Source organism: Bradyrhizobium sp. HKCCYLS20291 (assembly GCF_051167715.1).
In the GTDB taxonomy this organism is placed as follows: Bacteria; Pseudomonadota; Alphaproteobacteria; order Rhizobiales; family Xanthobacteraceae; genus Bradyrhizobium.
On record NZ_JBNPTO010000022.1, the window covers coordinates 1 to 55,664 of the forward strand.

The 55,664-nt window shown below is 65.7% G+C and carries 53 protein-coding genes (1 of these 53 running past the window's edge); 34 read left to right on the top strand and 19 right to left on the bottom strand.

All coding sequences use genetic code 11. The features are described 5' to 3' along the window. Positions 1 to 231: 231 nt before the first annotated feature. Positions 232 to 900 (bottom strand): GntR family transcriptional regulator, encoded by a 669-nt coding sequence (locus ACQR07_RS32695; RefSeq protein ID WP_434906174.1) that lies wholly within the window; start codon positions 898 to 900, stop codon positions 232 to 234. A gap of 136 nt (positions 901 to 1,036) precedes the next feature. Between ACQR07_RS32695 and tcuA the strand changes: the two genes are divergently transcribed. The 10 genes from tcuA (at position 1,037) to aat (ending at position 11,069) form a co-directional block, all read left to right on the top strand. Then, positions 1,037 to 2,452, top strand: coding sequence for an FAD-dependent tricarballylate dehydrogenase TcuA (tcuA, locus tag ACQR07_RS32700; protein ID WP_434906175.1), 1,416 nt, complete (start codon positions 1,037 to 1,039; stop codon positions 2,450 to 2,452). Further along, complete coding sequence (gene tcuB / locus ACQR07_RS32705; protein ID WP_434906176.1) at positions 2,439 to 3,542, top strand: tricarballylate utilization 4Fe-4S protein TcuB; 1,104 nt, start codon at positions 2,439 to 2,441, stop codon at positions 3,540 to 3,542. Before tcuA ends, tcuB begins: the two co-directional genes overlap by 14 nt. Positions 3,543 to 3,714: 172 nt before the next feature. Further along, the gene (locus ACQR07_RS32710; RefSeq protein ID WP_434906177.1) at positions 3,715 to 4,467 is read left to right on the top strand and encodes a DUF1236 domain-containing protein; all 753 of its coding nucleotides are present in this window, start codon (positions 3,715 to 3,717) and stop codon (positions 4,465 to 4,467) included. Between the two features lie 246 nt (positions 4,468 to 4,713). After that, positions 4,714 to 5,205, top strand: coding sequence for a type II 3-dehydroquinate dehydratase (locus ACQR07_RS32715; protein WP_434906178.1), 492 nt, complete (start codon positions 4,714 to 4,716; stop codon positions 5,203 to 5,205). Positions 5,206 to 5,248: 43 nt separating this feature from the next. Then, entirely contained in the window at positions 5,249 to 5,734 is a 486-nt protein-coding gene (gene accB, locus ACQR07_RS32720) for an acetyl-CoA carboxylase biotin carboxyl carrier protein (protein WP_434906179.1), read from the top strand. Positions 5,735 to 5,817: 83 nt separating this feature from the next. Next, positions 5,818 to 7,167, top strand: a complete 1,350-nt coding sequence (gene accC, locus ACQR07_RS32725) for an acetyl-CoA carboxylase biotin carboxylase subunit (RefSeq protein WP_434870685.1) — start codon at positions 5,818 to 5,820, stop codon at positions 7,165 to 7,167. A 115-nt stretch (positions 7,168 to 7,282) separates the two neighbouring features. Beyond that, positions 7,283 to 8,803, top strand: coding sequence for a sensor histidine kinase (locus tag ACQR07_RS32730; protein ID WP_434906180.1), 1,521 nt, complete (start codon positions 7,283 to 7,285; stop codon positions 8,801 to 8,803). Then, complete coding sequence (locus ACQR07_RS32735; RefSeq protein WP_434906181.1) at positions 8,800 to 9,237, top strand: response regulator; 438 nt, start codon at positions 8,800 to 8,802, stop codon at positions 9,235 to 9,237. Before ACQR07_RS32730 ends, ACQR07_RS32735 begins: the two co-directional genes overlap by 4 nt. Then, positions 9,234 to 10,322, top strand: a complete 1,089-nt coding sequence (locus tag ACQR07_RS32740; RefSeq protein ID WP_434906182.1) for a sensor histidine kinase — start codon at positions 9,234 to 9,236, stop codon at positions 10,320 to 10,322. Before ACQR07_RS32735 ends, ACQR07_RS32740 begins: the two co-directional genes overlap by 4 nt. 66 nt (positions 10,323 to 10,388) lie before the next feature. Continuing rightward, a complete protein-coding gene (gene aat / locus ACQR07_RS32745) occupies positions 10,389 to 11,069 on the top strand; it encodes a leucyl/phenylalanyl-tRNA--protein transferase (protein WP_434906183.1) in 681 nt (226 codons plus the stop codon). A 7-nt stretch (positions 11,070 to 11,076) separates the two neighbouring features. Here the strand turns inward: aat and ACQR07_RS32750 are convergent, their stop codons facing one another. Then, entirely contained in the window at positions 11,077 to 12,045 is a 969-nt protein-coding gene (locus ACQR07_RS32750) for a DUF2155 domain-containing protein (protein WP_434906184.1), read from the bottom strand. Between the two features lie 246 nt (positions 12,046 to 12,291). Between ACQR07_RS32750 and ACQR07_RS32755 the strand changes: the two genes are divergently transcribed. The 7 genes from ACQR07_RS32755 (at position 12,292) to ACQR07_RS32785 (ending at position 18,806) form a co-directional block, all read left to right on the top strand. Continuing rightward, positions 12,292 to 13,065, top strand: coding sequence for an SDR family NAD(P)-dependent oxidoreductase (locus ACQR07_RS32755; RefSeq protein ID WP_434906185.1), 774 nt, complete (start codon positions 12,292 to 12,294; stop codon positions 13,063 to 13,065). 43 nt (positions 13,066 to 13,108) lie between these two features. Beyond that, complete coding sequence (locus tag ACQR07_RS32760; protein WP_434906186.1) at positions 13,109 to 14,056, top strand: alpha/beta hydrolase; 948 nt, start codon at positions 13,109 to 13,111, stop codon at positions 14,054 to 14,056. Between the two features lie 51 nt (positions 14,057 to 14,107). Then, positions 14,108 to 14,395, top strand: a complete 288-nt coding sequence (locus ACQR07_RS32765) for a hypothetical protein (RefSeq protein ID WP_434906187.1) — start codon at positions 14,108 to 14,110, stop codon at positions 14,393 to 14,395. Positions 14,396 to 14,557: 162 nt separating this feature from the next. Further along, complete coding sequence (locus ACQR07_RS32770) at positions 14,558 to 15,724, top strand: amino acid aminotransferase (RefSeq protein ID WP_434906188.1); 1,167 nt, start codon at positions 14,558 to 14,560, stop codon at positions 15,722 to 15,724. Between the two features lie 34 nt (positions 15,725 to 15,758). Continuing rightward, positions 15,759 to 16,364: a YitT family protein gene (locus ACQR07_RS32775; protein WP_434906279.1), complete on the top strand. Its 606-nt coding sequence runs from the start codon at positions 15,759 to 15,761 to the stop codon at positions 16,362 to 16,364. Between the two features lie 245 nt (positions 16,365 to 16,609). Next, positions 16,610 to 17,674 carry a ketopantoate reductase family protein gene (locus ACQR07_RS32780; protein ID WP_434906189.1) on the top strand — a complete coding sequence of 355 codons (1,065 nt, stop codon included), beginning with the start codon at positions 16,610 to 16,612 and terminating at the stop codon, positions 17,672 to 17,674. 118 nt (positions 17,675 to 17,792) lie between these two features. Next, complete coding sequence (locus ACQR07_RS32785) at positions 17,793 to 18,806, top strand: Na+-dependent transporter (RefSeq protein WP_434906190.1); 1,014 nt, start codon at positions 17,793 to 17,795, stop codon at positions 18,804 to 18,806. Positions 18,807 to 18,829: 23 nt separating this feature from the next. Here ACQR07_RS32785 and ACQR07_RS32790 read toward each other — a convergent pair whose 3' ends face one another. From ACQR07_RS32790 to ACQR07_RS32815, 6 genes are all read right to left on the bottom strand, one after another. Further along, positions 18,830 to 20,080, bottom strand: a complete 1,251-nt coding sequence (locus ACQR07_RS32790; protein WP_434906191.1) for an NAD(P)/FAD-dependent oxidoreductase — start codon at positions 20,078 to 20,080, stop codon at positions 18,830 to 18,832. 15 nt (positions 20,081 to 20,095) lie between these two features. Further along, positions 20,096 to 20,854, bottom strand: a complete 759-nt coding sequence (locus ACQR07_RS32795; RefSeq protein ID WP_434906192.1) for an SDR family NAD(P)-dependent oxidoreductase — start codon at positions 20,852 to 20,854, stop codon at positions 20,096 to 20,098. 156 nt (positions 20,855 to 21,010) lie between these two features. Continuing rightward, positions 21,011 to 21,289, bottom strand: a complete 279-nt coding sequence (locus tag ACQR07_RS32800; protein ID WP_434906193.1) for a hypothetical protein — start codon at positions 21,287 to 21,289, stop codon at positions 21,011 to 21,013. An 81-nt stretch (positions 21,290 to 21,370) separates the two neighbouring features. After that, positions 21,371 to 22,879: a peptide ligase PGM1-related protein gene (locus ACQR07_RS32805; protein WP_434906194.1), complete on the bottom strand. Its 1,509-nt coding sequence runs from the start codon at positions 22,877 to 22,879 to the stop codon at positions 21,371 to 21,373. Positions 22,880 to 22,901: 22 nt separating this feature from the next. After that, positions 22,902 to 23,975, bottom strand: a complete 1,074-nt coding sequence (locus tag ACQR07_RS32810) for a M14 family metallopeptidase (RefSeq protein ID WP_434906195.1) — start codon at positions 23,973 to 23,975, stop codon at positions 22,902 to 22,904. Between the two features lie 89 nt (positions 23,976 to 24,064). Further along, positions 24,065 to 25,009 (bottom strand): GlxA family transcriptional regulator, encoded by a 945-nt coding sequence (locus ACQR07_RS32815; protein WP_434906196.1) that lies wholly within the window; start codon positions 25,007 to 25,009, stop codon positions 24,065 to 24,067. Positions 25,010 to 25,114: 105 nt separating this feature from the next. Between ACQR07_RS32815 and ACQR07_RS32820 the strand changes: the two genes are divergently transcribed. Then, positions 25,115 to 25,813, top strand: a complete 699-nt coding sequence (locus ACQR07_RS32820) for a DJ-1/PfpI family protein (protein WP_434906197.1) — start codon at positions 25,115 to 25,117, stop codon at positions 25,811 to 25,813. An 89-nt stretch (positions 25,814 to 25,902) separates the two neighbouring features. Here ACQR07_RS32820 and ACQR07_RS32825 read toward each other — a convergent pair whose 3' ends face one another. Then, a complete protein-coding gene (locus tag ACQR07_RS32825; RefSeq protein WP_434906198.1) occupies positions 25,903 to 26,313 on the bottom strand; it encodes an NADH:ubiquinone oxidoreductase subunit NDUFA12 in 411 nt (136 codons plus the stop codon). Positions 26,314 to 26,492: 179 nt separating this feature from the next. Here ACQR07_RS32825 and ACQR07_RS32830 point away from each other — a divergent pair, with 179 nt between their 5' ends. Then, a complete protein-coding gene (locus ACQR07_RS32830) occupies positions 26,493 to 27,164 on the top strand; it encodes a BA14K family protein (RefSeq protein WP_434906199.1) in 672 nt (223 codons plus the stop codon). Between the two features lie 138 nt (positions 27,165 to 27,302). Here the strand turns inward: ACQR07_RS32830 and ACQR07_RS32835 are convergent, their stop codons facing one another. After that, positions 27,303 to 27,632, bottom strand: coding sequence for a hypothetical protein (locus tag ACQR07_RS32835; protein ID WP_434906200.1), 330 nt, complete (start codon positions 27,630 to 27,632; stop codon positions 27,303 to 27,305). Here ACQR07_RS32835 and ACQR07_RS32840 point away from each other — a divergent pair. Together ACQR07_RS32840 and ACQR07_RS32845 are read left to right on the top strand one after the other, a co-directional pair. Further along, positions 27,621 to 29,918 (top strand): CHASE3 domain-containing protein, encoded by a 2,298-nt coding sequence (locus ACQR07_RS32840; RefSeq protein WP_434906201.1) that lies wholly within the window; start codon positions 27,621 to 27,623, stop codon positions 29,916 to 29,918. The two genes, ACQR07_RS32835 and ACQR07_RS32840, sit on opposite strands and share 12 nt — an antisense overlap. 469 nt (positions 29,919 to 30,387) lie before the next feature. Then, positions 30,388 to 32,643 (top strand): CHASE3 domain-containing protein, encoded by a 2,256-nt coding sequence (locus ACQR07_RS32845; protein WP_434906280.1) that lies wholly within the window; start codon positions 30,388 to 30,390, stop codon positions 32,641 to 32,643. Here the strand turns inward: ACQR07_RS32845 and ACQR07_RS32850 are convergent. Continuing rightward, positions 32,606 to 33,499, bottom strand: coding sequence for a DMT family transporter (locus ACQR07_RS32850; protein ID WP_434906202.1), 894 nt, complete (start codon positions 33,497 to 33,499; stop codon positions 32,606 to 32,608). The genes ACQR07_RS32845 and ACQR07_RS32850 overlap by 38 nt on opposite strands. Positions 33,500 to 34,221: 722 nt before the next feature. Between ACQR07_RS32850 and ACQR07_RS32855 the strand changes: the two genes are divergently transcribed. From ACQR07_RS32855 to ACQR07_RS32865, 3 genes are all read left to right on the top strand, one after another. Continuing rightward, the gene (locus ACQR07_RS32855; protein ID WP_434906203.1) at positions 34,222 to 37,992 is read left to right on the top strand and encodes a vitamin B12-dependent ribonucleotide reductase; all 3,771 of its coding nucleotides are present in this window, start codon (positions 34,222 to 34,224) and stop codon (positions 37,990 to 37,992) included. A gap of 176 nt (positions 37,993 to 38,168) precedes the next feature. Then, the gene (locus ACQR07_RS32860; protein WP_434906204.1) at positions 38,169 to 38,567 is read left to right on the top strand and encodes a hypothetical protein; all 399 of its coding nucleotides are present in this window, start codon (positions 38,169 to 38,171) and stop codon (positions 38,565 to 38,567) included. Then, complete coding sequence (locus ACQR07_RS32865; protein WP_434906205.1) at positions 38,568 to 39,344, top strand: ImmA/IrrE family metallo-endopeptidase; 777 nt, start codon at positions 38,568 to 38,570, stop codon at positions 39,342 to 39,344. It begins immediately after the preceding gene. 46 nt (positions 39,345 to 39,390) lie between these two features. Here ACQR07_RS32865 and ACQR07_RS32870 read toward each other — a convergent pair whose 3' ends face one another. Beyond that, positions 39,391 to 40,119, bottom strand: a complete 729-nt coding sequence (locus ACQR07_RS32870) for a hypothetical protein (RefSeq protein WP_434906206.1) — start codon at positions 40,117 to 40,119, stop codon at positions 39,391 to 39,393. Between the two features lie 59 nt (positions 40,120 to 40,178). Between ACQR07_RS32870 and ACQR07_RS32875 the strand changes: the two genes are divergently transcribed. From ACQR07_RS32875 to ACQR07_RS32890, 4 genes are all read left to right on the top strand, one after another. Next, entirely contained in the window at positions 40,179 to 40,538 is a 360-nt protein-coding gene (locus ACQR07_RS32875; RefSeq protein WP_434906207.1) for a metallophosphoesterase, read from the top strand. 83 nt (positions 40,539 to 40,621) lie between these two features. Beyond that, complete coding sequence (locus ACQR07_RS32880; protein WP_434906208.1) at positions 40,622 to 41,035, top strand: hypothetical protein; 414 nt, start codon at positions 40,622 to 40,624, stop codon at positions 41,033 to 41,035. Positions 41,036 to 41,232: 197 nt separating this feature from the next. Then, complete coding sequence (locus tag ACQR07_RS32885) at positions 41,233 to 42,000, top strand: metallophosphoesterase (RefSeq protein ID WP_434906209.1); 768 nt, start codon at positions 41,233 to 41,235, stop codon at positions 41,998 to 42,000. A gap of 212 nt (positions 42,001 to 42,212) precedes the next feature. Continuing rightward, positions 42,213 to 42,566, top strand: a complete 354-nt coding sequence (locus ACQR07_RS32890) for a hypothetical protein (RefSeq protein WP_434906210.1) — start codon at positions 42,213 to 42,215, stop codon at positions 42,564 to 42,566. Positions 42,567 to 42,790: 224 nt separating this feature from the next. Here ACQR07_RS32890 and ACQR07_RS32895 read toward each other — a convergent pair whose 3' ends face one another. Further along, positions 42,791 to 43,279, bottom strand: a complete 489-nt coding sequence (locus tag ACQR07_RS32895) for a phosphatase domain-containing putative toxin (RefSeq protein ID WP_434906211.1) — start codon at positions 43,277 to 43,279, stop codon at positions 42,791 to 42,793. Between ACQR07_RS32895 and ACQR07_RS32900 the strand changes: the two genes are divergently transcribed. Beyond that, a complete protein-coding gene (locus ACQR07_RS32900) occupies positions 43,278 to 43,556 on the top strand; it encodes a hypothetical protein (RefSeq protein ID WP_434906212.1) in 279 nt (92 codons plus the stop codon). The genes ACQR07_RS32895 and ACQR07_RS32900 overlap by 2 nt on opposite strands. A 260-nt stretch (positions 43,557 to 43,816) precedes the next feature. On the opposite strand, the gene ACQR07_RS32905 is transcribed toward ACQR07_RS32900, so the two are convergent. Then, positions 43,817 to 45,364 carry a hypothetical protein gene (locus tag ACQR07_RS32905; RefSeq protein WP_434906213.1) on the bottom strand — a complete coding sequence of 516 codons (1,548 nt, stop codon included), beginning with the start codon at positions 45,362 to 45,364 and terminating at the stop codon, positions 43,817 to 43,819. Positions 45,365 to 45,744: 380 nt separating this feature from the next. On the opposite strand from ACQR07_RS32905, the gene ACQR07_RS32910 reads away from it, so the two are divergent. Further along, complete coding sequence (locus ACQR07_RS32910; RefSeq protein ID WP_434906214.1) at positions 45,745 to 46,896, top strand: cytochrome P450; 1,152 nt, start codon at positions 45,745 to 45,747, stop codon at positions 46,894 to 46,896. A 473-nt stretch (positions 46,897 to 47,369) separates the two neighbouring features. Here the strand turns inward: ACQR07_RS32910 and ACQR07_RS32915 are convergent, their stop codons facing one another. Then, complete coding sequence (locus ACQR07_RS32915; protein ID WP_434906215.1) at positions 47,370 to 48,122, bottom strand: SDR family NAD(P)-dependent oxidoreductase; 753 nt, start codon at positions 48,120 to 48,122, stop codon at positions 47,370 to 47,372. A gap of 89 nt (positions 48,123 to 48,211) precedes the next feature. On the opposite strand from ACQR07_RS32915, the gene ACQR07_RS32920 reads away from it, so the two are divergent. Together ACQR07_RS32920 and ACQR07_RS32925 are read left to right on the top strand one after the other, a co-directional pair. Next, positions 48,212 to 48,523 (top strand): ArsR/SmtB family transcription factor, encoded by a 312-nt coding sequence (locus ACQR07_RS32920; RefSeq protein ID WP_434906216.1) that lies wholly within the window; start codon positions 48,212 to 48,214, stop codon positions 48,521 to 48,523. Between the two features lie 76 nt (positions 48,524 to 48,599). Further along, positions 48,600 to 49,925: an LVIVD repeat-containing protein gene (locus ACQR07_RS32925; protein ID WP_434906217.1), complete on the top strand. Its 1,326-nt coding sequence runs from the start codon at positions 48,600 to 48,602 to the stop codon at positions 49,923 to 49,925. Positions 49,926 to 50,113: 188 nt separating this feature from the next. Here the strand turns inward: ACQR07_RS32925 and ACQR07_RS32930 are convergent, their stop codons facing one another. Together ACQR07_RS32930 and ACQR07_RS32935 are read right to left on the bottom strand one after the other, a co-directional pair. Continuing rightward, positions 50,114 to 50,347, bottom strand: coding sequence for a DUF2171 domain-containing protein (locus ACQR07_RS32930; RefSeq protein ID WP_434906218.1), 234 nt, complete (start codon positions 50,345 to 50,347; stop codon positions 50,114 to 50,116). A gap of 202 nt (positions 50,348 to 50,549) precedes the next feature. Next, positions 50,550 to 50,819 carry a hypothetical protein gene (locus tag ACQR07_RS32935; protein ID WP_434906219.1) on the bottom strand — a complete coding sequence of 90 codons (270 nt, stop codon included), beginning with the start codon at positions 50,817 to 50,819 and terminating at the stop codon, positions 50,550 to 50,552. A 245-nt stretch (positions 50,820 to 51,064) separates the two neighbouring features. Between ACQR07_RS32935 and ACQR07_RS32940 the strand changes: the two genes are divergently transcribed. Further along, positions 51,065 to 52,009 (top strand): hypothetical protein, encoded by a 945-nt coding sequence (locus tag ACQR07_RS32940; protein WP_434906220.1) that lies wholly within the window; start codon positions 51,065 to 51,067, stop codon positions 52,007 to 52,009. Positions 52,010 to 52,576: 567 nt separating this feature from the next. Here the strand turns inward: ACQR07_RS32940 and ACQR07_RS32945 are convergent. After that, entirely contained in the window at positions 52,577 to 53,434 is an 858-nt protein-coding gene (locus tag ACQR07_RS32945; RefSeq protein ID WP_434906221.1) for a PCC domain-containing protein, read from the bottom strand. A gap of 6 nt (positions 53,435 to 53,440) precedes the next feature. Next, entirely contained in the window at positions 53,441 to 55,036 is a 1,596-nt protein-coding gene (locus tag ACQR07_RS32950; RefSeq protein ID WP_434906222.1) for an acyl-CoA synthetase, read from the bottom strand. Between the two features lie 272 nt (positions 55,037 to 55,308). Here ACQR07_RS32950 and ACQR07_RS32955 point away from each other — a divergent pair, with 272 nt between their 5' ends. Then, a protein-coding gene (locus tag ACQR07_RS32955) for a DUF3828 domain-containing protein (protein ID WP_434906223.1) crosses the window boundary here: on the top strand, positions 55,309 to 55,664 show its 5' portion. The gene runs 187 nt beyond the window's last position; 356 of the gene's 543 nt are visible here — the first part of the coding sequence; its start codon is at positions 55,309 to 55,311; the stop codon falls past the right edge of the window.

Genomic DNA, 55,664 nt, shown 5'->3' on the forward strand with positions numbered 1-55,664 from the left:
TGGTACCTGCCGCCTGCATTTTTTTCTGCAGGCGGGCCATGGGGGCGGCCAGCTCCCGGCATTCCCCGTGCCCTCTTCTCGAAGAGGGCATGTCCCAAGGCAAAGCTCGGACGCAACTGCGCCGCGAGGCAGCGGTGGTGCGTCGCCGAGGCGAAGAGCGAGCCCAATTCCATGTTTCAGGCGCGCATGTTCAGCGAGAACAACCAGGGGCTCCCCGCTCCTGCCAAGGGGCTAGCTCAGCCTCATGCTGAGCCGGGTCCGCAACGCCTCGCGAATGTGCTTGCGCGCAATCGCCTCCGCGCCGTGTGGGTCGCGCGCCGCAATCGCCTCGATCAATTCGGCATGCTCGGCAGCAGCCGTGGCCGGGCGCCCCTCGGCGGCAAAGGTCGTCGTTCCCAGCAACGATATCGCGACGTGCATGTCGGCCAGGGCGGAATCGAGATAGCGGTTGCGCGCGGCGCGCTGGATCGCGCCGTGCATCAGCCGGTTCAGCCGGGCAAGCTCGGCTGGGTCCCCAGTTGCGGCCATGAAGCGCGCGTGGATGTCGTGCAGCGCCGCGATCTCGGCTGGCGCGGCATGTTGGGCCGCGAGCCGCGCCGCCGCGCCCTCGAGGATTTCGCGCATCGCGTAGAGCTCGAGAACCTCGCTCGGGTCCAGGCTGCGCACGATGAGGCCGCGTCCTCCGGCCGGCTGCACCCAGCCCTTGGCCATCAGCCTGCCGAACGCCTCGCGGACCGGCGTGCGGCTGACGTTCAGCCGCTGGGCGACCTCGTCCTCGCGCAGCCGGTCTCCGGAGCGATAGACGCCGCTCTCCAGCCCCTGGCACAGCGCGCGGAACACCGCCTCGCCCAAGGAGACGTTGTCGCGGTCGATCGTGAGGGTGGGCGCGTCGGAGGTCATGGATCCCACTGTCTCACAGCGGGGATGCCGCGGAAAGACCTATTGCATATTTTTGTATACAATAGTATACGAATTTAATCGCGACCTCGCCGGGGCGCGCGATGCCCGATCTTCCTTGCCCGGAGAGAACCACGTCATGACGACCGACGGCGACATCGCCGACCATCCCAAAGGCTATGACGTGGTGGTCGTCGGCGGCGGCAATGCGGCCCTGTGCGCCGCCATAGCGGCACGCCGCGCGGGCGCCTCGGTCGTCGTGATCGAGGCCGCCTCAAAGTTCTATCGCGGCGGCAACACCCGCCACACCCGCAACATGCGCTGTGCCCATGACTCGGCGACGGCGACCCTGAGCGGGCCCTACACAGAGGACGAGTTCTGGGACGATCTGCTGCGCGTCACTGAAGGCCAGACCAACGAGCAGCTGGCACGGATGATGATCCGCGAGTCCAAGGAGATGCTGGACTGGATCGTCGAACAGGGCGTGCGCTTCCAGCCCTCGCTCGGCGGCACGCTGAGCCTGGGGCGTACCAACTCGTTCTTCCTCGGCGGCGGCCGCGCCATGCTCAATGCGCTGTATCTGACCGCGGAGCGTCTCGGCGTCGACGTGCGCTACGACGCCGAGGTGGTGGCGCTCGACATCGACAACGACCGTTTTCGCGCAGCGATCGTCCAGCAAAACGGCGGCAGGATCCGCATCCGCGGCCAGGCGCTGGTCGCGGCGGCCGGCGGCTTCGAGTCCAACATCGACAAGCTGGTCGAAGGCTGGGGCGAGATCGCGCGCAACTTCCTGATCCGCGGCACGCCCAACAATCGCGGCACCGTGCTCGACATGCTGCTCGGCGCCGGCGTCGACAGCATCGGCGATCCGACGCAGTGCCACGCGGTGGCGATCGATGCGCGCGCGCCGAAATATGACGGGGGCATCATCACGCGTCTCGACTGTGTCGTGTTCGGCATCGTCGTCAACAGGAACGCGAAACGCTTCTACGACGAGGGTGAGGACGTCTGGCCCAAGCGCTACGCGATCTGGGGCCGGCTCGTGGCCACGCAGCCCGATCAGATCGCCTACATCATCTTCGACGCCAAGTCGGCCAATCTGTTCATGCCGTCGCTCTACCCGGCAATCGAAGCCGACAGCATCGGCGAGCTCGCCGGCAAGCTCGACCTCGATCCCGAGAAGTTGTCCGCGACGGTCGCGGAGTTCAATGCCGCGGTGCGCGACGGCAGCTTCAATCCCGACATTCTCGACGATTGCCGCACCGAGGATCTCACGCCTCCGAAGACACATTGGGCGCGGCGCATCGACACCGGCCCGTACTACGCCTACCCCGTGCGGCCCGGCATCACCTTCACCTATCTCGGCGTCCGCGTCGACCATGACGCCAGGATGATGATGAAAACCGGAGGACCGGCCGACAACATGTACGCCGCCGGCGAGATCATGGCCGGCAACGTGCTGGGACGCGGCTATGCCGCCGGCATCGGCATGACCATCGGCAGCGTGTTCGGACGCATCGCAGGCCGGGGAGCAGCACGACATGCAGCGCAGTGAAACGTTGACCGAGGCAGATCGTCTGATGACAATCTGCAATTCCTGCCGTTATTGCGAGGGCCTCTGCGCCGTGTTTCCGGCGATGGAGATGCGCCGCGCCCTCACGTCAGGGGACCTCAACTATTTCGCCAATCTCTGCCATTCCTGCGGCGCCTGCTACGTCGACTGCCAGTTTTCGCCGCCGCACGAATTCGACGTTCGCGTTCCCGCCGTGCTCGCAAGAGTGCGGCACGAGAGCTATGCCGACTACGCTTGGCCGCGCGCGCTCGCACCGATGTTCAGGCGGAACGGCCTCGCGATTGCGCTCATCGCCGTCGTGAGCATCGCCCTCTTCATCCTCGGCTTCGTTGCCTTCAACGATCCCACGGCGCTGTTCGCGACCAGGCACGGCGCAGGTTCGTTCTACGCGCTGATGCCGCACAACACGATGGCGCTGCTGTTCGGCGCAGCGTTCCTGTGGGCGATGGTCGCGTTCATCATGGGGGCGCATGCTTTCTGGACCGATATCGGCGAGCCGCATGCGACGCTCGGCCAGCCCCGACAATTCCTGCAGGCGGTCCGCGACGCCGGCAGCCTGCGCTACCTCGATGGCGGCGGCGTCGGCTGCTACAACGAGGATGAGAAGCCCACCGACACCAGACGATTCTATCATCACCTCACGTTCTACGGCTTCATGCTGTGCTTCGCGTCGACCAGCGTCGCGACGCTCTATCACTACCTCCTGCATCGCGAGGCGCCCTACCCGCTCTGGGATCTGCCGGTGGTGCTCGGCACACTCGGCGGCATCGGCATCGTGATCGGCCCACTCGGACTCCATGCGGCGAAGCGCAGGCGCGAGTCGGCCATGGTGGACGCGGGCAGTCGCGGCATGGACGTGGCCTTCCTCGCGATGCTCGTCCTGACTGGTGCGACCGGCCTGGGCCTGTTGCTTCTCCGCGAGACGAGCGCCATGGGCATCATCCTCGCGGTGCATCTCGGTGCGGTGTTCGCGCTGTTCGTCAGCATGCCCTACGGCAAGTTTGTCCACGGGCTGTATCGCTTCCTGGCGCTGGTCCGCTATGCCCGGGAGCGCCGCGGGACGACGGCATAGTCCTCTGATGGTTAGTTCGTCTCCTGCTCATGCTGTGTTCATCACGCTGAGCATTCGTTCATATGGTCGCGATGTCGGAGATTTTTTCGGAACCATCGGCGGCGCACGGGAACGAGTCCAACCTCCTGCAGTTGTCGGCGCGGGCAGTGCCAATGACCGAGGAGGATAGAGGATGACCAATCGCTTGATGGTATCAGTTGCTGCGATCGCGCTGCTGGCCGGCGCAGGTTTGGCCCACGCGCAAGGCGCGGGGGGTGGTGCGGGCGGACAGTCCGGCGGCGCCGCCGCGCAGAGCGGTCAGAGCGGAGCTGGCGCAGCCGGCGGAGCTTCGAGCGGCGGCATGAACGCGACCGGTGGCGGCGCGATGCATCGCGACAGCGCGTCTCCGACGGCGGGCGGCTCGTCCGAGATGCGCTCCAGCCAGTCGGAGAAATCCGGTGCGACCAAAGGCCAGCATGCCGAAGACGGCATGAAGAGCCCGGCCACCAAGGGCGCGAGCTCCGATGACAGCAAGGGCGGCGCCAAGAACATGAAGGCCGAGGGTCGCGAGGGTCGCGACAACAACATGAAGGCCGAGAACCGCGACAGCAAGAGCGGCACCAGCACCAACGCCGAGACGAAGACTGGCGGTGATCGCTCGCAGACGACCACTGGTCAGGCCGGCGCCGGCGGCAAGCTCTCGACCGAACAGCGCACCAAGATCACCAGCGTGATCCGCAGCCAGCGCGTCGAACCGGTGACCAACGTCAACTTCAACATCTCGGTCGGCACCCGGGTGCCGCGCGAGGTTCACTTCCACTCGCTTCCGGCCGAAGTCGTCACGATCTATCCGGAGTGGCGCGGATATGACTACATCCTGGTTCGTGAGCAGATCATCGTGATCGATCCGCGGACCCATGAGATCGTCGCGGTTCTCGACGCCTGATCCCCGACCAGGCAGGCGACGGGAAAAGGGGTGGGCAGCAATGCCCACCCCTTTGTGCTGATGCGACTCGCGCAATACGTGCACCTTTGCTGTCCCGGTGGTTAACAAGCCTTTTCCGGGACTTGGCTGCATTTTTTCGTGTGACGGGCAAGCGTCCCTATTCCCACACGCGGCGCCGAAAGGCTTCCCCTGAACGGCTTTGTTACCTATAACGCCGCCCACCGCCGCCACACCGCCGGGATGGGAATGGCCGACGACACGCACAAGACGATCTACGTCCTCAACGGACACGACCCCGATCTGCCCGGCACCGGCGAGCCGGACACCGCCGGCTGCGCCACGCTGGGCGATGTCGAGAGCCTGTGTGTCGAGGCGGCGGCCCGTTTCGGCCTGACCGCCGAATGCCGGCAATCCGGCCACGAGGGCGCGCTGGTGGATGCCATCCGCGAAGCCGGCTCCGAGGGCGCGGCGGGCATCATCCTCAATGCCGGTGCTTACTCCCGTACCTCGACCGCACTGCGCGACGCGCTGATGGGGGTGAACATTCCCATGGCCGAGGTGCATATCGGCAACACCTCCGCCCACGAGCGCTTCCGGCACCACTCTTTCACCGCAAAAGCCGCGTTTGCGTCCATTTGTGGCTTTGGGATCGAAGGCTATCGGCTCGCGATCACCGGCCTCGCTGCGAAGATTGGTGCCAAGACCGACCCGCAGACCGACATCATGGCGCAAGCCTGACGTCCCACGTCCTCACGTCACACAAGGTTTCTGGATCACGATCATGGCGCCCCAGCCCGAAGACAAGACCACGGCCAAGTCCGAAGACAGCCAGCTCATCCGTGAGCTCGCGGCGCTGCTGGATGAAACCAGCCTGACCGAGATCGAGCTGGAGCGCGCCGGCCTGCGCATCCGGGTCGCCCGCAACGTGACCATTGCCGCCGCCATGCCGTCGGCCGTTCCGGCCGCTGCTGCGGGCGTTCCCGTGGTCGCCGCGGCGACTGCGGCCGCAGCCGGCGCCGATCTGTCCAAGCATCCGGGCGTCGTCCCCTCGCCGATGGTCGGCACCGCCTATTGGGCGCCGGAGCCCGGCGCCAAGCCGTTCATCGATGTCGGCACCAAGGTCTCGGTCGGCCAGACGCTGATGATCATCGAGGCGATGAAGACGATGAACCAGATTCCGTCGCCGCGCGCCGGCACGGTGACGCAGATCCTGGTCGAGGACGGCCAGCCGGTCGAGTTCGGCGAGCCGCTGGTGATCATTGAATAATTGCGAATAGCGGATGGCGAATAGCGAATAGCTGTCCATTCCCTGTTCGCTACTCCCTATTCGCTACTCGCGTCCGAGGCACCATGTTCGACAAAATCCTCATCGCCAATCGCGGCGAAATCGCTCTTCGCATCCTCAGGGCCTGCAAGGAGCTCGGCATCTCCACCGTCGCGGTGCATTCGACCGCCGACGCCGATGCCATGCATGTGCGCCTCGCCGATGAAAGCGTCTGCATCGGACCGCCGCCGTCGAAGGACAGTTACCTCAACATCCCCGCTCTGCTCGCCGCCTGCGAAATCACCGGCGCCGACGCCGTCCACCCTGGCTATGGCTTCCTGTCGGAGAATGCCCGCTTCGCCGAAATTCTGTCCGACCACAATCTGCACTTCATCGGCCCGAAGGCCGAGCACATCCGCCTGATGGGCGACAAGATCGAGGCCAAGAAGACCGCCAAGCGGCTCGGCATTCCCGTCGTGCCGGGCTCCGACGGCGCCGTGACGCCCGACCAGGACGCATTGGCGATCGCCAGGGAGATCGGCTTCCCGGTGCTGGTCAAGGCCGCCGCCGGCGGCGGTGGCCGCGGCATGAAGGTCGCGCATACCGAGGCCGACCTGCAGCTCGCGCTGACCACTGCGGCCAACGAGGCCAAGTCGGCATTCGGCGACGCTTCCGTCTACCTCGAGAAGTACCTGCAGAAGCCGCGGCACATCGAGATCCAGGTGCTCGGTGACGGCCGCGGCGGCGCCATCCATCTCGGCGAGCGCGACTGCTCGCTGCAGCGGCGCCACCAGAAGGTCTGGGAGGAAGGCCCCTCTCCGGTGCTCGATGCGGCAGCACGCGCCAAGATCGGCAACACCGTCGCCAAGGCGATGCAGGAGCTGAAATATATCGGCGTCGGCACCATCGAATTCCTCTACGAGGACGGCGAGTTCTATTTCATCGAAATGAACACCCGCATCCAGGTCGAGCATCCCGTCACGGAGATGATCACCGGCATCGACCTCGTACTCGAGCAGATCCGCATTGCTGCCGGCGGAGATCTGCCGATGACCCAGGATGCCGTTGTCATCAATGGCCACTCGATCGAGTGCCGCGTGAACGCCGAGAACCCGGTCAGCTTCCGGCCCTCGCCCGGCAAGATCCTGCAGTACCACCCGCCCGGCGGCCTCGGCGTCCGCATCGACTCTGCCGTGTACCAGGGCTACGTCATTCCGCCCTACTACGACTCGCTGGTCGGCAAGCTGATCGTGCACGGCAAGAGCCGGGTCGAGTGCCTGATGCGGCTACGCCGCGCGCTGGACGAGATGGTCGTCGACGGCATCGAGACCACTCTGCCGCTGTTCCGGGCCCTGGTCCGCGAGCCCGCGATCATCGATGGCGACTACCACATCCACTGGCTCGAGCAGTATCTGGCCGGCCAGAAGACGGACTGAGGCCGCCTCGCGAAAATCCCATCCGAGCGGGAACCAATCGTCCGCAGCGGTGTTTTGCTGGGTCGGATCGGTTCCGCCAGGGGGCTGGGAATTTCCATATACGTACGAGTGAGCAGTGGCGCCTGAGGTGAGACGACGGCGCACGCTGGGACAGATCCTGCTGTTGTCGGCGGGGTTCGTGGTGCTGGTCGTCGTCAGCACGGCGTCGGTGCTGCTGGTCAACAAGGCCCGCAGCGACAGCGCCTGGGTGGTGCACACGGTCGAGGCCGAGAACCAGATCAACGCGCTGCTGCTCGAGGTGCGGCGTGCCGAGAGCGCCGCCCGCGCCTATGTGCTGACCCAGGGACAGGAGTTCCTCGCCGATCACGAGGCCGCCGTCGCCGCGATCGGGCCCGTGTTCGACAAGCTCGACGCGCTCGTGGCCGACAACAAGACGCAGGTCGAGAATCTCGGCCGGCTGCGCAGCGTCATCGAAACCCGGCTGTCGCAGTTTGAGCGCGAGAAGGCGCTCGTCGCGGCGGGCGATCTTGCCGGCGCCGTCGCGCTGGTGCGCGATGCCGGCTCGACCGACAGCAGCAACAGGATGCGCCAGACCGCGGAAATCATGCGCAGCGAGGAGGAGCGGCTGCTCGCGCAGCGCACGGCGAACGCCGATGCGAGCCAGCAGCTGGCGGCGATCGTCACGATTGCGGGCTCGGCGCTGGTGATCGTGCTCGCCGTCATCTCCGTGCTGCTGGTGCGCCGCTCCACCCGCGCCCGCGACGAAGCCGAAGCCCAGCTACGCGACAGCAACCTCAACCTCGAAGCAACAGTGGACGAGCGCACGGCCGATCTGCGCGAGGCCAATGAGGAGATCCAGCGCTTCGCCTACATCGTCAGCCACGACCTGCGCTCGCCGCTCGTCAACATCATGGGCTTCACCAGCGAGCTCGACGAGCTGCGCAACGACATCTTCCGGCGCATCGCCGCGCTGGCGCGCGCTGCGTCGGCGTCGCCGCCACCGGCCGAGGGCAGCGAGCCCGAGCTCGAAGGCGCCGACAAGCAGCTGTCCGAGGATTTCTCCGAAGCGCTCGGCTTCATCAAATCCTCGATCGCCAAGATGGACCGGCTGATCTCGGCGATCCTCAATCTGACCCGCGAGGGGCGGCGCGAGTTCGTTCCTGTACGGATCGACACGCGCGAGCTGATCGAGGCAATCGTCTCCACCCTTGCCCATCAGGCCGAGGAGGCGCAGGCGACCATCCGCGTGGAGCCGCTGCCGGCCATCGTCAGCGACCGCCTGGCACTCGAACAGATCTTCTCAAACCTGATCGACAATGCGATCAAATATCTCAAGCCGGGTGTTCCCGGCGATATCGCCATCCGCGCGCGGACCAAGCTGGGTTTCGCGATCTTCGAGATCACGGATAATGGCCGGGGGATTGATCCCCGGGATCACCAACGTATCTTTGACCTGTTCCGCCGCGCCGGGACCCAGGACCGTCCGGGTCAGGGAATTGGCTTGGCGCATGTGCGCGCGCTGGTGCGGCGGCTCGGTGGAACCATGTCGGTCGCGTCGGAGCTCGACCAGGGCAGCACGTTCACCATTACGCTCCCGATCAACTGGAACGTCTCAAACCGGAACTCAGACCGATGACCATGCCCGTGACGATCATCATGATCGAGGACGACGAAGGCCACGCCCGCCTGATCGAGCGGAACATCCGCCGTTCCGGCGTCAACAACGAGATCAAGCCGTTCACCAACGGTACAGATGCCGTGAAGTATCTGCTGGGGCCCGACGGCAGCGGCCTCGAGCACAAGGGCCATGCCCTGCTGATCCTGCTCGATCTGAACCTGCCGGACATGACCGGCATCGACATTCTCAAGCTGGTCAAGCAGAACAGCTTCCTGAAGAGCGCGCCCGTGGTGATTCTGACCACGACCGACGACTCCCAGGAGATCAAGCGCTGCTACGAGCTCGGTTGTAACGTCTACATCACCAAGCCGGTCAACTACGAGAGTTTCGCCAACGCCATCCGCCAGCTCGGCCTGTTCTTCTCCGTCATTCAGGTTCCGCCCGCCGCATGAGCTCCGCCGCACCCACGCTGCTCTACATCGACGACGACGCGGGGCTGGCGCGTCTGGTGGAGCGCGGGCTCAAGCGGCTCGGCTTCGTCGTCGAGCATGCACCCGGTGGCAGCGAGGGGCTCGAACGCATCAAGCAGGGCGGCATCGACGTGGTCGCGCTCGACCAGTACATGCCGGGCCTCGACGGGCTGGAGACCTTGGAACGGATCATGGCGCTGCCGGAGGCGCCGCCGGTGGTGTTCGTCACCGCCTCGCAGGATTCCAAGATCGCTGTGACGGCGCTGAAGGCCGGCGCGGCCGACTACCTGGTCAAGGACGTGCAAGGCGAGTTCATCCCGCTGCTGCAGGTCGCGGCCGAAGGCGCGCTGCGCCAGGCGCGGCTGCAGAAGGCGCGCGACGAGGCGGAGGCCGAAGTGCGGGCGTCGCGCGACCGCTTCGCGGCGCTCGCCGCCGAGCGCGAGGTGCTGTTGCGGGAGGTCAACCACCGCGTCGGCAACTCGCTGCAGATCATCGCCTCGCTGCTGCATCTGCAGGCCAATTCGAGCACCCAGGACGACGTCAAGGCGGCGCTGACCAATGCCATGGGCCGGGTCGCGGCGGTCGCCCAGGTGCATCGCCGGCTCTACACCTCGCAGGATCTCAAGAGCGTCCTGCTGAACCAGTATCTGGACTCGCTGCTCGACGATCTCCGCCGCTCGGCCGAGGGCAACCGGATGTCCCGGCTGACCTTGAAGGCCGAACCGGTCGAGATCGACCCGGACCGCGCGGTCGCGATCGGCATCGTCGTCAACGAGCTGGTCATGAACGCCGTCAAATACGCCTATCCCGACGGCCCGGGCCCGATCCACGTCGAGCTCAAGATCGAGGCCGACGATGTCGTGCTGTCGATCACCGACAACGGCGTCGGCCTCAACGCCACCAGCGACCCGCGCTCGACCGGCATGGGCCAGCGCATCGTCAGCGCCATGGCGACCAAGCTCGACGCCACGGTCGCTCCGGACCCAGGCCATGACGGCACCAGGATCGTGGTCCGCTTCCGCCTGACCAAGGAGGCTCCCAAGCGGGCGGCCGCCGCGGTCGGCTGAGCCGCACGTGCCCTGCCCGCCCGACAGCCCATCGCCTCGCCTGCCGCATCCTGCTAAGCTTCGTCCATGAATTCGCGCAACTCCGCAGCGTCCGAGATCACGCCCGAGGTCCTGCTGCGTGCCTATGCCTGCGGCATCTTCCCGATGGCCGAAAGCGCCGACGACCCGTCGTTGTTCTGGGTCGAGCCGGAGTTGCGCGGCGTCATTCCGCTGAGCGGGTTTCGCATCGGCTCGCGTCTGGCCCGCACGGTGCGCTCGGACGCTTTCACCGTGACCGTGAACCAGGCCTTCAAGGCGGTGATGGACGGCTGCGCCGAGCCGCAGCCGGGGCGCGAGGACACCTGGATCAACCGGCGCATCCGCGAGCTCTATAGCGGTCTCTACGCGATGGGCCATTGTCACAGCGTCGAATGCTGGCAGGACGGCGAGCTCGTCGGCGGCCTCTATGGCGTCAGCCTCGGGCGGGCCTTCTTCGGCGAGAGCATGTTTCACCGCGCCCGCGACGCCTCGAAGGTGGCGCTGGTGCACCTCGTGGCGCGGCTGATCGTCGGCGGCTTCGAGCTGCTCGACACCCAATACGTCACCGAGCATCTGAAGACCTTCGGTGCCGTCGAGATTCCGCGGCGCCGCTATACCGGCCTCCTCGAAAGGGCGCTGACCGGCCCCGCGGCGAATTTCGCGAGGCTTCCGGTCGACCGTCCCATACCAGGGGCAGAGGCGCTCGCCATCATCGCCGAGCGCGGCTGAGCCGAGCTTACCTGACCACCCCGCCGAAAAGGCCACCCGGTGGCGGAGGCGGCGGCGCGACCTGCTGGGTCTGATACTGCTGCGGCGCGGGAGGCCGCGGTGCCGCCTGCTTCTGCTGCGGCAGGCGCTTCTGCGCCGGCTGTGCCGCCGGCTTCTGCTCGGGCGCGGCGCTGACGACCGTGGTCTGCGGCTCTTTGCAGTCGACCAGCCAGATGTCGTAGATCGGATGCTCGACGCCGTGCAGGCCGGGGCTTGCCGCGAACATCCAGCCCGAGAAGATCCGCTTCACCTCGCCTTGCAGGGTGATCTCGTCGACCTGCACGAAGGCGTCGGTGTTGGCGGCCTCGGTCGCCGGCCTCGTGTAGCAGGCGTCGGTCTTCACCCGGAGCGCGCCGAACTGCACGGTCTCGCCGATATCCTCGTCGAAATTGATGATGCGGCCGGTGATCTTGTCCAGGCCGGAGAAGCTCGCCTTCTTGTTCACGATCTTCTGCGCCGGCGGCTCGGTCACGACCTCGTCGCCCGGCTGCAGGGTGGCAGGCGTCTGCGGCACCGGGCCATTGGGGGGAACAGCAGCATTCTGCGGCGCGCCGCGGGGCGGCTGGCCGCGGCCGGCCGGCGCCGCACCGGGCTGGCCGGGGGGCGCGACAGCCACGGGGGCATTGTTCTGCGGCGCTACACCCGGAGGCGGCGCGAGCGGCTGCGATTGGACCGGGCCCGGAAGGGCGGCACCCTGTCCCGGCGGCGGCGGCCGGTTCGGGGCGGGAAGCACGCGCCCCTGCGGCAGCTCAGGGACCTCTTCCTCTTCGTCCGGCTGCGGCGGCATCGGTTCGCCGCGCCGCGGAATGTTGCCCGGAGGCCGGGGAACGGGGTCGGAGAAAATGGTACCGATCTGCGCGCGTGCAGGCACGCTCAGCGCGAGGGATGTGGCGGCCAGCAATGCCGCGATACCGGTCAGGACGATTGTTCGGTGCATCTCGCGCGGCTTTATCAGGCGAATCGGGGTTCGGGACAATCAAATCGCGTCATGACCCATCCGCCGCTCTCGATCAGCCCTCCCGTTAACATGCCGAATACGGCGGGGGAAGGGCGTCTGACCGGCGCGCCGCGAGGTGGTCATCGGGGGCATCCAATGAGATAGTCGCATCACCAGGAGATAGCGTGGAACCAACGCGCAACAAGGCCGCGGCGCGCAATGGCTGCGGCGAAGGGAAGGAAGCACATGCCCGATTCGATCCGTCTCGACGGCAGGGTGGCCGTGGTCACCGGCGCGGCTGGCGTGATTGGCGCCGCCACCATGCGATTGCTGGCCGCACGCGGCGCCCGCATCGTCGCGGTCGACCGGCGCGAGCAGGATCTCAACGCGGCGATCGCCGATCTGCCCGCCGGCGCCGAGGCTTTCGCGATCACCGCTGACGTCACCGACGAGGCGCAGGTGGCCGCTTATGTGCGCCAAGCCTGCGACCGCTTCGGAACCATCGACGTGTTCTTCAACAATGCCGGTGTCGAAGGCGAGATCAAGTCGATCACCGACTATCCGCTCGAGGCGTTCCGCCGCGTGCTCGACGTCAACGTCGTCGGCGTGTTCCTCGGGCTCAAGCACGTGCTGCCGGTGATGCTGAAGCAGAACCGCGGCTCGATCATCAACACCGCCTCGATCGCCGGACTGATCGGCTCGCCACAGATCGCCGTCTACAGCGCCAGCAAGCATGCGGTGATCGGCCTCACCAAGAGCGCGTCCTGGGAATGCACCGGCACCAACGTGCGCGTGAACTGCATCTGTCCCGGCCTGATCGACAGCCGCATGCTGAGCGCGATCATCGAAGGGCGCAACGGCGTCCCCGTCCCGGTCGAGAAGGTGGTGGACCGCGTCCCGGCACGCCGGCTCGGCCAAGGCTCGGAGGTCGCATCGATCGTCGCCTTCCTCGCCTCCGACGACGCGAGCTACGTCTCCGGCGCCGCCTACACCGTCGACGGCGGCCGCACCGCCGCCTGACACTTCAGATCAACCCACCGTTCAACTCACAGGTCAATCGTCAATGCCCGTCCAACTCGATGCCGATGCCGCTGCCGTCTACAAGGCGTTTCAGGAAGCCGGCCGTCCGGCCTATGAGACACTGACGCCGCAGGAGGCGCGGGACTACTATCTCGCCGCGCGCGTCGTGAGCAATCCCGAGCCGCCGGAGCTTGCCGAGGTCAAGGAGCTCGCCATCCCTGCTCCGCACGGAGCGATCCCCGCCCGGCTGTATCGACCGAAGACGGTGCGGCAGAACGGCGCGGGCGCGCCGGCGCTGGTGTTCTTTCACGGCGGCGGCTGGGTGATCGGCAATCTGGATTCGCATGACGCCGCCTGTCGCGCCCTCGCGCATGAAGGCGAACTGATCGTGATCTCGGTCGACTACCGCCTCGCCCCCGAGCACAAGTTTCCCGCGGCCGTCGACGACGCCGTGGCGGCGACGCGATGGGTCGCCGGCAATGCCGCCTCGTTCGGCATCGACGCCTCGCGCCTGAGCGTCGGCGGAGATTCCGCGGGCGGCAATCTCGCCGCCGTGGTCGCATTGTCGGCGCGTGACGGCAACGGTCCGAAGCTCGCCGGCCAGGTCCTGATCTATCCGGCCACCGACTTCACGATGGGTCATCCGTCACACAGCGAGCCCGAGACCAGCGTGCTGCTGACGCATTCGGTGATCCGCTGGTTTCGCGATCACTATCTCAACAGCACAGCCGACATCCACGACTGGCGCGCCTCCCCGGCCAAGGCGGAGACGCTCGCCGGCCTGCCGCCCGCCTATGTGCTCACGGCCGGCGCCGACCCGCTGCGCGACGAAGGCGACGACTACGCGCGCCGCCTGCGCGATGCCGGCGTGCCGGTGACGTATCGGACGCATCCCGGCCAGTTCCACGGCTTCTTCACCATGGGCAAGCTGCTCGACCAGGCCAATGTCGCCGCGCGCGACATCGGCGGATGGCTGAAGCAGCTGAACTGACGGGCGCAGATTTTCGCGTGGGCGCAAGTTGGCATCCGTGGCGAGGGCATGATGAACCAGGAAATAAGCAGGATTGCCCTCGCGTGGTTCAAACGCGAAGAATGGGACGATATCAGGCGGATCTGCCCAGATCTGCACGACACCTACGACGAATGGCTGGTGAGCGTGCAGAAGACCATTGATGAGCTGGGCAGCCTCAACGCGGATCTCGTGAAAGTCGTTCTGACCGCAAGCGAACTCCGCAAATGGCAACGTGCGACCGGGCGGAAAGTGGATGGCCGGGTTCGCTCGCATCTTGCGGCCAAGCGCGCTGGCCAGGCGAACACTGAGCAAACGTAGCCATCTCACGCGTACGATTTTGGCGCGCGCCGGATGCCCGTTCGTCGCCTCATCATCGCGGAAATTTCCGCTGTTATTGCGCCGCAACCAAGATAGTGTCCGATCGCCCGCGAGGACCGTCGATGCTCGCCTCGTGGCTGCACCCATACAGGAATGCTTCTGATGTTCGAACGCTTGAGCCGCCAGCCCGCTGATCCCCTCCTCGCCTTGATCGGCATCTTCAAAGCCGATCCGCGGGCCGACAAGGTCGATCTCGGCGTCGGGGTGTATCGCGACGAGGCCGGCCACTCGCCGATCTTCCGCGCGGTCAAGGCGGCGGAGCGCTCGATCTGGGAAAGCCAGGACAGCAAGGCCTATGTGGCGCCCGAAGGCGATCAGGCCTTCCTGGACCTGCTGTGGACGATGGTCGGCGGCGAGGCGTCCCCGGTGCATGCCGCTGGTGTGCAGACCCCCGGCGGGTCGGGCGCGCTGCGGCTCGCTGCCGATCTGATCCGTCAGGCCGGCACGGGCACAATCTGGCTGGGCCTGCCGAGCTGGCCCAACCACGCCGGCATCTTTGCCGCGGCCGGGCTACAGATCGAGACCTATCCGTATTTCGACGTCGCCTCGCAGACCCTGCAGCTCGACAGCATGCTGGAGGCATTGCAGCGCGCCCAGCCCGGCGATGCCGTGCTGCTGCACGCCTCCTGTCACAACCCGACCGGCGCTCCGCTGTCGGCCGAAGACTGGACGCGCATCACCACCGTGATGTCCGCGCGCGGCCTCGTGCCGCTGATCGACTCCGCCTATCAGGGCTTTGGGGCCGGGTTCGACGGCGACGTCGCCGGCCTGCGCGGGCTGATCGCGGCGGTCCCAGAGGCGCTGGTTGCGGTGTCCTGCTCGAAATCATTCGGGCTCTATCGCGAGCGCACCGGCGCGCTCTATGCCGTCGCAGCGTCGCAGGCCGCGGCCGAGACGGCACGCTCGAACCTGGTCGCGATCGCCCGCACCAGCTATTCGATGCCGCCGGACCACGGCGCGGCCATCGTGAGGACCATTCTCGGCACACCGGACCTGTATCAGGATTGGCGCCGTGAGCTGGAGTCGATGCGCGAGCGCCTGGCCAGCTTGCGCCGCTCGTTCGCCGAGGCGCTGGGCGGCCGCTGGTCGAACTCGATCGCGATCGGCAAGCAGGAAGGCATGTTCTCGCTGCTGCCGCTCACGCCGGCCGAGGTCATGATTTTGCGAGAGAAGCACGGCGTGTACATGCCGACCTCGGGCCGCATCAATGTCGCCGGCCTGAAGCTCGCCGACGTCGCCCGCGTCGCGGGCCTGTTCAAGGCGATCTGAGCCGTTGCGAGCGAGGACCGGCGCCGTGACCGAGATGGTGTTGCAGGAGCGGCACAAGCTCTACGAGGACGCGATGGCGCTGACGCTCGGCACGCTGTTCGTGTCGCTCGGCATGCTGATCTACAGCAAGACGGTGCTGCTGGTCGGCAGCACCGCCGGCCTGTCGCTGCTGCTCAGCTATGTCAGCGGCTATAGCTTCGGCTTGAGCTTCTTCCTGATCAACCTGCCGTTCTATGTCCTTGCGGTCCAACGCATGGGATGGCCCTTCACCATTCGCACCTTCGTCGCGGTCGGCCTGGTCGCGGTGTTCTCGCGGCTGACCACCTCGTGGATCGACATCAGCCATATCGACCCACTCTACGCGACGGTGATCGGCGCGGGTCTGACCGGGACCGGCTTGCTGATGCTGTTCCGCCACCGCACCGGGCTCGGCGGCATCAACATCCTCGCGCTCTATCTGCAGGAGCATTGGAAGATCCGCGCCGGCTATTTCCAGCTCGCGGTCGACGGCCTGATCATGATCGCGGCGTTCTTCGTGATCCCGGTCGACCGGCTGGCGCTCTCGGTCCTGGGGATCGTGGTCGTCAATGTCATCATTGCGATCAACCACAAGCCCGGGCGCTACATGGCGCTGAGCTGAGGGACAGTTTCCACCGCGGGCCCCCTGCTCCGAATGCCGCATTGCCGCAACAAACCTTGCCAGATGGCCCATTCCATGTGATGAAGGCTCTGGTATGCCAGCAATCGAGGCAAGGGGCTACCGCCCCCGTCCGCCCTTCAGGGGCGTTTGACGGTCTCCTCGGTGCGGCTGGATCGCCAACAAGAAACGCAAACCCATAAGAAACGCAAAAGCACAATCCGAACCAATCCTGGGGAGTCCAAGGCATGGCACGCAATATCCTGATTCTCGGAGCCTCCTATGGCTCCCTCCTGGGCACCAAGCTCCTGATGGCCGGCCACAACGTGACGTTGGTCTGCCGCAAGAAGACTGCCGAGCTGATCAATCGCGAGGGGACGGAAGTCCGCATCAAGCTGCGCGACGAGCCGAACCATCGCTCGATCTTCTCGCGCGACCTGCCGGGCAAGCTCGACGCCGCAACGCCCGATGCCGTCGACCTGTCGCGTTACGACCTCGTTGGTCTGGCGATGCAGGAGCCGCAATACACCAACCACACCATCCGCGTGCTGATGGTCAAGATCGCCGAGGCCAAGCTGCCGTGCCTGTCGATCATGAACATGCCGCCGCTGCCCTATCTGAAGCGCATTCCGGCGCTGGCCAACAGCGATCTCGAGGAGGCCTATACCAACGCCATGGTCTGGGAGCGATTCACGCCCGGGCTCGTGACGTTGTGCTCGCCGGATCCGCAGGCTTTCCGTCCGCCGGAGGAAGGCGCGAACGTGCTGCATGTCGGTCTGCCGACGAACTTCAAGGCCGCCGCGTTCGAGGACGACAAGCACAACGCCCTGCTGCGTGAACTGGAGCGCGACATCGATGCGGTCAGGCTCGACGGCCAGGACGTGCCGGTCAAGCTGAAGGTGTTCGACTCGCTATTCGTGCCGCTGGCGAAATGGTCGATGCTGCTGACCGGCAATTATCGCTGCATCACGCGCGGCGAGCCGCAGGCGATCCGCGATGCCGTGCACGGCGATCTCGCGCGCTCTAAGGCGATCTACGAGCATGTCGATGCGATCGCGCGCAAGCTCGGCGCCGATCCGACCGACCAGGTGCCGTTCGAGAAATATGCCAAGGCCGCCGAGAGCCTGCTCAAGCCATCATCGGCGGCACGCGCGGTCGCCGCCGGTGCGCCGTTCATCGAGCGCGTCGACCTGCTGGTGAAGCTGATCTCGCAGCGGATCGGCATGCCCAGCGCCGAGATCGACCAGACGGTGCAGACCGTCGATTTCAAGCTCAACGAGAAGATCGTGGTGGGCGGCTCCACGGCGCAGTGATGCGACGGCGTCCGGTTACGTCCGGCGCCGACATTCTCCGTAACGAGATGTGACTTTGCAGGAACGCGCGGCCAACGCATGGTTCGCGCGTTCTTTGATTCACATCCTTCGGAAGCCGATGTCATTCTCCGGGCCTCTCGCTCGTCCCCTGCAGGCCTTGAGCTGGCTCGGCAATCAGGGCACGCGCGCCATCGTTGGCGTCTTGCTGGCCGCGATCGTGGTCCCGCCGCTCGGCGATCTGGCGCGCCCCTATGTCACCGAGGCGATCTTCCTGCTGCTCTGCATCTCGTTCATGCGGGTCGACGTCGCGATGCTGCGCGCGCATCTGCGCCGCCCGCTGCTGGTGCTGGCGGCCACCGCATGGACGACGATCGCGGTGCCGGCACTGGTCGGCACGATCGCGCGGGTCACCGGCGTCGATGACGCGGCGCCGGATCTCTACCTGGCGCTGATGCTGCAGGCGACGGCGTCGCCGATGATGGCTTCGCCCGCGCTCGCCGCGCTGATGGGGCTCGATGCCACCCTGGTGCTGATCACGCTGGTGACGTCGACGGCGCTGGTGCCGCTGACGGCGCCGCTGTTCGCCTATGTCTTCCTGGGCCAGACGCTGTCGCTCTCGCCGGCCGCGCTCGGGCTGAAGCTCGCCGGCATTCTCGCCGCCGCGCTGGCCGTCGCGACCGTGATCCGGATCGCGTGGGGCATCGAGACGATCCGCCGCCACCGTGCGCCGATCGACGGCTTCAACATCCTCATCCTGTTCGTGTTCGCCTCCGCGATCATGGCCCACTTCCTCGCCGATCTCATCGCGAGCCCGCTCCGCCTGGTGGCCCTGGCCGGGCTCGCCTTCGCCATGTTCTTCGCGCTGCTCGGCACCACGATGCTGCTGTTCCGCCGCGCCGGCCGCGAGCGCGCCATGGCGCTCGGCATGATGGTGTCGCTGCGCAACATGGGACTGATGCTGGCGGCGACCGAGGGCGCAATCCCGGCGCTGACCTGGCTGTATTTCGCGATGAGCCAGTTTCCGATTCACCTGGCGCCGCAACTGCTGCGGCCGCTCGCCGAGCGGCTGCGCGGCAAGGCGGGCCAATCCGGCGAAGCTGCTCGCGGCCTGATCAGCCCTGCATCGGAATGAGCCCGGGTGGCGCGGGCGCGGCGCTACAGATAACGGCTAGGCGCAAACGCCGTGGTGTCGAAGGACGGCACCTCGCCGGCGATCATCGCCGCGATCGCCGCGCCCGTGGCGGGACCGGTGGTGAAGCCGATGTGCTGATTGCCGAAGGCGAGCCACAGGCCCGAATGCCGCGGCGCCGGTCCGATCATCGGCAGCGAGTCCGGCAGGGTCGGCCGCGCGCCGCGCCAGGGCTGCGCCACCGCCTCGCCGAATTCGACCACGCCGCGCGCCAGCGGCACGACCTGTTCGAGCTGCGAGAAGTTCGACGGCGCGTCGCGATCGGTCAGCTCGACGCCGGATGACACGCGCACGCCGTTCTCCATCGGCGTCATCACGAAGCTGCCCTCGGCATCGTGGATCGGCCGCAGCAGCTTGCGGGCCGGGTTCGGCGCGAACTCCTGGTGATAGCCGCGCTCGAACGCCATCGGCACGCGGTAGCCGAGCGGCCGCAGGATGTCCGGCGACCACGGCCCGAGCGCGACCACGACATGCCGGGCGCGGATCTCGCCGTCGCCGAGCACGACGCGCCAGCCTTCGCCGTCGGCCAGCAGGGCCCTGATCTCCGACTGCCGCAGCATGCCGCCCGCGCCCTCGAACATCCGCGCATAGGCCTTGGTGACGTTGCCCGGCGAATCCACCGACGCCGTCTGGCTGTGCAGCAACCCGACCTTGTAGACCGGCAGCATGTTGGGCTCGAGCGCCGAGATCGCCTGGCGGTCGAGCAGCTCGCTCTTGATGCCGTATTCGGCAAGCGCATCCTGCTCGTCCTTGGCCGCGGCCAGCGCCTCGCTGCGCCACGCCTTCAGCCAGCCGGTCTCGCGGATGCGCTGTGGCTCGCCGGCCCGCACGATCCAGTCGCGATGCAGCGCCAGCGATGCGCCGATCAAGCCGTGCAGCGCGATCGCGCGCGGCCTGACGCGGGATTGCACCGCATTGCCGAGGAAGCGCAGCACCCATTCGACATTGCGCAACGTCCAGGCCGGATCCCAGCGCAGCGCCGCGTTGCTGTTGCTGAGGTAGGATGGCAACGAACGAAACAGCGAGGGCTTGTTGAGCGGCAGGATCGAGCCCGAGGAGAGAATGCCGGCATTGCCGTAGGACGTCTCCTCGCCCGGCGCCTTGCGGTCGACCAGCACCACCGAAAGCCCGCGCTCGCGAATCGCATAGGCCGAGGAGACGCCGACGATCCCTGCTCCCAGCACGATGACGTCGGCCGTCTGCGTCATGTTCTGCATTGCTGTTTGATCCATCTACATCAGGGTGAGACCGCCATCGACCGGCAGCACGGCGCCGGTGACATGGCCGGCTTCGGGCGACAGCAGAAAGGCGATGGCCGCGGCGACCTCGTCCGGTTCGGCGAGGCGGCGTTGCGGATTGGCGGCTGCCGCGGTCTGCCAGGCGGCGGGATCGAGCGAGCCGAGCCGCCCCTCGTCCTTGCGCGTATAGCCGGGCATGACGACATTGGCGGTGCCGCCGGTGGCGGCCAGTTCGATCGCAAGACACTTCACCAGCGCCTCCAGCGCCGCCTTGGCGGCGGCGGAGGCCGGGAACGTGCTGCCTGGCACGAAGCGGTGCGCGACAAAGCTGGAGATGGCGACGACACGCGCCGCCTCGCTGTGCAGCAGGTCGGGCAAGGCGGCGCTGGCGAGTTCGTGGAAAGCGGCCGGCATCACCGCGAGCGCGCGGTCGAGCCCGTCGCGCGGCAGCTCGCGAAAGCTGCGACGATCGGCAAATCCCGCGGCATGGACCAGCGCGTCGATCCGGCCGAAGGTCGTTCGCGCTGCCTCGATGAGGTCGGTCGCAACTCCAGACGTTGCGAGATCGCCGCAACGAAAATCGACCTCGGCGCCGGCCTCTCGGCACGCCGCGGCGACGTCACGCAGGCGCGCGACCGCGACCTCGTCGGCGCCCTGCCCGTGCAGCATAAGGCCGTGCCCCGGCGTGGCGACGCGGCGCGCCACCGCAGCGCCGATGCCGGCTCCACTGCCGGTGATGATGGTGACACGCATGACGACGTAGCCCGCCCCAAGGTTTCGCGGGGCGGACTATAGGTGTGACGTCTTCCAGTGCCAACATGCCGGCGAACATGCCGCGATGTCGCTCGCGCGGGACTGCCGGTGACCCCAGCCGTTCGCGCGCAGAGCTCAGGCGCGGCGATCAGCCGCTCAGCACTTGGCGCCGACGCTGCACTTCTTGGTCGATTGCGAAATCGTGCCGCCCGCCATTCGGCATGCGGCGGCATTGGCGTTGACGCAGGCGACCTTCACGGACGTGCAACCTGCATGATCGTTTTTCACGCATTGCGTTGCGCTGTAGGTGTTCAGCACACTGCCGCCCTTCTTACAGACGCACATTCCGGTGACGTCGGCTTTGGCCGCAACGGCGCGGTCGAGACCGCCGATGGACATGGCAACAAACAAAATCAACGACAGAGCTACACGCATCATAATCTCCATTGACGTGGCAATCCGCAGACTATGCGCGCTTCGCGACAGACATACAACTTGAAATTGTTTCAACTGCGTTCACCGGCTGGCGTCGAGAACCGCGACCGTGCGTCGGTACAGTTCGGCGGCACGCTCATGGGTGCGCCCGATGCACACCACGCCGAGCTTGCCGAACTCCGACAACGCACCGATCAGATGGAAGGCGACGCCCTCGCCGGCAGCGGCGTGGAAGTGCAGTCCATTGAGCACGGCAATGTCGACGAGGTCGTCGGGTGTCAAGCCGCGATAGGCCGCGTTTTCGAGATTGTCGGACGCGTAGTAGCAGCGCGGCTCGCCGGAGGGTGTGAGGAACGCACAGCTCCCGGCGTCGTAAATCCCATCGGTCAGGAACTGCAGCATCAGGAACGGATGCGTCGTGCCGCCCTTGCGCAGATTGATCTCGATCGCGACGTGGCGCCACGAGGCGCCGTCGCGCACCGAGATGAAGTCGACGCCGAGCCGGCCGATCACGCCCTTGCGCGCCAGCACCTCGGCCACGGCGACGCCGCGCGCCTGAATCTCGCGGCGATAAGCGTCGTCGGCCGGAAACCGGCAGCCGAGAAAGATCTGGCCGCTGGGTCCGCCGAGCACCTGATCATGCGTCGAGACCGCGTGCACGCGGCCGAGCGGATCGATGCGCAGCTGCGCGGATGGCGATGTCTTGATCTCTCCCGGAATGAACGCCTCGACGATCCCGCCCATCAGCCTGAGCTTCTCGGCATAGAGCTCCCACGCCATGCCGCGCGCCTCGAACGCCATCAGCGGCAGCCGGTCGCCCAACCAGTGCCGCAGGCTGCGATCGGCGGGCGCGTCGCTGAGATCGACGATCGCATTGCCCTCGCCCGAGAAGCCCTCGTTCAGCTTCACCACGGCCTTGCGCAACTCGGGCTTGCGCCGCTTCAGCTCGGTGAGAGCGTCCGCGAGCGCATCGGCATCGAACAGATCCTCGAAGCCATCAGGCAGATCGATCCCGGCTTCCTTGAAGATGCGGCGTGAGCCGCTCTTGGAGCCCAGCGATGCCAGCGCCGGATCGCAGCCATAGATCGGCAGGCCCAGAACCAGCGCGAGCCGGCGCTCCAGCTCGGTGACCGTGAAACAACTCAGATGCGCGGGTCCGCCCTGCCGCAGCGCGGCGTCGAGCCGTGCGAGCAGGCGCGGCCGCTGCAGGATCTTCTGCGTGAGCGGCGCCGCCGAGGCATCGTCGCAGGACAGCATCGTCAGCCGCGCCCGCGCATGGCCGCTCGGGATCCCCGGGAGCAGATGCAGATAGTAGTCGATGATGGTTTCGGACATCGCCGTGCTGGTCACGTAGATCACGCGCGTCCGCGGCAGGCGCAGCAACAGCAGCATGCACAGCATGCGCTCCTCGTAGTGATGCACGCCGGAGACCTTGGCGAGCACCTCGGGATCGAGCGTGAGGCTCGGCACGATCAGCACCGTGCGCGGCAGGCCTGGGTCGTCAAACAGCCTGTCGTAATCAGCGGCGAACTGCGCCTGCAACTGACGAAATCGCGCGCTATCGGCCTCCGGCGCGCCAGGACTTGCCATGTCGCCGAGATCCGCCATCGCGTCACCCGCCTGCCGGATCCAGCCGCCGTCCGTCGCGGCCGATGCGCTGCATGAGATAGCCGAGACAATCGAGCCGCACCGCGTTGGGATCGAGCGTCAGCATCGCCGGGATGGCGCCGCGCGCCAGCCGCACCTCGCCGCCGGCATAAGTAAAGTAGTCGCCCTCACCGCCTTCCGAGGCGACGATCTCGAGCCTGAAATTTCCGGCATGAGCGCCGAACGACGTGCCGGCCTCCAGCTCGGCGAAATTCAGGTGATCGAGATCGGAGCGGAAACGGAAATCCGCCGCGCTGCCATCGTGGGAAAAGCTCGCGTCGGCCGGCACCTTGACGATCGCGAAGGTGCGCATCAGATCGATGTCGGCGGCTGCGACCTCGTGGTCAGGAAAATGCTGGAGCGCCAGCGCGGACTCGATCAGTTCGACCGCGTGCGCGACACCCGCTTCGGCTCCTGGGCGGCCGCACTCGACGGTGATGGAGGGGCAGAAGCGCGACAAGGCCGCAGACTGCACGCCGAGCGGTTCCGTAAAATAAACCACCGTGCGGCCGAAGAGGCGCGCAAGCTGGAGATGATCATCGTCGCAGCTGGTCACGCAGGCGTAGTGCGGATTGTTGCCGGTGTTGTTGTGGATGTCGATGCTGGCAAACAGCGAATCGGATGCTGCGATGTCGACGACGGCCTGCATCATCGCAGCTTCTGCCGTTGCAGGATGCTCCGTGCCGGGCCAGGCGCGGTTGTAGTCGTGCTGGCTGGGAAGCGTGCGCACACCGGCCTTCGCGGCCGCGATGTTGCCGACGAACAGCTTGATCGGCCGCGGCAACGCGCGCCCCCGCCAGCGCTTCAGGACGGCCTGAATTGCCCGCCAGCCGGTGTCTTCGTTGCCGTGCAGGAGCACGCTGACAAACAGCGCGCCGCATTGTCGTCCCGGCAGGTCGAACAGCGTGGGCGCGGGAAGGTGCCGCCATAGCTCGGGTGCTGAGACGTCCAGCAGAGCGTCGGGAAAGCCTTTCAAGCGGACGAACTGCAACGGCCGATCGAACATCGATCCAGCGTCACGCCCATCGCCGTCACTCACGATTGCCTGCTCCCGCTGCACGATGCCAATCGACGAACCACGATAGGCCTGCAACGGTTCCGCAATCTGATGCAGATCAATCGGCCAAGTCAATCGGCCAAGGCTCGGGCCGCGCGGCGCAGCGCCTGCGGCGGTTGGCCGAACGCGCGGATGAAGGCCCGGCGCATCCGTTCGGGATCGCGGAAGCCGGTCGCGGCGGCGACGAGTTCGATCGGCTGGTGCGACGCCTGCACGCGGTCGCGCGCGACCTCCAGCCGGAGACGCTCGATCGCCTTGGACGGCGTCGTGCCGGTCTCGGCGACGAAGGCGCGGGTGAAATGTCGCGTGCTCATGCCGGCGCGCTCCGCGAGATCATCGACCGTCAGCGGCGCGTCGAGATGCTCGCGCGCCCAGGTCAGGAGATCGGCAAATCGCCCGCTGGGGGCTTTCAGCTCCAGCAGCGACGAGAACTGCGACTGCCCGCCGCTGCGCCGATGATAGAGCACGAGCTGCCGGGCGGTCTTGCGCGCGATCTCCTCGCCATGGTCCTCGGCGACCATGGCGAGCGCGAGATCGATGCCCGCGGTGATCCCCGCCGAGCTCCAGATGCTGCCGTCACGGACATAGATGCTGTCCGGCTCGAGCTTGACGTTGGGATAGGTGCGCAGGAATTGCCGCGTGCGCTGCCAATGGGTCGTTGCGCGCCGGCCGTCGAGCAGGCCGGCTTCGGCCAGCATGAATGCGCCGGAACAGACGCTCGCGATGCGAGTACCGCGCTGGGCGACCTTCTGCACGAATTTGAGCGTGCAGGGATTGCGGCTCGCCGTCTCCACACCATCGCCGCCGGCGATCAGCAGTGTGGTGAAAGCCGAGATCGGACCGAATTTGCGCGCCTGCATCTCCACACCCGAGGACGATCGCACCGGTCCGGGCTGTGCCGCGATCAGACGGATTTTCGGCGCGGCGCTCGCGTAGCGGGCGGCGATCTCGAATACCGAGATCGGGCCTGCCGCATCGAGCAGCTGGAAATCTGGAAATACGAGCATGCCGATCACGTGGCGGCTCCATCTGTCCGAAATCGAGGGAACTTCGACATATCAGACGGCGAACGGATCATGCAGGATGGCGCACGTCAACCCATCATGCTCGCGAGTGCCGCTATGCCCGAACCGCTCTCCATCGCTCTCGTCCTGTTTCCGCATCTGACCCAGCTCGATCTCACCGGTCCGGTCCAGGTGTTTTCCAGCGTGCCGGGCGCCACGCTGCATCTGGCCTGGAAGCGGATCGAGCCGATCCCCACCGACTCGGTGCTGACATTGCAGCCGACGACCACCTTCGCGCAGTGCCCGCAAGCCGACGTGATCTGCATTCCCGGCGGCTTCGGCGTCGACGCCATTCTCGACGATCCCGAGGTGATCGACTTCATTCGCCGTCAGGCTGATGGCGCCAAATACATCACCTCGGTCTGCACCGGCTCGCTCGCGCTCGGGGCCGCCGGACTGCTCGACGGCTATCGCGCCGCGACCCATTGGAGCGCGCGCGAATGCCTGCCGCTGTTCGGCGCGACCATCAGCACCGAGCGTGTCTGCATCGACCGCAACCGCATCACCGGCGGCGGCGTCACCGCAGGCATCGACTTCGCGTTGACGCTGGTGTCGCATCTGGTGGATCGCCAGACGGCCGAAGCGATCCAGCTGCGACTCGAATACAACCCTGCCCCGCCATTCAGCGCCGGGTCGCCCGACACCGCGCCTCCGGAGGTGCTGTCACGCATGCTGGAGCGGATCGCGCCGTCCCGGAAGCGGCGGATCGAGACGGCCGAGCGCGCCGCAGCGGCCCTCAACAGGGTCGCCACATAGGCGCCTCGGGTCACATCATCGTCAAACGACAAGGCCGCCCGCAGCTGCAGACGGCCATCTCTCGTTCCATAATTCGCGCTTGAGACGAATCAGCCGGCGGGCGTCCAGGGCTGATAATCGCCGGTGGCCTTCGGACGGCGCCCGCTAGCCAGGGTCGAGCCCGCGGGGCGATAGGCCAGCGGCGTGCCCGTCAGGTTGGGCTGGTGCGGCTTTTCCCACTCGCGCGGCTTGTAGCCATCCTGCGTCGGCGGCACGTCCACCATGTGGTGCATCCAGGCGTGCCATTCCGGGGGAATGCGGCTGGCTTCCGCGAGGCCGTTGTAGATCACCCAGCGGCGCTCGAAGTGCAGCACCGGATCGATCTTGCCGCCGGCGGTCCGATAATAGCGGTTGCCCTGTGCGTCCTGCCCCACGAGCTCGCCGAAACGCCAGGTCCACAGCTGCGTGCCGAAGGTCTGGCCGTTCCACCACGTGAAGAGCTTGAGAAAGAACTGTTTCATGCGCGCGGGCCAAGTTGGTGAGCGACGCGGCTCTGATGCCACCCCGCCCGCCACTTGTCCAGTGTCGCCCGCCGCCACATCCCCATCGGCGTCGATATGCCTTGATGACGGCCATCTGCCGCAGGGAACGACATCCTCTGCCTGCGGTTAGGTCATTTTCCCCTGATGGAGTGACTTCGATGAGAAGCCTGAAGACATTGAGCGCGGTCGCGGCGGTGGCGCTGATTCTGCCGCTCGCGACGGCGACGACGAGCCTGGCGCAAGGTCGCGGCGGCGGTCCCGGTGGTGGTGGCCCCGGCGCTGGTGCGGGCATCGGCGGCGGCGGCGGTGGCGCTGCGATCGGCGGAGGCGGCGCTAGCCGCGGAACCATGGGCGGCGGTGGCAGCATTGGGGGCGGCGCTGCGTTCAGCGGTGGCCCTGGGCGCGCCGCAATGAGCCCCGGCCCCGGTCCTTCGTTCGCCGGTCGAGGCGGCGGCCCGGGCGGCGGCAGCGTCGCGTTCAACAATGGCGGCCGGCCCAACAACTGGAGCGGCGGCGGCGGCAACTGGAACCGGGGCGGCAGCTGGCACCACGGCGGCGGCTGGCGTCATCGTGGCGGCGGCTTCTGGCCGGGCGTCGGCATCGGGGTCGGTGTCGGCCTTGGCAGCAGTTACGCCTACTACAATGATCCGTACTACTACGGACCAAACTACTATAGCGACGACTACTCCTACTATGACGACTCCGCGCCGGTCGCGGTCGTTGGAACCGAAGGTGTCGACCCGAGCTACTGCGCACGGCGTTACCGCTCCTACGATCCAGCGTCGGGAACCTATCTCGGTTACGACGGCATCCGTCATCCCTGTCCGTAGTTACCCGAATACGTCTAGCAAAGAAGCAGAGCGGCGAGGTACGTACCTCGCCGCTTCATTGTTGTCGCAACTTGTTTGTTGTGTGTCCAACCCGCCACGATACGGACTGATTTTTGACGAAATTTGAGCAATGTGCCATTAGGCGTGCAGATGAATTGCGCGAACAGGTTCAATATCAAACGAGTTCCTGATTCTGCCCGGTGACGGGCCGCTCGCGAGGGTGACTGCTCTTCTGCCGATGCACCATTTGTCTGCAGTCCCGCGCCCTGCCCCTCGGAGCGAACAAGCGTCCAGGCCTGCCGCCGTCAAATGCGCCAGGACTTCGATCGAGGAGGCGCGCCATGCCCACTTTTCATAGCTGCTTTCGACGCAGTCGCGACCGATGGCCAGCACCGCGGCCACACCACGCGCGAACGCGATACGCCGAACCGACCTGTCGATGATCGAGCTGCACTTATGATTGGTCATCGCCTCGCCTTGGGACTCGGACTCGGAACTCTGCTGGCGATCGGAGCCGCCTCGACAGCGTTGGACATCAAGTCGCGTCATGATGCCGCCTGGGTCGCTTCGTCGCTCGACATCCTGCAGAAGACCTCTGACCTGCGCCTGCTCCTGCGCGAAGCCGAGGCCTCGTCGCGCGGCTTCGGACTGACCGGTTCCGAACCGTTCAAGGCGGAGTTCGGCGACGTCAGCGCGCGGGTTCCAGCTGCACTAGCCGACCTGCAGCGCGCTGCAGCCGACAGTCCCGGACCAACGACGCTTCTCGCGGAGACCGCCGCGCTGATCGACCAGCGGATCAGCGTCGCCGCAGACCTCATTCGGCTGCGTGCGGCGTCGGATCGTGCCGGCATGGAAGCGCTCGGCAAGCGCTTCGAAGGTCCGGTGCTCATGAGTGCGATCACGGCCAATCTCGATCGCTTCGTTGCCGACCAGCGGCAGTTGCTGGCGGCGCGCACGGCCACGTCGAAAGCGACGGGCACGCTGCTGCTCGCCATCGACCTGAGCGGGCTTGCGCTGTTGCTGCTGATCGCCGGATACCTGATCCGGCGCGCCTATCTCGGCGACCGGGCGCTGCGCGCTTCGCTGGTCCGCTCCGAGGCCGAAGCCAGTTGGCTGGCCGAAAAGGCCGAGAAGCAGCATCTCGATCTGGTGGCGGCGCACGAGAAACTGCGCCACTCCGCCGAGATCCTGCAAAGCACGTTCAACAGCATGGCGGAAGGCGTGCTGGTGATCGACGCCGCAGACACCGTCGTGTTCTCCAATCCGGCGGTCGAGCGCCTGCTCGGCTACAGCCCCGGCAAGAAGCTGACCGAGGTCCGGTCCCAGCTTCGCGTCTACGAGAGCGACGGCGTGACGCGAATCACGGGGGAGGACTTGCCGACACCCCGGGCGTTGCGCGGCGAGGCATTCGACCGGCGCGAGCTCATGGTCCAGTTGCAGGACCGCGACGAGCCGCTGCGGCTGATGGTGAGCGGTCGGCCCCTGCGCGACGCTGCGGGTGCCATCACCGGCGCCGCCATGGTCTATCATGACATCACGGAGGCGCATGAGACCGAGCGGCTGTTGCAGCAGGCGCAGAAGCTCGACGCGATCGGCAAGCTCACCGGCGGCGTCGCGCACGACTTCAACAACATGCTGACCATCATCACCGGCACCATCGAAACGCTCGCCGAAGAGGTCAGGGACCGTCCGGCCGCCGCGGCGACGGCCGCGCTGATCGGTCAGGCAGCCGATCGCTGCACCGAGCTGATCCGTCACCTGCTGGCGTTCGCGCGCAAGCAGCCGCTTCACCCGCGCGACAGCGACGTGAACAGCACCATCCTCGACATCGCCAAGCTGTTGCGGCCCACGCTCGGCGAGCAGATCGAGATCAACTCGATCCTCGACGAGGAGGAGCTGATCGCGCACATCGACTCGGCTCAACTCGCCAACTCACTCGTGAACATGGCGATCAATGCGCGCGACGCGATGCCCAACGGCGGCAAGCTGCTGCTGGAATCGCGGCGGGTCGAACTCGACGACGCCTATGCCGCCGCAAATGCCGGCGTGGCTCCCGGCTCCTACATCATGGTCGCGGTCAGCGATACCGGCACCGGCATGTCGACGGAGGTTCGCGATCGTGCCTTCGAGCCGTTCTTCACGACGAAGGAGGCCGGCAAGGGGTCGGGGCTCGGACTGAGCATGGTCTATGGCTTCGTCAAGCAGTCCGGCGGACACATCAAGATCTACAGCGAAGAAGGCAGGGGCACCACGATCCGGCTCTATATCCCCGCCCCCAAGGGACTGGCCGCGAGCCCCGCTCCGCCGGAGCCGCCGCCGCCCCGCGGCGAGGAGACGATCTTCGTCGTGGAGGACGATCCGCTGGTGCAGGATTTCGTGGTCTCACAGCTACGCAGCCTCGGATATGGGACGATTACCGCATCGACCGGCGTCGAGGCCCTGGCCAAGATCGAGAGCGGGCAGGCCTTCGATCTCCTGTTCACAGATGTCATCATGCCCGGCGGCGTCAACGGCAAGGAACTCGCCGAGGAGACGCTGCGGCAGCGTCCCGGCACGAGAGTGCTCTACACCTCGGGCTACACCGACAACGCGATGGTCGAGCACGGCCGCCTCGACCAGAACGCGCTGCTGCTGACCAAGCCTTATCGAAAATCCGAGCTCGCCCAGATGGTCCGGCTCGCGCTCGTTGCCGGCTGCGATCCGCCCCTTCGATCTGTCGAAGCTCTTCGATCAGCCAAGCAGTCGTCGCGCTAGCATGGGCAACGGCTCCTGCCGGTCCGATGCATCCCAGGCACCGGAATGCCACCAGCCGATCGAGCGGGGTGTGCGGGATGTCCTACCTCGCATGCGAAGTGACACGACGGCACAATGAGGTTTGCTGATGACCAGGTCGCATCGCAAATCCGAGCTTGCCCCGAGGGTCCGGCTCACGCTACTTGCTTGATGCGATCCGGCACGACAGATCGGTTGTTGATGTCCGATCGGCCGAGCGGTCGCGTCAGCGCAGTGCCGCGCATTGCGAGGTCAGAGCCGACCTCAGTGTTAGCGTAGTCCTCACAAACTCCAATGGAACCAGACTTGGCAGTTGGCACAAGGCCGCCTCCTGCTAGTCGTGGTGTGTTTCCGGCCGATCTATTCGCCGTCGCAATTTTGATTGAAAGCAATTCATACTAACGATGCCGCTTGATAGGCTGATCACATCCCGCACCGAAGGGCCTCCGTGATGATTCGCCGGCGGGTTGCGATCGGTCTCGGTCTTGGAACTCTGCTCGCGGTCGGCGCCGCATCGACTGCGCTGGACCTCAAGGCGCGCAGCGACAACGCCTGGGTCGAGCACACCATGGAAGTGCTCGAGAACGCGTCCGATCTTCGTGTCCTCTTCCGGCAGGCGGAAGCCACCTCGCGCGGCTTCGCACTGACCGGCATGGATCGATTCCTGACGGAGTTCCAGGAGACCCGCGCGCGCCTTCCTGGCGCTCTCGACGACCTGGCAAAGGGGGTGAGCGACAACCCGGAGCAGACGCAGACGCTGACACAGCTTCGCGAGCTCATCCGGTCGAGGATGGCGCTCGCAGACGAACTCGTCCGCCGGCGTGCCGCTGGCGATAGCGCCGGACTCGCCGCGCTCACCGCCGATCCCGCGGTAACGGCGTCGGGCAGCGATGGGTTCGAGACCTTCACCAACGAGGAGCGGCGGCTGCTCGGCATCCGCATGGCGATCTCGCGCCGCACTGGCTCGTGGCTGCTGGCGATCGATCTGGTGGGGGTCGGCCTGCTGCTGATGATCGCCTTCTATCTGATCCGCCGGGCGCATCAGTCGGATCGGGCGCTACGCTCCTCGCTCACCCGTTCGCAGGCGGCAACGATCTCGCTGGAAGCGCAGTCGCTGCAGCAGCGTGGCGAGCTCTCGGCGGCCTATGACGAACTGCGCCGCTCGGCAGCGATTCTCGAAACCACGTTCAACAGCATGGCCGAGGGCGTGCTGGTGGTCGATCGGGACGGCACGATCGTGTTGTCGAACCCTGCGATCGGGACCTTCCTGGGAACGCGGGTTGGCAAGACCTTCGCCCAGATGGTCGTCGAGAACGGCTTCTTCGAGAACGATGCCACCACGCCGATCCCTGACGACGAGTTGCCGATTGCGCGCGCCCTGCGCGGGCTGTCGTTCGACCGGCGCGAAGTGGTGGTGCGGCCGCTGGACGGACGCTTGCCCGCCCGGCTGATGGTGAGCGGGCGTCCGCTGCGCAACGCGGACGGCGCGCTCAACGGCGCCGTGCTGGTGTACCACGACGTCACCGACGCACGCGAGACCGAGCGGCTGCTGCAGCAGGCGCAGAAGCTCGACGCCATCGGCAAGCTCACCGGCGGCGTCGCGCACGACTTCAACAACATGCTGACCATCATCACCGGCTCGATCGAGGTGCTGATCGACATCGTGCAGGACCGCCCGGCCGCAGCCGAGCTTGCGGCGCTGATCGGCAAGGCGGCCGACCGTTGCACCGAGCTGATTCGCCATCTGCTGGCGTTTGCGCGCAAGCAGCCGTTGCGGCCGCGCGACATCGACGTCAACGCGACCGTGCAGGACATCGCCAAGCTGCTGCGCCCGACGCTCGGCGAGCAGGTCGAGATCCGGACCATCCTGGCCGAGGAGGATCTGGTCGCCCACGTCGATTCCGCACAGCTCGCCAATTCGCTGGTGAACATGGCGATCAACGCGCGGGACGCCATGCCGGACGGCGGCAAGCTGCTACTGGAGACGAAGAGCACCGCGCTCGATGCGGCCTATGCCGACGCCAATCCCGGCGTCACCGCGGGGCACTACATCATGCTCGCGGTCAGCGACACCGGCATGGGCATGCCGCCCGAGGTGCAGCATCGCGCCTTCGAGCCGTTCTTCACCACCAAGGAAGCCGGCAAGGGCTCCGGGCTCGGACTGAGCATGGTGTACGGCTTCGCCAGGCAGTCGGGCGGCCATGTCAAGATCTACAGCGAGGAGAACCGCGGCACCACGATCCGGCTCTACCTGCCGCCAGCGCGAGCGGCGACGGAGGTGGCCGCCGCGCCGGAGACCGATCTGCGCAGCGGCAGCGAGACGATCCTGGTGGTCGAGGACGATCCGCTGGTGCGCAGCTTCGTGCTCGCGCAGCTGCAGAGCCTTGGCTACACGACGCTGTCGGCGACGCGCGGCAGTGATGCACTGGCGATGATCGACGACGGCGCGGCGTTCGACCTGCTGTTCACCGACGTCATCATGCCCGGCGGCATGAGCGGCCGTCAGCTGGCGGAGATGGTGATCGCGCGGCGGCCGCAGGTGCGCGTGCTCTACACCTCCGGCTACACCGACAACGCAATCCTCGAGCACGGCCAGCTCGCGCCAGAGGCGCTGCTGCTGACCAAGCCCTACCGCCGCGCCGAGCTTGCCCAGATCGTGCGGCTCGCGCTCAGCCCCGCGTCGCCAGCGCCACCGCTCCCAGCGTGAAGGCGAGCGCCGCGAGCTGCCCGGCGCCGAGCGGCTCGCGCAGCGCCACCGCCGAGGCGACGACGCCGATCACCGGCACCGCCATGGTGCCGATCGCCGCCACCGACGCCGGCAGCCGCGCCAGCGCCGCGAACCAGGCGACATAGGCGACGCAGAACTGGATCACGGTCGAATAGAACATCAGCGCCCAGTCGAGCTGATCGAGCCTGGTCCAGTCGGAATGCTCCAACGCAAATCCGACGATCACGATCGGCAGGCAGCCGATGCCGATCTGCCAGGCTGCGGCCGACAGCGGCGGCAGCTTGATCGGCAGCTTCTTGGCCATGACGGTGCCGAGCGCGAAGCCGAACGCGCCGCCCAGCACCATCACGATGCCCGGCAGCTTGTCGCGGCTGGCGGAGATGCCGTTGCTGCCCATGATCGAGGCGAGCCCGGCGAAGGCCAGCACCAGCGCCAGCACGCGCAGCACCGTCGGGCGCTCGCCGAGGATCGGCCAGGCCAGCAGCGAGGCCCAGACCGGCATGGTGTAGGCGATCAACGCCGCCTCGCTGGCCGGCAGCCACAACAGCGCCAGCCCCATCAGCACCATCCAGCCGGTGACGTTGAGCATTGCGGCCAGGATCAGCCGCGGCCAGATCTCTGAGGGCACGGCGAGGCTCTGGCTTCGCAGAATCGCGAGCAGCGCCAGGAGAGCCGCCCCGACCACGCCAGTGGTGCCGCGCAGCGTCAGCGGCGGCAGCACGCCGACGAGGTGCTTGGTGACAGGCCAGTTGAACCCCCAGCCGAGCGAGGTGATGGCGAGGAACATCAGCCCGGCGGGCGTGATCCGCCCGCTGGCCACTGGCTTGTCTGTCATGGAATCACCGGCGCCGTCTGTGGGACCAGGAGCTTGCCGGCGTTTTCCCGGCCACACCAGGGATTGTGGGGCATGCCTGCCCCGCGCCATCCCCCGTAAGCTGCCGTGAGTCCCGCTGATGCAAGCAAAACACACCGTTCGCACGCGAATAAATTTGCCCCTGTGAACAGCGGGGCGAAGCCCTGTGGACAGCCCTCGGAGCAAATTTTTTCGGTTTCGAATCCGCGTGGACTCGCCGATAGTTACGGCCATCACGATACCGGCATGCGCCCTGGTTATCCCGCACTTTCCCCCATATTTAGTGTTTGGTTAGGGAACCCCCACTAATGCTTGACGGGGGAAGCGGAGTCGTCCTAGCTTCCGACCCGGTTCGGCGCTTGGTCACGTTTCGAGTTCCGCCGGCCGCTTCCCAGAAGGGTACCAGGACGACCGCGCCAGAAGGCCAACCGGCCCGGCGTGCGGTTCGTCGTCTGTCCCGCGGCGGGGTGGTCGCGACGGCAGGACAGCAGAACCCCCCACTAGATGTGGGGGCTCCCCTGCGACAACGGCGGGGGCCGGACGGCAGCGTGAGGCGTTGAGCGCGAGGCGTTGAGAGACGGGCCGGGCAACCGGTTGAACTGCGGCGGCAGACGAAGCCCTTCGGATGGGACTCGCAGGCCACCGCCTTTGGATGCAATGATCCCGGCCGCGAACGCGGTCCGGCAAGAAAATTGGGGCTCGCGATGCGGATTGAACGGCGCAACACCACCGATGGACAGTCTCCCTATGCGGGGATCGACTTCCGTCTGACCACATCCGAGATCAAGAATCCGGACGGCTCCGTGGTGTTCCGGCTCGAGAATGTCGAGGTGCCCGAGTTCTGGTCGCAGGTCGCCTCCGACGTGCTGGCGCAGAAGTATTTCCGCAAGGCCGGCGTCGCCGCGCGCCTGAAGAAGGTCGAGGAAGAGAGCGTGCCGTCCTGGCTGTGGCGCTCGGTGCCGGACACCGAGGCGCTGGCCGCGCTGCCCGAGAATGAGCGCTATGGCAGCGAGCGCTCCGCCAAGCAGGTGTTCGACCGCCTCGCCGGCTGCTGGACCTATTGGGGCTGGAAGGGCAACTACTTCTCCTCGGAGGCGGACGCACAGGCGTTCTATGACGAGCTGCGCGTCATGCTGACGAAGCAGATGGTCGCGCCGAACTCGCCGCAATGGTTCAACACCGGGCTGCATTGGGCCTATGGCATCGACGGCCCCGGCCAGGGCCACTATTACGTCGACTACAAGACCGGCAAGCTGACCAAGTCCAAATCGTCCTACGAGCATCCGCAGCCGCACGCCTGCTTCATCCAGGGCGTCGAGGACGACCTCGTCAATGACGGCGGCATCATGGACCTCTGGGTGCGCGAGGCGCGCCTGTTCAAGTATGGCTCCGGCACCGGCTCCAACTTCTCGCGGCTGCGCGGCGAAGGCGAGCGGCTGTCGGGCGGCGGCCGCTCGTCCGGCCTGATGAGCTTCCTCAAGATCGGCGACCGCGCTGCGGGTGCCATCAAGTCGGGCGGCACCACGCGCCGCGCCGCCAAGATGGTGGTGGTCGACGCCGACCATCCGGATATCGAGGCCTATATCGACTGGAAGGTGAAGGAGGAGCAGAAGGTCGCCGCTCTCGTCACCGGCTCCAAGATCAACCAGAAGCACCTCAAGGCCGTGATGAAGGCCTGCGTCAATTGCGAGGGCTCCGGCGACGACTGCTTCGATCCCGAGAAGAACCCGGCGCTCCGCCGCGAGATCAAGCTCGCGCGCCGCGCGCTGGTGCCCGACAACTACATCAAGCGGGTCATCCAGTTCGCCAAGCAGGGCTACAAGGACATCGACTTCCCGATCTACGACACGGATTGGGATTCGGAAGCCTATCTGACGGTGTCCGGCCAGAACTCCAACAACTCGGTGTCGCTGAAGGATGACTTCCTGCGCGCCGTCGAGACCGACAGCGATTGGAGCCTGATCGGCCGCACCAACAAGAAGGTCGTCAAGACGCTGAAGGCGCGCGACCTCTGGGAGAAGATCGGCCACGCCGCCTGGGCTTCGGCCGATCCCGGCCTGCACTTCAACACCACGATGAACGACTGGCACACCTGCAAGGCGTCCGGCGACATCCGCGCGTCCAATCCGTGCTCGGAATACATGTTCCTGGACGACACGGCGTGCAACCTGGCCTCCGCCAACCTGCTGACGTTCTACGACACCAGGACCAAGCAGTTCGACGTCGCTGGTTACGAGCATCTCTGCCGGCTCTGGACCATCGTGCTCGAGATCTCCGTGCTGATGGCGCAGTTCCCGTCCAAGGCGATCGCCGAGCTCTCCTACGAGTTCCGCACGCTCGGCCTGGGCTATGCCAACATCGGCGGCCTGCTGATGACCATGGGCCTGTCCTACGACTCGAAGGAAGGCCGCGCGCTGTGCGGCGCGCTCTCGGCGATCATGACCGGCATCGCCTACAAGACCTCGGCGGAGATGGCCGGCGAGCTCGGCACCTTCCCCGGCTACAAGAAGAACGCCGCGCACATGCTGCGCGTGATCAGAAACCATCGCCGCGCCGCGAAGGGCGAAGCGACCGGCTATGAGGCGCTGTCGGTCGCTCCCGTTCCGCTCGATCACGCCCACTGCCCGCAGGTCTCGCTCGTCAGCCACGCCATCCAGGCCTGGGACGACGCGCTCGCGCTCGGCGAGACCAACGGCTATCGCAACGCCCAGGTCACCGTGGTCGCCCCCACCGGCACCATCGGCCTCGTCATGGATTGCGACACCACCGGCATCGAGCCCGATTTCGCGCTGGTGAAGTTCAAGAAGCTGGCCGGCGGCGGCTACTTCAAGATCATCAACCGCGCCGTCCCCGAGGCGCTGCGCGCGCTCGGCTATCGCGAGGCCGACATCGCCGAGATCGAGGCCTATGCCGTCGGTCACGGCTCGCTGTCCAACGCCCCTGGTATCAACGCCTCAACCCTGAAGGCCAAGGGCTTCACGGATGAAGCCGTCGCCAAGGTCGAGAAGGCGCTGCCGACCGCGTTCGACATCAAGTTCGTGTTCAACAAGTGGACGCTCGGCGAGGACTTCATCCGCAACCAGCTCGGCGTCTCCGCTGAGGCGCTGGCGTCACCGACCTTCGAGCTGCTCTCGGCAATCGGCTTCACCAAGCGCGAGATCGAGGCCGCCAACGTCCACATCTGCGGCGCGATGACCGTCGAGGGCGCCCCGCACCTGAAGGCGGAGCACTACGCGGTGTTCGATTGCGCCAATCCCTGCGGCAAGATCGGCAAGCGCTATCTCTCGGTCGAGAGCCACATCCGCATGATGGCGGCGGCGCAGCCGTTCATCTCGGGCGCGATCTCCAAGACCATCAACATACCGAACGACGCCACGGTCGAGGACTGCAAGGCGGCGTATCTGCTCTCCTGGAAGCTCGCGCTGAAGGCCAACGCACTGTACCGCGACGGCTCGAAGCTGTCGCAGCCGCTCAACTCGCAGCTCATCTCGGACGATGAGGACGAGGACGATGCGGTCGAGTCCTTCTACGAGAAGCCGATGGCGGCGCGTGCCGCCCAGGTCTCGGAGAAGATCGTCGAGAAGCTGGTCGAGCGTATCGTGGTGATGCGCGAGCGCGAGAAGATGCCGGATCGCCGCAAGGGCTACACCCAGAAGGCGGTCGTCGGCGGCCACAAGGTGTACTTGCGCACCGGTGAGTATGACGACGGCCGTCTCGGCGAGATCTTCATCGACATGCACAAGGAGGGCGCGGCGCTGCGCTCCTTCATCAACAACTTCGCCATCGCGGTGTCGCTGGGTCTCCAGTACGGCGTGCCGCTGGAGGAGTATGTCGACGCCTTCACCTTCACCCGCTTCGAGCCGGCCGGTCCCGTGCAGGGCAACGACTCGATCAAGTATGCGACGTCGATCCTCGACTACGTGTTCCGCGAGCTCGCCGTCAGCTACATGTCGCGCTTCGACCTCGCCCATGTCGACCCCTCCGAGAGCAACTTCGATGCGCTCGGCCGCGGCGTCGACGAAGGCAAGATGTCCGAGGACGGCCCCGGCCAGCAGGCGGCGCGCTACGTCTCGCGCGGCCTGACCCGCTCGCGCACCGACAACCTCGTCGTCATGCGCGGCGGCACGTCCTCAGGGACAGCCCACACCACCGTCTCGGCGCCGCATGACGGCCCGTCCGGCGGCCGCGTCACCGCGCTCGCCTCCTCCCGCGCCGGCGACGCCATCGACGGCGCCGTCGCCTACAAGCAGGAGCCGCAACACGACCTCTCGCCGACCGAGAAGCTCGAGGCCCTGCAATGGAGCAAGGCCGGCACGGCGGCGACCCAAGTCGCCTCCAAGGCCGAACGCCGCGCCGAAGCCAAGGCCAAGGGCTACGAAGGCGAGATGTGCTCGGAATGCGGCAACTTCACCCTGGTGCGGAACGGGACCTGCATGAAGTGTGATACGTGCGGGTCCACGACGGGGTGCAGTTAGTAGTTCGAAGTTGGCTCACATCACGGCATGACGCCATGACTATTCGGCTCCAAAAGTTGATTCAGAGTCGCGCACCTTAACCCAACGAATCAGGTTTTCCGGCAGCCGCAACGGCTGCCGGAATTGGCAGAGGAACGAAACGGGAATTAAAGCAACAATTGTAGAGGACGATCGATATGAACTACTCCGATCGCTACCTGCGTCAGATCGCGAGCTACTCCATCATCGATGTAATGCTGACCGACGTAGCGATCAGGATCCAACTTAGCCCAACTGACTACCAGCTCGCGGTCGATCACTACCACGCGATTAACGAGTGGCTAGAACGCGACGACAGCCCCGTGAAGGGGCAGGTGCACGACTTCTATCCGCAGGGCGGCTTCGCGATCGGCGCGACCGTAGCGCGCCACTCGACCGATGACGAGTTCGATATCGACGTAGTGGCCGACATCAACTATCGCCCCAATATCGACCCTGAAGTCGCACTTGCGACCCTGCACGATGCGATCCGTGGCGAACGCGGCTCCCGTTACTACCTGCGGAAGCACAACCGGCTGCTCATAGGGTCGAATTAAATGACTCAGGTCGACGACTACAAGGTACCGTTCCGAAGCGAGGCATTCATCGCCAACTTGGCGGCTGACTGTCGGCGGATCGGAACGTTACCGGGTTCGAAGCAAGTCGACCTGAGGGTTATCCTCACTGAACTTGAAGCTCACGGCGTGGAAAGTATCGCGCGCATCCGGGGGATGAAACCGAAAGGTCGGCTAAAGATTGAGGTCGTCGACGACGACACGATTTCATCCCCCGCGTTTGTCGAGTTTCGTCCCGCGCTCAAACTCTGCATCAAACGTAGTATCTGGCATCGGTTTCAGAAAGGCTACTCTGAGGAGCGTTTGATTATCGCTCACGAACTTGGTCATATCTTTTTGCACAACGATGAGGCGAAGCGCTTTTCCCGAGATCTCTCGGTCCAAATACAGTTCGCCGACACTGAAGACTCTGCGGAAGGACAAGCCCACTTGTTCGCAGATCATCTTCTCGTTCCTTCTTCATTGGCAACTGCAATAAACGACGCCTGTCGACTAGCTTTCGTCTGCAACGTACCCGAAGATTTCGCTTTTGATCGGCTTGCGGCAGTGAACCGCGAGAAACTTCCACTCGTGTCATCACAGCGTATGCCCACCTGGACAGAGCATGCTCCGCACTCGGTCAAAACTGGAGATGCCTGCCCGCGATGCGGCAACTTCGAAATGACTGCTGGTTCTGGCAATCTGAGTTGCACATTTTGCAAGCTCCAACAGTCGGAGCAACGGACCTTCGGCCCGACCCCATCGGCTTCGACGGTTTAAGCAAAGCTAGGTATACTACCACGTCCTCTACTGCCTGCCAGAAGCACTAAATCAGTGCGATGAGCACCTCGTAACATTGCTTTATAGTGCGCCTTGACCCTCTCCAAGAGCCATCAACGAAGATATCATATAGCTGAATCTCGCCACGGCCGCCTTGGACAGGAAACAGTCGCCATCCTGGCCCGGAAAGGTCACCGGACTGCGCGGCTCGCTTTACCGCCTTCTTGCGAAACAGCGCCTCAAATCCGGCCAGCTTCCGCATACGGTCCACGGCAAGATAGTAGTCGTAAAGATTTAGCGGCCCCATTAAAATCTTCGTCGGACCGGCTATAACCATAGAGGTCTCATCCAAAGTGCCACCTTCTTGCTCGTGCATTGAAGGTTTGATTGACCCTTTTCCATCGAAGCCGTGCTCGTTTACATCTCTGACCGCCGTCAGCGGGTCTGTATCTTTTAAGAACTGCTTTCTGTCTGCACGATCGATGTTCAACGCCGCCTTATTGAAGGTACATACGCGGTTGGCTCTACGTGCATGGAATAGAAAAGATTTAGCTAGAGCCATTTGTATTCGAGGCGACGCTCGGAGCGAGCGCAACTCCAATTTCCGACTGACTACTGTATTGTCAGTTTGCGCGTCGGAAGCTGAAGCAACACGCAATCGTCCGGCAATAAGGTCTTGAGCGAGCTCGAAATCTTCACATGCTGTTTCTAAGAGAAGCGCAAACGCCTCCGCTGCGGCAATCTCAACAGCAGGGTTTTGGTTAGGTTCATCCATAACCGTCGGAGCTCAAATAGTGGTGAGATATTACTACGTTTTCATAGCAAACGCTGCAAGTGGCGGCCGTATCAGCGAAGCGCAATGCCCCGCTTGACCAGATCGGCGCGTTACGCTTCGCTAAAGCCCCACGATGCGAGAACGCGGCAACCTTCTCCCCTCAAATGCATCTCCACATCTTCTCCGATCTCCACGCCGACGTGGCCGACATCAAGCCGATCGACGGCCTGCCCGGCGTCGATGCGGTCGTCGTGGCCGGCGATGTCTGCGAGGGGACGGTGAATGGGTTTGCGCGGCTGCGCGAGATCGTGCCGGAGCCGGTCCCGATCGTGATGGTGATGGGCAACCATGAGTGCTATCACCGCACCCTCCCCGACGAGCTCGCGCTGGCACGGCCGAGGCGGCGCGGTTCGGCGTGAATCTTTTGGCGAACGACGCGGTTAACGTATTGGAATCATGCTAACTTCCGTTTTGGAGCAATTGTCGGTCGTCAATAGAGGCCATGCGCAACCAAGTAGGTGCAATTTCGATGGAAGCCTTGACGTACGTGAGCCTGAGGTTTGAGATGTTTCTTCTGACCCCCTCCCTGCCATTCATCGTCTCATCCATGCTGGCGCTTGCCATGCCAGGTTGGCGTTCATTGTCAATCGTTGTCGGGTTGGCGGCGGTTGCCAGCGCCTCCTTTGTCTACACGTGGTGGTTCGATACTTGGGCAATCTTTTTCAGTGTCCGCGAAGGCTATAAATACTATCTGGTCCTACTGCCTATCGTATTCGGATTGGTTGGCGGCGCGGCGCTAAGAGCGCACCAACTCAAGAATAACTTACCCCGCCTTGGTTGGCTTTCCGTTGGATTTGTATTAGTCGGCCTCTTTGTTCATCCGGATCCATGGTTTGAATTGAATCGGAATTTTTGACGTGTCTCTGCCTCAACGCTTTTCGTGGCAATCGTAGCCGGATTAGCGGAGCGTAGTCCGCCGACTGCACCTAATCGGCGCGTGGCGCTTCGCTAAAACGAGCTAAGATTGCTTCGCGATCCATAGTCTCGACATCATATCGCTCCGATCTTCGCGCCCCTTCAGCTCGAGTTTCAGTAAATATTGCTTGCCCAGCTATGCACCTCCACATTTTCTCCGATCTCCACGTCGACGTGGCCGACATCAAGCCGATCGCGGCCCTGCCCGGCGTCGATGCGGTCGTCGTCGCCGGCGATGTCTGCGAGGGGGCCGTGAACGGGTTTGCGCGGCTACGCGAGATCGTGCCGGAGCCGGTCCCGATCGTGATGGTGATGGGCAACCATGAGTTCTATCAGCGCACCTTTACTGAGGAACTGAAGCTGGCGCGGGCCGAGGCGGCGCGGTTCTCGGTGCATCTGCTGGAGAACGCCGCGGTCGAGATCGCGGGTGTGCGCTTCATCGGCTGCACGCTGTGGACCGACTATGCGATCTTCGGCCCCGGCAGCGAGGCGGCGGCGATGGCGGCCTGCCTGGACGGCCTGGCCGACCATCGCTGCATCACCTGGCGCGAACGGCCGTGGCGGCGCTTCACGCCGCAGCACGCGCTCGGCCTACACCAGTCGTCACGCGCCTATCTGGCGGAGGTGCTGGCGACGCCGTTCGCCGGCCCGACCGTCGTCGTCACCCACCACGCCCCCGCCTGGGGCTCGGTCGCCGAGCGCTATCGCAACGATCGCCTGACACCCGGCTTCGCCTCCGACCTCTCGGCGCTGATCCTGTCGACCCAGCCGGCGCTCTGGATCCACGGCCACATCCACACGCCCTCGGACTATCTGATCGGCAACACGCGCGTGATCTGCAACCCGCACGGCTATGGCCGCGAGAACCCGGCGTTCGATCCGGCCCTGGTGGTGGAGGTCAAGTAGCCCGGATGAGCGCAGCGACATCCGGGGTCCCCTGCACCGCCGGTGATGAACCCCGGATATCGCTGCCCTCATCCGGGCTACGCGCTGGACCGAAGGCCGTTTGTTCCACCATGCGACTCCGCCCATCCCAGGGCGCCTTGGTTGACTTGCATCAACAGCGTCGAAGTGGACCCGTACCAGACTGTCACCGTCAGAGAAGCGGAGGCAGCATCATGGCCGATACGCAAGCGTCTCTCGTCCCATCCCACGATGCCCCCGATCCGCACCGTCAAATCGATTCAGCCGCGTGGGCCGTATTCTTCATCTGGCTCGGCGTGGTCATGCTCGCGGGGCTGTCCTGGGGCTGGTTCCTGGTGGGCGTCGGCGTCCTCATCCTGGGCGCACAGATGATGCGGACGCAACGGAGCCTGAAGGTCGACAGGTTCGGCGTGATCATGGGGGTCATCATTCTCGCGGCCGGCACGTGGGATCTTCTCGCCTTGCCGTTGCCGCTCATGCCGATGATCCTGATCGTGCTGGGCGGATATCTGCTCTGGAAAACGCTTTCGACGCTGGAATCCCCCTGAAGCGGCGCACGAGACATCAGTGCCGTACCCGGATGAGCGCAGCGACATCCGGGGTCTCCCCCGACGCCGGTGCTGAACCCGGATATTGCTGCGCTCATCCGGGCTACGCACTGGATCGAAGGCCGTTTCTTCCGCTACACGACCACGCGCGTCCCGTGCGCCTTGGTTGACTTGCATCAACGGCGTCGAAGTGGACCCGTATCATCGGCGCGGGAACGCCGCGCTCACGCGCCTTGCTCCATTGCCATCACCCACGTTCGCTGCTCCTCCGTGTCGGGCACGGCGACGCCGCGGGCCGCGGCGATGCGCGCCAAGGCCTCGGCGGCATCGACGCCGAGGCGGATCATGACGCAGGCGGCCAGCAGTGAGGAACGGCCGATGCCGGCGCGGCAATGGATCAGCACATCGGCGCCATCCGACAATTGCGCGGCGAGTTCACGGGCCAGCTCCGTTGCGGCGCGCCGGCTCTCGGGCAGGCCGCGGTCGGGGATCGGGAACGACACGAAGGCCATGCCCACAGCCGCGCACGACGCGGCCTCGCGCTGCAGGCCGAGATCGTGGATCTCCGCCGGATCCAGCAGGCTGACGACGGCCGCCACGCCCTCGGCCGCCCAGCCGCCGATCTCATCCTCCAGCCAGTCTCCCGCGCGCGGACGGGCGGCGATGGCGAGGCGGTCGGCGGTGGGGCAATCGATCCAGTGTAGGCGGGACATGGCGAAGAATCCTGTCAGGACGGCGAGCGGTCCGGGTCCCATTTCCCTTCCCGAAATGAGATGTTACCTTTGTCATATGACAACAGCCGAAGATCTCGAAAAGGCCATCGAGCAGCTTCCGCCCGCACAGCTGGCGCGCTTCCGCGCGTGGTTCGAGCAGTTCGATGCGAAGCAGTTCGATACAGCAATCGAACAGGACGTGCAGGCCGGGAAACTGAACGCGTTGGCTGAGGAGGCGCTCGCGGCGCATCGCGCCGGCCGCTCGCGCGAACTGTGAGACACTTCGCATCCCCGAAGTTCTGAGCCGCCTATGAGGCACTGCCCTCAGCTGTCCGAGACCTCGCCGACACGAACTTCCACTGCGCTCGTCTCGCGAGCTTCAAATCCGAGCGCGACAAAAACCGTAGGGTGGGCAAAGAGGCGTACGCGGCAAAGCCGCGTCGCATCGTGCCCACCGCCGCGCGGGAGTAAAGATGGTGGGCACGCGCCGCCTGACGGCGGCGCTTTGCCCACCCTACGGCAGCTCACTGAGAGCCGCTACTTGAAGCACACCGCCGTATCGCCCGGCACGAACGAATTGCCCGGCATCGGCTTCAGCGGAGTCAGCTTTGGGTTGGCATTGGTCAGCCGCTTCGAATAGGCGCCGAGCGCGGCGTTCATCGTGTTCAGCCGGTCCTGGGCGTCGGTGCGTTGCAGCGGCAGGGTGATGACGCCGGAATTGTAGACCTCGGCGCGGGACCATTGCTGGCCCTGGACGATGCGGCCGACGAGACGCGACTTCAAATCGGCCGCGCTGTCGCCGGCGCCGCTCTTGCCCCCGACGACGTTCGGCGGCAGCAGGCTGGGATTGACGATCCAGCCGCGCGCCTTCGCGACGTTGTTTCCGAACAGGATCAGCTCGTCGACCGTGTTGTTCAGCGCCACGTAGTCGCGCATCGGCAGGCTGGCATCTCCGGTGCCGGTCTCCTGGACGTGGCTCGCCAGATGCGGTCCCGTTGCGCAATAGGTGCCGAACACCAGCTTGATGCTGCCCGAGCTCATGGCCATGTAGCTGCCGACATCCGAGCCGCCGGGCGGCGACGGCGCGTCGTCACCGCAGAAGGTGCCGTGCGAGGAAGCATCCTGCAGGCTATGCAGATAGAGCCCGATGCGGGCGATCTGCACCGGCACCGGCGGCTTCTTCGGGTCGTCGAACAGCACGCCGGTGGTCCTTTGCTTGTCGTCCAGCCAGGACTTCAGCTGGGTGTAGTCGACGACGGCGCTGGGGTTGCTGTTGTCGAGTATCTTCGGCCCCGACGTCACGTTGATCGCCGGCCCGATGGCATAGTTCTCGAGCAGCGGCACATTGCCGCTCAGCGGTACGTTAGCCAGGCACTTCGGGCCGCTGAAGTTCGACGAGCCGTTCGGCACCGTGTAGCCGGCGGTGCACAGCAGGCCCGGCGCCTCGTCGCCCTTCATGGCCCATTGCCGGAGGTCGTACAGCGTGCCCTGATAGACGTCGTCGATGGTGATGGGATAACCGGGCGGCGGATAATGGAACGGATAGACAGCCTGCACGCCGCTGGCGCCGTGCACGTCGGTGCCCTGCCCGTTCGGCGAGAAGTTCAGCAGATAGTGATACAGCGGCCCGTCGGTGGTGGTGTTGGTGCGCTGGAAGCCGTTGAACTTCGCGGTGATGTAGCTGGCGCCCGAATTGGTCGTCGTCGCCTGCCCGCCGCACTGGTCGATCGGCGCATATTGCGCGTAGTCGGAATTCTCGTTGTAGGCGGCGATCCAATAGGCCACGTCGGCGCGATAGCCGAGCGCCTGGGCGATGAAATAGGTGCTGTCGGCATGGATCATGCTGCGTCCCGGCGGGATGGCGGCAAACTGCACCGCCTCGAGCAGGCAGCCGCGGTTGAGCGCCTCCGCCGGATCCTTGCACGCGCTGGCCGGCGCGAGGCAATTCCTCAGTCCATCCTTCACGCGCGGGATGCAGATGTCCTCCAGGAACGCGTGCGCGGGGCGCGCCGTGGTCAGTCCCCAGCCGAGAACGGCTGATCCCACGGTGACGGAGAGGGTCGACAATGCGAACACGATGCGCATGAAAATCTCCTTGGTGATCTGAAATCCAGCCGGCCGGAACCGAATGATGACAAACGCCATCCATTCCAGCCGTGGGAGTTTGAAAACAATGCCGGTCCGTGACGCGCACATCGCAGATTCGGCGAGTCCGATTTGATACGAGATCAAGCGATTAATCAACTTGAAGTTGTTTGGATTGTTCGCTGCGCTGGCAATGACGGAGATCCCTGCGTCCATCGATGAGCAACTCCGCGCGCCCTGCGACCAGACGTTCGCCCCCTTCCCGCCGCATCATCATCACCCGAGCGCCGGTTGATCTCGCCCGCATCCGCCTTACCTGAAGGGTCCGGCCGCCGCGCGTCGGCGGATGTTGCGTATCCCATCTGCGAGTGAGTTCCAGCATGAGCGTTCAGACAGTCCGCGGACCGAACCACCTTCCTGAGGGCGGCGACGGCGTGATCCGGATCGACAGCTTTGCGGCGGCGCGCGACGTGCTGCGCTCCGGCGACGTGCGGCAGGCCGGGTTCAAGGCCGAGCTGGTGCATCGCTTTCTTGGCCCGCGCCACGCCCCGGTGCTGTACCAGGATGGCGAGTCGCATCAGAAACAGCGCAGCGCTACGGCGCGGTTCTTCGCGCCGCGCGTCGTCGCCACCCGCTATCGTGAGCTGATGGAGGCGATGAGCCGGGATCTGGTGGCGCAGTTCTGCGCGACGCGACGAGCGCGCCTCGACGACATGAGCCTGACGCTGGCGGTCGCCGTCGCCGCCGACATCATCGGCCTGACCGACAGCCCACGCGATGCGATGGCGGCGCGGCTGAACCGCTTCTTCACGATGCCCGCCGGCGACGGACCGATCACGACCCTGATCAGCGCCATCGCGGGCCAGCTCCGCACCTTCACCTTCTATCTGTTCGACGTGCGTCCGGCGATCCGCGCCCGGCGCCGTGAGCCGCGCGAGGACGTCATCTCGCATCTGATCGCGGAAGGCTATTCCAACCGCGAGATCCTGACCGAATGCCTCACCTATGGCGCCGCGGGCATGGCGACCACGCGCGAGTTCATCGTGATGGCGAGCCTGCGGCTGTTCGAGGACGACGCGCTGCGCGCGCGCTTCCTCGCCGCCGACGAGCCGCAGCGCATGAGCATTCTCGAGGAGGTGCTGCGGCTCGAGCCGGTGGTGTCCGTGCTGAAACGCCGCACGGCGTGCGAGATGACGGTGCAGACCGACGCGGGCACGACGACGATCCCCGCCCGCAGCGTGGTCGAGATCGACGTCGGCGCCGCCAACCGCGACGAGGCCGCAGCCGGCGCCTGCCCGCACCAGTTCGACCCGGACCGCGCCCGCCCCGCCAAGGGCTCCGCCAGCCTGATGAGTTTCGGCGACGGCCCCCACCGCTGCCCCGGCGCCGCCGTGGCGCTGCAGGAGGCCGCGATCTTCCTCGGCCATCTGATGCAGGTTCCCGGCCTGCGCCTGGAGCAGCGTCCGACCAAGACGACGAACCCGGTGAGCAGCGGGTACGAGCTGCGCGATGCTGTCATCGTGGTGGGGTGAGGCGACGTGGTGGACGAGGAGTACAACTAACAAGTGCTCATCGCAGGTGCTGATGGGGAAAGAAGCACAGTGCAAGTAGCTGCGCCCTCTCCCCTTGTGGGAGAGGGCATGTACGGCCCATCCACGCATGTGGTCGGATGAGGGGTATCTCTCCGCGAGCGATGCGCGTGGAGAGAGACCCCTCACCCAACCGAGTCTGCCGCACTGTCCTACATGCCCTCTCCCACAAGGGGAGAGGGCGCAGTCACGGGCACCGCGATTTGATGTCCATCTTTACTGCCGCGTTGTATCGATCGCTCAGCAAACAGGCCGTAGGGTGGGCAAAGGCGCGCCACGCTGTTGCTGTTGGGCGCAATTTTTCGCGCGACGTGCCCACCGCCCGCACCCAGCGCGACCGATGGTGGGCACGCGCCGCCTTACGGCGGCGCTTTGCCCACCCTACGGTTCGGTGCCCTGAGGAACGATCGCGATCCCTAACGCAACCCACCCGTCACATGGAGCGTCTCGCCCGTCACATACGACGCATCATCTGACGCGAAGAACGCCACCGCCGCTGCGATCTCCTCGGCCTTGCCGACGCGCGCGAGCGGCGTCGCCGTCTCGATCCAGGTGCGCATGTCGCCTTCGTGCAGGCCGGCGGCGACGACGCCTTCGGTGACGATCATGCCGGGGTTGATGGTGTTGACGCGGATCTTGCGCGGCGCGAGCTCCTTCGACAGCACCGAGGAGATGGCGTCGACCGCGGCCTTGGTCGCGCTGTACACCGCGGTGTTCGGCGGCGTCAGCGTCGAGACGCCGGAGGAGATGTTGACGATGCTGCCGCCGGCCGGATTAAAGTGCCGCGCGGCTTCCTGCGACACCAGGAGCAGGCCGAGCACGTTGAGATCGAACTGACTGTGGAAATGCTCCGGCGTGATGCCGGCGAGCGGCGCGAACGCGTAGACGCCGGCATTGTTGACGAGGATGTCGATCGGGCCCAGCGCCTTGACGGTCTCGGCGACGACCGACTTCACCTGGTTGGCGTCGGTCAGATTGCCGCCGACGGCCACCGCCTTGCCGCCCTTGGCGGCGATCCCGGCCACCACGCGGTCGGCGCCCGCCTTGCTGGCGCTGTAGTTGACGGCGATCGCGGCGCCTTCCGCCGCCAGCCGCGCCGCGATCTCGGCGCCGATCCCCTTCGATGCGCCGGTCACCAGCGCCACCTTGCCGTCCAGTCTCCTGCTCATGCTGCTCTCCTTGCGCCGCGGCACTCATTCAATTGTTCAGAACTAGTGAACTATTGAACCGCCGCAAGGGGCCCGCTATATGATTTTCCATGGCGCCCTTGTTTCACCCGTCGCGGGAGGACATCACCCTGGCCGGCGTGCTCTCGGCACTCGCCGACCCGATGCGGCTGCGCATCGTCAAGGGGCTGCTGGAACAGACCGACTGCAGGTCCTGCATCGAGGCCGCGCCCTGCCCCGGCATGGCCAAATCGACGCTGTCGAACCACTTCCGCATCCTGCGCGAGGCCGGCCTGATCCAGACCACCAAGAAGGGCGTCGAGCACCGCAACGTCGTCCGCGAGGCCGACCTCAACGCGCGCTTCCCGAAACTCCTGAAGACGATCCTGGCCGCGGCGGAGTGACTCGCGTGCCCTTGCCCTGGGCGACGCGCGTGCTAGCCTCGATAACAAAACAAAGTCTGATCGGGGGGAGACCGTCATGCGAGAGTTGAGCCGCCGCGCGCATCTGCAGGGGCTGTTGGGAGTGGCCACGATGGCCGGGATCGGCGGGGTGGCGCGCGCCGCTGATACGCCCGCGGTGCCGCCGGAGGGCATCGGGCGCGGCATCAAGCATCTCGCCTACAGTGACATCGGCGGGCGGCCGGACAGCGTGCAGATCATGGCGCACCGCAACCATCTCTATGTCGGGCACATGTTCAGCGACGGCGTCACCATCCTCGACGCCAGCGACCCGCGCAACGTCAAACCGGTGAACTTCTTCACCGCCGGGCAGTTCACCCGCACCCATCATCTGCAGACCTCGGACGATCTGCTACTGCTCGCCAACGGCGCCAACATCGTCGCGATGCAGTCCTACTCCGACCAGCGCGGCTATTTTGAGAATTCGCTGTCCGACAGCATCACCAAGCGCAAGCCGTTCCGCAGCGGCCTCTCCATTCACGACATCTCCAAGCCCGGCGAGATGCGCGAGATCGCGTTTCTGGAAATGCCCGGGCTCGGCATCAACCGGCTGTCCTGGATGGGCGGCCGCTACGCCTATGTCTCGGCGCATTTCGACGGCTTCACCGATCACTGCCTGTGCATCGTCGATCTCAACGAGATCACCAAGCCGGTCATCGTCTCGAAATGGTGGCTGCCGGGCATGAACCGCGCCGCCGGCGAAGCCTCGACCGCGCCGAAGGGCAAGCGCTACGCGCTGCATCACATGATCGTCGCGGGCAAGCTCGGCTACGGCGCCTGGCGCGACGGCGGCTTCACCATCCACGACGTCTCAGATCCGGCGCAGCCGAAGCTGCTGTCGCATCTGAACTGGTCACCGCCCTTCCCCGGCGGCACGCATACGCCGCTGCCGCTGCCCGGGCGCAACCTCGCCATCGTCGCCGACGAGGCCAATGCCGAGAAATGCGCCAAGGGGCTATTCCAGATCTTCGTCGTCGACGTCCGCGTGCCGGAGAATCCGGTGACCATCGCGACCCTGCCGGTGCCAACCGACCGCGACTATTGCGCCGCGCCCGGCACCTTCGGCCCGCACAATCTGCATGAGAACCGGCCCGGCTCGATGCAGAGCGAGGACACGATCTTCGCCACCTACAATGCCGGCGGCGTGCGCGTGTTCGACATCCGCAATCAGTTCGCGCCGAAGGAGCTGGCGTCCTGGCTGCCGCCGACGCCGGCCAAGCTGATCGACCCGCGGCCCAACGTATCGCTCGCCGCCAAGACCGCCGACGTCTTCGTCACCAAGGACGGCCTGATGTACGCCACCGACTGGAATGCCGGCCTGCACGTGCTGCAATATGAGGGATGAGATGGGGAACGGCGGCGCGTTCAGGCGATGCTCTCGCATCGCGTCGAAGCCAACGGCCGGGCCTCGCCCTTCGAGACGCGCGCCAAGGTGGCGCGCTCCTCAGGTGAGGAGCAGCAGCGCTGCGCGGGGCATCAACGATGAGGCCCAACGGCTGCTACTGATTGCCAGCCCGTTGGAGACCAGCTTTCCTACGTCTCCTCTTCCATCGTGACCGCCACGGCGCCGATCGCCGACAGCCGCACCTTGTCGCCTTCGATTTCGGCGACGAGGCCCTTGTCGATGAAGTGATGGTGGCCCTTGTGGCTGCCCTCGCCGCCGTCCTTCTTGGTCAGCTTGATGCGGTTGCCCTCGACGCGGTCGACGGTGCCGACATGCACGCCGTCGGCGCCGATGACCTCCATGTGTTCCCTGATGTCCTGCATGGCGGCGGTCCTCTCGCGGTGATGGGAAGCTGCTTCAACAATCAGACGATGGAAGCGTTCCGCGCGACGCGCCGGTACAGGAGCCGTAGGGTGGGCAAAGGCGCGACAAGAAACATCTCATGATGCGACGATGTCTCGCGCGCCGTGCCCGCCGCCCATACGCAGCGTCGTCCGAGCTAAAAAAGCTGCACTCGCCGTTACGTCAGATCGGATAGCGCCATTTGAGCGCACGACGGACGAAGAAGGCGGCGACCGCGACGATCACCAGCGCGATCAGATCGCTCCTGAACAGCATCGGCGGAAAGCGGACGAACATGGGTGTGAAGATCAGCGCGAACAGCACCAGCAGAAGGCCATTATAGATGTAGTACAGCGGCGACTTGAAAATGCCCGTAGGCGCCAGTTCGGCGTGGGACATCGGCTGCGGCAGCAGATAGGCGAGCAGTAAACCGAGAAAGTCCCCACCGTCCATGACGTCAACGTAGGCCGTTCTGCGCGATCACGCTGGTCGTTCCAACAGCCTTACCGTTTCAGCGATCATCGCACGGTCCGCTGTGCTCACGCGTCGATTACATCTTCATGTGTCATCGGCGCCCGACCGTTGGTTCGATGCGATCCCGCAACAGCAAGCGTCAGGAGAAATTGGCACACACCGCGCGTGCCACGCCCGCCGCTCCCCTCCACCGATGGTGGGTACGCGCCGCCTGACAGCGTCGCTTGCCCACCCAACGGCAGCGTCATACGGGCAAACCGGTGAAATCATCCACACCCCCCTTGAACGTTGCTCAAATTTGTTGTATCAATTTTTTGAGCAACGCTCACAAACGGAGCCGGATGATGGAAACCTCTTTCGATCTCGGAACGATAAACCAAGGCCGAGGCAGGACCGGCCAAGGCGTGACGCCCTGGATCCGGCTCGCGCCGACGGCCGTCACGATCGGCGCCATCCTGCTCATGGCGCTGCATGGACGCATTGCCCAGCCGGCGCACTACAACGACTTCGCCGACCAATCTGCCGTGCTCGGCATTCCGCACGCAGCCGACGTGATGTCCAACGCCGGGTTCGCGCTGGTCGCGATCTGGGGCTGGCTGAAGCTCTGGCCCCGCCGCACCGACGCATCCCTGCGCGCGGGATGGCCGGGCTACGGGATGTTTCTGGCCGGACTGTTGCTGACCGCTGTCGGGTCCGCCTTCTACCACCTCGCTCCCGACAATGGCCGCCTGGTCTGGGACCGGCTGCCGATCGCGCTCGCGTGCGCTGGCCTGCTCGTCGGCGTCCGCGGAGACACCCAGCCGGGACGACGGACCGGGATGGAAGCGATCGTGATGGGATTGTGCGCGATCGCCAGCGTCGCATGGTGGGTCATCACCGCGCGAAGCGGCGCGGACGATCTGCGACCCTATCTGCTGCTGCAGGGTCTGCCGCTCGTCCTCATCCCGTTGTGGCAGGCGATTCATCGCGCCCCGCGCGCCGATCGCATCGCCTTCGCCGCCGCAATGCTGCTCTACGTGCTGGCCAAGCTCGCCGAGGTGCTCGACCACGAGATCGCGATCGCGCTCGGCTTCGTCAGCGGGCACACCTTGAAACATCTGATCGCAACGACGGCCACGGCCGTGGTCGTCTGGAGCCTGATCCGTCGCTCTGCGCTGCGCTCGCCATGAACGCGGGGAAGACCATGCGCGCGTGCCGTCAATTCGTGTTCGATCTCAAGCTGATATGGCCTGTCCAGTCCTTCCGGAAAAAATAAATCACTTTCATTTTTTCCGAATTCATGGTTGTCTTGCGGCATCCCGGCCCGCGAGAGGGGCGTATCGCGATCGTCACGAGACGTGGGGCCGGAGATGCGGTGGCCGCGAGTTTGCTGCAGCGGGCCTAAGGGCTCGCCGACGAACGGCAGCTTGCGGACGTGAAGACGCGTGGTCCTGACGCCCCGAGGCTGGCGTCAAATTGGTGGGTGATGATGATCCCGCTGATGACGGTGGCTAACAAGCCGGACACCGGGGAGATCGCGAGATAAGCGTGAAAACCATCGCGCGGGGAATGCCGGGATGTCTCGGCTGAACCTGTGGTTCCTGCCGCCTGCATTTTTTTCGCAGGCGGGCCATGGGTGCGGCCAGCGCCCGGCATTCCCCGCGCCCTCTCACTTCATGAGGGCGAATGAGGATCAAAGCTCGGGTGCGGATGCATCGCGAGAACGGTGCCACATGGCTTGCTCACATGGCGCGTGCTTACGCCACGACCTCCAGCACCAGCTCCATCGTCATCAGCACCGGGTTGTCGCCGCGGACCAGACGGCCGCGCGCGAGGGTGCCGGTGTAGTCGACCAGCGCGACGTCGAGCACGGCCTCGAGGCCATCGGCGCCGGGCGCGATCGCGCCGGATGTGATCGTCAATTCGGTCGCGAACGGCTCGACGATGGCGCCGTCATCAAATCGCGCGCCGATGGTCGAGCCGACACCGCCGTGTATGAGCGCTTCGCGGATGCCCTGCGCCTGACAGAACGCTTCGAGGCAGAAGGCGAAATCCTGGTTCGGCCGCAGCCGCAGCGCGAATGCGCGGCGGTCGGTCTTGGCCTCGCGCGGTACGGCCGCGACTGGCCCGAACAGCTTGAAGCCGGTCTCAGGGTCGGGCTCGGCCGCGAAGATCGCGCCATCGAGCCCGAACGCCTCGACCTCGAACGGCTCGGCAACGATGGTCTCCTCCGGCAGGATGTGCCCGCCTCCGGCGCGGCCGCCCTCTTCCGTCCACAGCGCGTGACAATGGAAGAACGGTGCGCCGTCGCGGACGCCCAGCGTCATCGTCGCGGTGTCGAGCCGCGTGACGCCGGTGGGCCGATAGGTCTCGCTGTAGAACGCGGCGTGGTCCGGCGTCTTCGACAGCGCCGGCATGACATAGGCGAACGGCCCGAGCGCACCGCCTCTGATGTCGAGCACGCCGCCGGCAAAGCCGTGCGCCGCAAAGCCGCGATGCGCGGCCTGCAGCAGCGGCAGGCCCTTCTCCATCGTGAAGGTGAAGGCGCGGCCGCGCGCTTCGACCCACTGGATCCGTTCCGCAACGGGCGCGCCCGGCTGGGTGATGGAACGCATCAAGGTTCAGCCCTTCTTTGTGAGGTCGAGCAGCCCGCGCGCTTCGAGTTCGTCGCGCACCAGGCGCTTGGGGATCTTGCCGTAGCCCGACTTCGGCAGCGCGTCCCAGAAGAAGAAACGCTTCGGCATCTTGTAGCGCGGGAGCTTGGTCGCGAGATAGCCGGCGATGTCGCTCTCGCTCGGCGTGGCCGCGCCTTCGCGGGCGACGCAGACGGCGACGCCGACCTCGCCCCAGACCGGATCGGGCACGCCGAGCACGGCGACCTCGCCGATATCCGGATGCGTCAGGATCTTTTCCTCGACCTCGCGCGGATAGATGTTGGAGCCGCCGGAAATGTACATGTCCGAGGCGCGGCCGGTGATGTAGACGAAACCCTGCGCATCCATGTGGCCGAGATCGCCGGTGCGAAACCAGCCGTCGCGAAACGCCTTGGCATTGGCCTCGGGGTTGTCGTAGTAGCCGGCGAACACCGCCGGACCGATGACGCAGATCTCGCCGGTCTCGCCCGGCTTCAGCTCGCGGCCCTGATCGTCCTGGATCGAGACCTGCATGCCCGTGCGCTCGTAGCCGCAGGTGCCGATCCGCGCCTCCGGGCCATCCTCCTGCTCATGCGCCGCGGCCGGCAGCACGGTGATGTTGCCGGTGACCTCGCCGAGCCCGAAATACTGCACGATCACCTTGCCGAGCCGCGCCAGTGCGCGCTTCTGGTCCTCGCGATACATCGGCGCCCCGGCGTAGATGACGTGGCGCAGCGAGGAATGATCGAACTGATCGACCGCGGGATGCTCGACCATCATCTTCAGGATGGTCGGCACCGTGAACAGGTTGCTGACCCGATGTGTCTGAATGAGTCGGAAGGCCTCGGTGATGTCGAACTTTTCGCTCGGCAGCAAGACTGTCTTGGCGCCGCGCGCGCTCTGCATCAGCTGATGCACGCCGGCGCCATGCGACAGCGGCGCGACGACCAGCGAGGCATCGTGCTCGGTGGTCCCGGGCGTCAGGTCGGCGAGATGATTGGTGATGACGAACGCCATCTGGCCATGGGTCAGCACGGCGGCCTTGGAGCGGCCTGTGGTGCCCGAGGTGAAAAAGAACCAGCAGGGATCGTCGTGCTCGACCGCGGCGTTCGCCAGGTCGGCGCCGGCATGCGCCTTCATCGCGTCAGCGACGGAGCGCGAGCCGAGGTCGCCGCCGTCGCCCATGCGCCAGGTGAACGATGCGGTCGTCACGGCTGCCGCATGCTCCGGAAAATCGCCATGGCAGAGGAAGGCCTTCGCTCCCGAAGCCGTCGCGAGATAGGCGACCTCGTCCGGCATCAGGCGGAAATTGGTGGGCACCCAGACCGCGCCGAGCCGGAACGCGGCGAACATCGAGACGAACATCTCCTCGCAGTTCTTGGAATGCACCAGGATGCGATCGCCCTTGGCGATGCCCTGCTCGGCCAGCGCCGCCGCGAGCGCCGAGACCATCGTGTCGATCTCGCGCCAGCTCCACGAGCGCTCGCCCCACACGAAGCCTGTGCGATCGCCGAGACGGCGGCCGTTCTGCGTGACGATATGCGCGAGATTCATCACCCGGCGGGACATGCGCAGCTGCGTCATCGGCGAGCCCTCGTGCTGATAACGCGGATGAATGGCCTCATGAACAGACTCATTTGGCAGCGTCCCCTCGATCGATCCCCGAGCGATCTCAGCCGCCCGTTACCTCTGGCCTGTTTATCTCGCCCCGGCGCGCTCTCGCAAGGCCGCCTGGCCCATCGCTCCCATGCGGCCGCTTCATTCGAACGAATGCGGGCGCCGTGCGACAAACCCGTGCCGGCGGCGCAATTCATTTCACCATTTCACCGCGCGCCGAATCTGATCTGAGGATCCCCATGATCGATCGTCGTCTCCTGCTTCTCGGCCTCGCTGGCGTGCTCGCCACGTCCCCGCTGCACGCGCAGACCTCCGCCGCCAACGAGCCCGCCGGCATCATGACCGCGATCTACACCCGCGTCGCCAAGGGCAAGGGCGAGGACGGCGGCAACTTCGTCATCGGAGACAAGGCGGCCCGCGCGAAATACCTGTCGAAGGCGCTTGCCGCCCAATGGGCCAAGATGGATGCCCGCACGCCCAAGGGCGAGGTCGGCGCAGTCGATTTCGATCCGATCACCAACTCGCAGGATCCGGACGTCGCCTCGTTCAAGGTGGCGCCGGAGAAACAGGAGGCCGACAAGGCGACCATCGCCGT

Bases quoted from the DNA above. Each gene is read 5' to 3' on its own strand.
- tcuA (WP_434906175.1), top strand. From the start codon at position 1,037: ATGACGACCGACGGCGACATCGCCGACCATCCCAAAGGCTATGACGTG.
- ACQR07_RS32755 (WP_434906185.1), top strand. From the start codon at position 12,292: ATGCCCGATTCGATCCGTCTCGACGGCAGGGTGGCCGTGGTCACCGGC.
- ACQR07_RS32910 (WP_434906214.1), top strand. From the start codon at position 45,745: ATGAGCGTTCAGACAGTCCGCGGACCGAACCACCTTCCTGAGGGCGGC.
- ACQR07_RS32865 (WP_434906205.1), top strand. From the start codon at position 38,568: ATGACTCAGGTCGACGACTACAAGGTACCGTTCCGAAGCGAGGCATTC.
- ACQR07_RS32905 (WP_434906213.1), bottom strand. From the start codon at position 45,364: ATGCGCATCGTGTTCGCATTGTCGACCCTCTCCGTCACCGTGGGATCA.
- ACQR07_RS32870 (WP_434906206.1), bottom strand. From the start codon at position 40,119: ATGGATGAACCTAACCAAAACCCTGCTGTTGAGATTGCCGCAGCGGAG.
- ACQR07_RS32835 (WP_434906200.1), bottom strand. From the start codon at position 27,632: ATGACCAATCATAAGTGCAGCTCGATCATCGACAGGTCGGTTCGGCGT.
- ACQR07_RS32890 (WP_434906210.1), top strand. From the start codon at position 42,213: ATGGCCGATACGCAAGCGTCTCTCGTCCCATCCCACGATGCCCCCGAT.
- ACQR07_RS32775 (WP_434906279.1), top strand. From the start codon at position 15,759: ATGGTGTTGCAGGAGCGGCACAAGCTCTACGAGGACGCGATGGCGCTG.
- ACQR07_RS32795 (WP_434906192.1), bottom strand. From the start codon at position 20,854: ATGCGTGTCACCATCATCACCGGCAGTGGAGCCGGCATCGGCGCTGCG.
- ACQR07_RS32740 (WP_434906182.1), top strand. From the start codon at position 9,234: ATGAGCTCCGCCGCACCCACGCTGCTCTACATCGACGACGACGCGGGG.
- ACQR07_RS32790 (WP_434906191.1), bottom strand. From the start codon at position 20,080: ATGCAGAACATGACGCAGACGGCCGACGTCATCGTGCTGGGAGCAGGG.
- ACQR07_RS32735 (WP_434906181.1), top strand. From the start codon at position 8,800: ATGACCATGCCCGTGACGATCATCATGATCGAGGACGACGAAGGCCAC.
- ACQR07_RS32885 (WP_434906209.1), top strand. From the start codon at position 41,233: ATGCACCTCCACATTTTCTCCGATCTCCACGTCGACGTGGCCGACATC.
- aat (WP_434906183.1), top strand. From the start codon at position 10,389: ATGAATTCGCGCAACTCCGCAGCGTCCGAGATCACGCCCGAGGTCCTG.
- ACQR07_RS32750 (WP_434906184.1), bottom strand. From the start codon at position 12,045: ATGCACCGAACAATCGTCCTGACCGGTATCGCGGCATTGCTGGCCGCC.
- ACQR07_RS32770 (WP_434906188.1), top strand. From the start codon at position 14,558: ATGTTCGAACGCTTGAGCCGCCAGCCCGCTGATCCCCTCCTCGCCTTG.
- ACQR07_RS32925 (WP_434906217.1), top strand. From the start codon at position 48,600: ATGCGAGAGTTGAGCCGCCGCGCGCATCTGCAGGGGCTGTTGGGAGTG.
- ACQR07_RS32785 (WP_434906190.1), top strand. From the start codon at position 17,793: ATGTCATTCTCCGGGCCTCTCGCTCGTCCCCTGCAGGCCTTGAGCTGG.
- ACQR07_RS32845 (WP_434906280.1), top strand. From the start codon at position 30,388: ATGATTCGCCGGCGGGTTGCGATCGGTCTCGGTCTTGGAACTCTGCTC.
- ACQR07_RS32915 (WP_434906215.1), bottom strand. From the start codon at position 48,122: ATGAGCAGGAGACTGGACGGCAAGGTGGCGCTGGTGACCGGCGCATCG.
- ACQR07_RS32920 (WP_434906216.1), top strand. From the start codon at position 48,212: ATGGCGCCCTTGTTTCACCCGTCGCGGGAGGACATCACCCTGGCCGGC.
- tcuB (WP_434906176.1), top strand. From the start codon at position 2,439: ATGCAGCGCAGTGAAACGTTGACCGAGGCAGATCGTCTGATGACAATC.
- ACQR07_RS32935 (WP_434906219.1), bottom strand. From the start codon at position 50,819: ATGGACGGTGGGGACTTTCTCGGTTTACTGCTCGCCTATCTGCTGCCG.
- ACQR07_RS32780 (WP_434906189.1), top strand. From the start codon at position 16,610: ATGGCACGCAATATCCTGATTCTCGGAGCCTCCTATGGCTCCCTCCTG.
- ACQR07_RS32825 (WP_434906198.1), bottom strand. From the start codon at position 26,313: ATGAAACAGTTCTTTCTCAAGCTCTTCACGTGGTGGAACGGCCAGACC.
- ACQR07_RS32820 (WP_434906197.1), top strand. From the start codon at position 25,115: ATGCCCGAACCGCTCTCCATCGCTCTCGTCCTGTTTCCGCATCTGACC.
- ACQR07_RS32710 (WP_434906177.1), top strand. From the start codon at position 3,715: ATGACCAATCGCTTGATGGTATCAGTTGCTGCGATCGCGCTGCTGGCC.
- ACQR07_RS32695 (WP_434906174.1), bottom strand. From the start codon at position 900: ATGACCTCCGACGCGCCCACCCTCACGATCGACCGCGACAACGTCTCC.
- accC (WP_434870685.1), top strand. From the start codon at position 5,818: ATGTTCGACAAAATCCTCATCGCCAATCGCGGCGAAATCGCTCTTCGC.
- ACQR07_RS32715 (WP_434906178.1), top strand. From the start codon at position 4,714: ATGGCCGACGACACGCACAAGACGATCTACGTCCTCAACGGACACGAC.
- ACQR07_RS32950 (WP_434906222.1), bottom strand. From the start codon at position 55,036: ATGACGCAGCTGCGCATGTCCCGCCGGGTGATGAATCTCGCGCATATC.
- ACQR07_RS32855 (WP_434906203.1), top strand. From the start codon at position 34,222: ATGCGGATTGAACGGCGCAACACCACCGATGGACAGTCTCCCTATGCG.
- ACQR07_RS32900 (WP_434906212.1), top strand. From the start codon at position 43,278: ATGGCGAAGAATCCTGTCAGGACGGCGAGCGGTCCGGGTCCCATTTCC.
- ACQR07_RS32930 (WP_434906218.1), bottom strand. From the start codon at position 50,347: ATGCAGGACATCAGGGAACACATGGAGGTCATCGGCGCCGACGGCGTG.
- ACQR07_RS32805 (WP_434906194.1), bottom strand. From the start codon at position 22,879: ATGGCAAGTCCTGGCGCGCCGGAGGCCGATAGCGCGCGATTTCGTCAG.
- accB (WP_434906179.1), top strand. From the start codon at position 5,249: ATGGCGCCCCAGCCCGAAGACAAGACCACGGCCAAGTCCGAAGACAGC.
- ACQR07_RS32850 (WP_434906202.1), bottom strand. From the start codon at position 33,499: ATGACAGACAAGCCAGTGGCCAGCGGGCGGATCACGCCCGCCGGGCTG.
- ACQR07_RS32830 (WP_434906199.1), top strand. From the start codon at position 26,493: ATGAGAAGCCTGAAGACATTGAGCGCGGTCGCGGCGGTGGCGCTGATT.
- ACQR07_RS32765 (WP_434906187.1), top strand. From the start codon at position 14,108: ATGAACCAGGAAATAAGCAGGATTGCCCTCGCGTGGTTCAAACGCGAA.
- ACQR07_RS32860 (WP_434906204.1), top strand. From the start codon at position 38,169: ATGAACTACTCCGATCGCTACCTGCGTCAGATCGCGAGCTACTCCATC.
- ACQR07_RS32800 (WP_434906193.1), bottom strand. From the start codon at position 21,289: ATGCGTGTAGCTCTGTCGTTGATTTTGTTTGTTGCCATGTCCATCGGC.
- ACQR07_RS32840 (WP_434906201.1), top strand. From the start codon at position 27,621: ATGATTGGTCATCGCCTCGCCTTGGGACTCGGACTCGGAACTCTGCTG.
- ACQR07_RS32760 (WP_434906186.1), top strand. From the start codon at position 13,109: ATGCCCGTCCAACTCGATGCCGATGCCGCTGCCGTCTACAAGGCGTTT.
- ACQR07_RS32880 (WP_434906208.1), top strand. From the start codon at position 40,622: ATGCGCAACCAAGTAGGTGCAATTTCGATGGAAGCCTTGACGTACGTG.
- ACQR07_RS32895 (WP_434906211.1), bottom strand. From the start codon at position 43,279: ATGTCCCGCCTACACTGGATCGATTGCCCCACCGCCGACCGCCTCGCC.
- ACQR07_RS32945 (WP_434906221.1), bottom strand. From the start codon at position 53,434: ATGCGTTCCATCACCCAGCCGGGCGCGCCCGTTGCGGAACGGATCCAG.